The 57,671-nt window shown below is 40.3% G+C and carries 35 protein-coding genes (2 of these 35 running past the window's edge); 19 read left to right on the top strand and 16 right to left on the bottom strand.

The annotated features are described in order from the left end of the window. From ACRD69_RS10055 to ACRD69_RS10005, 11 genes are all read left to right on the top strand, one after another. A protein-coding gene (locus tag ACRD69_RS10055) for a LamG-like jellyroll fold domain-containing protein (RefSeq protein ID WP_430814948.1) crosses the window boundary here: on the top strand, positions 1-1,842 show its 3' portion. Its footprint begins 84 nt before the window's first position; 1,842 of the gene's 1,926 nt are visible here — the last part of the coding sequence; the start codon falls outside the window, past its left edge; the stop codon is at positions 1,840-1,842. A gap of 90 nt (positions 1,843-1,932) precedes the next feature. After that, the gene (locus ACRD69_RS10050) at positions 1,933-3,924 is read left to right on the top strand and encodes a T9SS type A sorting domain-containing protein (protein WP_430814947.1); all 1,992 of its coding nucleotides are present in this window, start codon (positions 1,933-1,935) and stop codon (positions 3,922-3,924) included. A gap of 47 nt (positions 3,925-3,971) precedes the next feature. Beyond that, positions 3,972-6,041: a hypothetical protein gene (locus ACRD69_RS10045; RefSeq protein WP_430814946.1), complete on the top strand. Its 2,070-nt coding sequence runs from the start codon at positions 3,972-3,974 to the stop codon at positions 6,039-6,041. Between the two features lie 11 nt (positions 6,042-6,052). Beyond that, a complete protein-coding gene (locus ACRD69_RS10040) occupies positions 6,053-7,786 on the top strand; it encodes a family 43 glycosylhydrolase (RefSeq protein WP_430814945.1) in 1,734 nt (577 codons plus the stop codon). Positions 7,787-7,887: 101 nt separating this feature from the next. Next, positions 7,888-11,142, top strand: a complete 3,255-nt coding sequence (locus ACRD69_RS10035; protein WP_430814944.1) for a T9SS type A sorting domain-containing protein — start codon at positions 7,888-7,890, stop codon at positions 11,140-11,142. A gap of 61 nt (positions 11,143-11,203) precedes the next feature. Beyond that, positions 11,204-13,417 (top strand): sulfatase-like hydrolase/transferase, encoded by a 2,214-nt coding sequence (locus ACRD69_RS10030; RefSeq protein ID WP_430814943.1) that lies wholly within the window; start codon positions 11,204-11,206, stop codon positions 13,415-13,417. A 12-nt stretch (positions 13,418-13,429) separates the two neighbouring features. Beyond that, positions 13,430-16,144: a sulfatase-like hydrolase/transferase gene (locus ACRD69_RS10025; RefSeq protein WP_430814942.1), complete on the top strand. Its 2,715-nt coding sequence runs from the start codon at positions 13,430-13,432 to the stop codon at positions 16,142-16,144. Positions 16,145-16,150: 6 nt separating this feature from the next. Beyond that, positions 16,151-17,545, top strand: coding sequence for a sulfatase-like hydrolase/transferase (locus tag ACRD69_RS10020; protein WP_430814941.1), 1,395 nt, complete (start codon positions 16,151-16,153; stop codon positions 17,543-17,545). A 30-nt stretch (positions 17,546-17,575) separates the two neighbouring features. Continuing rightward, positions 17,576-18,031 carry a DUF4625 domain-containing protein gene (locus ACRD69_RS10015; RefSeq protein ID WP_430814940.1) on the top strand — a complete coding sequence of 152 codons (456 nt, stop codon included), beginning with the start codon at positions 17,576-17,578 and terminating at the stop codon, positions 18,029-18,031. A gap of 275 nt (positions 18,032-18,306) precedes the next feature. After that, the gene (locus ACRD69_RS10010; protein WP_430814939.1) at positions 18,307-20,631 is read left to right on the top strand and encodes a T9SS type A sorting domain-containing protein; all 2,325 of its coding nucleotides are present in this window, start codon (positions 18,307-18,309) and stop codon (positions 20,629-20,631) included. 68 nt (positions 20,632-20,699) lie between these two features. After that, positions 20,700-24,740 (top strand): hybrid sensor histidine kinase/response regulator, encoded by a 4,041-nt coding sequence (locus tag ACRD69_RS10005; RefSeq protein WP_430814938.1) that lies wholly within the window; start codon positions 20,700-20,702, stop codon positions 24,738-24,740. Positions 24,741-24,816: 76 nt separating this feature from the next. On the opposite strand, the gene ACRD69_RS10000 is transcribed toward ACRD69_RS10005, so the two are convergent. Further along, entirely contained in the window at positions 24,817-26,253 is a 1,437-nt protein-coding gene (locus ACRD69_RS10000; RefSeq protein WP_430814937.1) for a choice-of-anchor Q domain-containing protein, read from the bottom strand. Between the two features lie 382 nt (positions 26,254-26,635). On the opposite strand from ACRD69_RS10000, the gene ACRD69_RS09995 reads away from it, so the two are divergent. From ACRD69_RS09995 to ACRD69_RS09980, 4 genes are read left to right on the top strand one after another with little or no spacing between them, the layout of a single operon-like run. Further along, positions 26,636-28,129, top strand: coding sequence for a hypothetical protein (locus tag ACRD69_RS09995; RefSeq protein ID WP_430814936.1), 1,494 nt, complete (start codon positions 26,636-26,638; stop codon positions 28,127-28,129). Positions 28,130-28,134: 5 nt separating this feature from the next. Next, on the top strand, positions 28,135-30,609 hold the full coding sequence (galB, locus tag ACRD69_RS09990; protein ID WP_430814935.1) for a beta-galactosidase GalB: 2,475 nt from the start codon (positions 28,135-28,137) through the stop codon (positions 30,607-30,609). 42 nt (positions 30,610-30,651) lie between these two features. Next, the gene (locus tag ACRD69_RS09985; RefSeq protein ID WP_430814934.1) at positions 30,652-33,786 is read left to right on the top strand and encodes a glycoside hydrolase family 2 TIM barrel-domain containing protein; all 3,135 of its coding nucleotides are present in this window, start codon (positions 30,652-30,654) and stop codon (positions 33,784-33,786) included. Positions 33,787-33,798: 12 nt separating this feature from the next. Beyond that, positions 33,799-35,247, top strand: a complete 1,449-nt coding sequence (locus ACRD69_RS09980; RefSeq protein ID WP_430814933.1) for a sulfatase — start codon at positions 33,799-33,801, stop codon at positions 35,245-35,247. A 205-nt stretch (positions 35,248-35,452) separates the two neighbouring features. On the opposite strand, the gene ACRD69_RS09975 is transcribed toward ACRD69_RS09980, so the two are convergent. Then, positions 35,453-35,815 (bottom strand): hypothetical protein, encoded by a 363-nt coding sequence (locus ACRD69_RS09975; protein ID WP_430814932.1) that lies wholly within the window; start codon positions 35,813-35,815, stop codon positions 35,453-35,455. Positions 35,816-36,706: 891 nt separating this feature from the next. Here ACRD69_RS09975 and ACRD69_RS09970 point away from each other — a divergent pair. Beyond that, positions 36,707-38,023 (top strand): TlpA family protein disulfide reductase, encoded by a 1,317-nt coding sequence (locus tag ACRD69_RS09970; protein WP_430814931.1) that lies wholly within the window; start codon positions 36,707-36,709, stop codon positions 38,021-38,023. 808 nt (positions 38,024-38,831) lie between these two features. Here the strand turns inward: ACRD69_RS09970 and ACRD69_RS09965 are convergent. From ACRD69_RS09965 to ACRD69_RS09940, 6 genes are all read right to left on the bottom strand, one after another. Further along, positions 38,832-39,395: an adenylate/guanylate cyclase domain-containing protein gene (locus tag ACRD69_RS09965; protein WP_430814930.1), complete on the bottom strand. Its 564-nt coding sequence runs from the start codon at positions 39,393-39,395 to the stop codon at positions 38,832-38,834. Continuing rightward, a complete protein-coding gene (locus ACRD69_RS09960) occupies positions 39,358-39,888 on the bottom strand; it encodes a hypothetical protein (RefSeq protein ID WP_430814929.1) in 531 nt (176 codons plus the stop codon). Before ACRD69_RS09960 ends, ACRD69_RS09965 begins: the two co-directional genes overlap by 38 nt. Positions 39,889-39,978: 90 nt before the next feature. Then, entirely contained in the window at positions 39,979-40,674 is a 696-nt protein-coding gene (locus ACRD69_RS09955) for an SAM-dependent methyltransferase (RefSeq protein ID WP_430814928.1), read from the bottom strand. A 192-nt stretch (positions 40,675-40,866) separates the two neighbouring features. Next, positions 40,867-41,748, bottom strand: coding sequence for an SDR family oxidoreductase (locus ACRD69_RS09950; RefSeq protein WP_430814927.1), 882 nt, complete (start codon positions 41,746-41,748; stop codon positions 40,867-40,869). A 27-nt stretch (positions 41,749-41,775) separates the two neighbouring features. Beyond that, positions 41,776-42,483 carry an L-2-amino-thiazoline-4-carboxylic acid hydrolase gene (locus ACRD69_RS09945; RefSeq protein WP_430814926.1) on the bottom strand — a complete coding sequence of 236 codons (708 nt, stop codon included), beginning with the start codon at positions 42,481-42,483 and terminating at the stop codon, positions 41,776-41,778. Positions 42,484-42,708: 225 nt separating this feature from the next. Then, positions 42,709-43,842, bottom strand: coding sequence for a helix-turn-helix domain-containing protein (locus ACRD69_RS09940; protein ID WP_430814925.1), 1,134 nt, complete (start codon positions 43,840-43,842; stop codon positions 42,709-42,711). A 320-nt stretch (positions 43,843-44,162) separates the two neighbouring features. Here ACRD69_RS09940 and ACRD69_RS09935 point away from each other — a divergent pair, with 320 nt between their 5' ends. Further along, positions 44,163-45,380, top strand: coding sequence for an acyltransferase family protein (locus ACRD69_RS09935; protein WP_430814924.1), 1,218 nt, complete (start codon positions 44,163-44,165; stop codon positions 45,378-45,380). Next, complete coding sequence (locus ACRD69_RS09930) at positions 45,377-46,456, top strand: MBL fold metallo-hydrolase (RefSeq protein WP_430814923.1); 1,080 nt, start codon at positions 45,377-45,379, stop codon at positions 46,454-46,456. Before ACRD69_RS09935 ends, ACRD69_RS09930 begins: the two co-directional genes overlap by 4 nt. Positions 46,457-46,949: 493 nt before the next feature. Here the strand turns inward: ACRD69_RS09930 and ACRD69_RS09925 are convergent, their stop codons facing one another. From ACRD69_RS09925 to ACRD69_RS09905, 5 genes are all read right to left on the bottom strand, one after another. Next, entirely contained in the window at positions 46,950-47,741 is a 792-nt protein-coding gene (locus ACRD69_RS09925) for a class I SAM-dependent methyltransferase (RefSeq protein ID WP_430814922.1), read from the bottom strand. 523 nt (positions 47,742-48,264) lie between these two features. Continuing rightward, on the bottom strand, positions 48,265-49,029 hold the full coding sequence (locus tag ACRD69_RS09920) for a LytR/AlgR family response regulator transcription factor (protein ID WP_430814921.1): 765 nt from the start codon (positions 49,027-49,029) through the stop codon (positions 48,265-48,267). Then, positions 49,010-50,086 (bottom strand): sensor histidine kinase, encoded by a 1,077-nt coding sequence (locus ACRD69_RS09915; RefSeq protein ID WP_430814920.1) that lies wholly within the window; start codon positions 50,084-50,086, stop codon positions 49,010-49,012. Before ACRD69_RS09915 ends, ACRD69_RS09920 begins: the two co-directional genes overlap by 20 nt. Positions 50,087-50,399: 313 nt before the next feature. Further along, positions 50,400-51,032 carry a hypothetical protein gene (locus ACRD69_RS09910; RefSeq protein WP_430814919.1) on the bottom strand — a complete coding sequence of 211 codons (633 nt, stop codon included), beginning with the start codon at positions 51,030-51,032 and terminating at the stop codon, positions 50,400-50,402. A gap of 27 nt (positions 51,033-51,059) precedes the next feature. After that, on the bottom strand, positions 51,060-53,198 hold the full coding sequence (locus tag ACRD69_RS09905) for a TonB-dependent receptor plug domain-containing protein (RefSeq protein ID WP_430814918.1): 2,139 nt from the start codon (positions 53,196-53,198) through the stop codon (positions 51,060-51,062). Positions 53,199-53,764: 566 nt separating this feature from the next. Between ACRD69_RS09905 and ACRD69_RS09900 the strand changes: the two genes are divergently transcribed. Next, positions 53,765-54,574: an SDR family oxidoreductase gene (locus ACRD69_RS09900; protein WP_430814917.1), complete on the top strand. Its 810-nt coding sequence runs from the start codon at positions 53,765-53,767 to the stop codon at positions 54,572-54,574. Positions 54,575-54,657: 83 nt separating this feature from the next. Here ACRD69_RS09900 and ACRD69_RS09895 read toward each other — a convergent pair whose 3' ends face one another. The 3 genes from ACRD69_RS09895 to ACRD69_RS09885 form a co-directional block, all read right to left on the bottom strand. Beyond that, the gene (locus tag ACRD69_RS09895; protein ID WP_430814916.1) at positions 54,658-55,857 is read right to left on the bottom strand and encodes a winged helix-turn-helix domain-containing protein; all 1,200 of its coding nucleotides are present in this window, start codon (positions 55,855-55,857) and stop codon (positions 54,658-54,660) included. A gap of 174 nt (positions 55,858-56,031) precedes the next feature. Next, the gene (locus tag ACRD69_RS09890; protein ID WP_430814915.1) at positions 56,032-57,501 is read right to left on the bottom strand and encodes a sigma-54-dependent transcriptional regulator; all 1,470 of its coding nucleotides are present in this window, start codon (positions 57,499-57,501) and stop codon (positions 56,032-56,034) included. Next, positions 57,498-57,671, bottom strand: partial view of a sensor histidine kinase gene (locus tag ACRD69_RS09885; protein ID WP_430814914.1) — the final stretch only. It continues 2,244 nt past the right edge of the window; the window shows 174 of its 2,418 coding nt (coding positions 2,245-2,418); its start codon lies beyond the right edge, outside the window; it ends in the stop codon at positions 57,498-57,500. Before ACRD69_RS09885 ends, ACRD69_RS09890 begins: the two co-directional genes overlap by 4 nt.

Raw genomic sequence — 57,671 nt, 5'->3', positions numbered from 1 at the left:
ATCAACATACCCGATTATCATAATGCTGAAGGATTCGCCAGAAATACTCCTGAACGTGCAAGACGTATTCAGGAACAGACGGAACAATTTAAACGAATGAAGGAGCGTCATGGTGGTGAATTGATTGTTATGCCGGGTGACTGCAATGGGGGGCATTGGTACAGAGATAAATTCATGAAGCCGTTTAAATCCAATCCGGAATATGCGCAATTCTCAACAGAGGAAGTGATTTTGGAAGCTTCGCGCTTGTGTTATGGAGGTTTATGGGACATAGTGCACAATGGCGGTTACAAACATTTTTTAATGGCGGTGGGTGATCATGAACTGGGAGATAATCCCTGGCGAAAGGGCAGTGAGGTAAGTAAGCATATCTCAACCTTTCGTAAAGGTTTTGCCAACACCATCACTCTCGATGAGAACGGGCAGTCACGCTTTAATACAATGATCGGCAAGGCCATGGCACGACCGGTAGGTACAAAGTATGAGCATACGTCCAATGCCATTCAATACAAAAACGTATTGTTTGTTACCCTTGATATGTTCCGCTTCGATGATGAGTATAAGATATTGGGAAATCAGGGTGTAATAAATGGTGATATTGATGGAAAACATTTGCAATGGTTTGAGTCAGTATTAAGCGAGGCACAACATATTCCATCCATACAACATATAGTGGTACAATCTCATTTACCAATTATTTACCCTGTACGAAAATATGCCAGCAGCGGTATGCTTGTGGATAAGAAGGAGAGCGAAAAGATTCTTAATGTCCTTCGAAAGTACAAGGTAGATTTGTACCTGGCCGGAGAAGTACACATGAACACGGTCACAAGAGATACCAGGTCGGATTTGATTCAATTGGTTGCAAGGGGTAATAATCTTACCAATGTAACACTGGTTGATGTGGAGGAGGATAAACTACTGATCAATACTTATCATCAGAACGGAGATAAGCTTGGTAGTTTGAGCATTGTTAAAGAAAGTGACAAGACCGATATCAGCGGAACAGGCTTATTAACACCAATCACGCCTATGGGCTTGCAAATACATTGGAGCTTCGATGAATTGCTCAGTCAGTCGAATTATAGCAACAGTATTGATGGGACATTTCCAAAACCGGGTAAACACAATCCGGTGGTGTCAGGAATAAAAGAACCTGTTGCTTTTCTGAATGACGGCGGTTTTAATTTTGATTATTCATTGATTGGAGGTGAAGTAACAACAGCTGAAGGAAGGATCGGTAATGCTGCAGTAATTAAAGAGTCGAGTTGCTTGTCCGTTTTACCTATCGGACCTATGGAGGCAGGTTATGAGCGCAGCTTGTCATGTTGGGTCAAGACAACTGCTAAGGAAAGGCGACTCATTTTTAATAGTGCATCTTATTGGGGACAAGGGCAGTTTTTTAACCTCTCTATTAATGAAGGGAACCTGGAGCTGGCAGTGCGTCCTGAAATGGTAATGACAACAGAAAATCAGCATCTTAACGATGGTCAATGGCATCACCTTGCCGTTGTGATGCCACACGATGATGCCAAACTAGGCGAGTTAAAACTGTTCATTGATGGTCAGGTGATGGAAGAAATACAATGCTCCAGGCCAGATATAAAGATACATACCTCACAAGCCAACTGGATGTCCATTGCCACTCAATCAACGCCCTACAAAACAGATTTAGCCAGAACGATGAATATGAAAAAATACATTGGCCTGTTAGATGATTTTTCAATCTGGACAAGAGCACTGAGTGATGAAGAGGTGTTGAAACTATATAATGAAGGCCTGGAAGGAAACAATGCCTTAAGTGTTGAAAATGAGTTAAAGATTAAAGAAAGCCAATTGTAATCGTTTGATTTGCGCTAAGCATTGTCTAGTTTACGCCCCTTTAATTGCTGGTTGCATTCTATTTTTACATCGTTTATAAATCGATTTAATATGCAATCACGTTTTATATTTCTTTTGTTTGCACTGCTCTTGCCAACAGGTTTATTGGCTAAAAACTACTACGTCAGTGCCAATGGTAATGATGCCAACGATGGCAGTATGGATTCACCCTGGCTAAGCTTAAGCAAGGTTTCTGAGGCCGGCGCAAACGATAAAAATGGTGGTTTTATTCAACCGGGTGATCAGATCTTATTTAGGTCGGGCGATACCTTCGAGGGACAGTTTATTATTAACAGGTCGGGTACTGCCGATCATCCAATAGTGATAAGTAGCTACGGAGAGGGTGAAAAACCAATTCTGAGCGGTTCTGGTAACATTCCAACGGGAGATTTTATTGAAGCTGTGAAGTTGGTAAACACAAGCCATATTGTAATGGATGGCCTGTGGATTAAAAATGATCGTCAAGAAATTGGTGATATCACATGGGGAACCAACTCTTCATATGCTATTAAAGTGATTGCCAATAAATGGGGAGGCATCAGTAAAGATCTAACCTTTCGCAACCTGAAGATAACCGATGTATTTGGCTATGATATGATAGATTGGGAAGGCAATTTCACCCTGGATTATTACAATGCCAAGGGCATCTTTTTCGATTCAGATAAGAATGATGATACTGTAACACCTGTTAAAGAGGTACGGTTCGAAGATGTGTTAATTGAAAATTGCTATTTCTATAATCTGGGAAGCACGGCCATTAGTGTCAGGAACCTGAATCCTCCCAATAACCCTATCAGTGAAGAGGGCAGAAACCGAAACTTCGTAATACGTAACAATACCTTTGAGCAGCTTGGAGGCGATGGCGTTGTGTTTGCCTCAGTTTGCAACGGACTGGTGGAGAACAACGAATTTATTGATCTGGGACAAGGTGATAAAAATTCGTCAACAGATAGATTATACGGTCGCGGTGAAGGCTGCTGGATCTGGGATTCGCATAATATCATTGTGCAGTATAACAAACAATACCGGGCAAGGGGATTTGGTGACACATATGGTGCTGCCGGTCACATTGATTTTTACTGTAAGAATGCCATATTTCAATACAACTACAGTGAAGATACTGAAGGTGGTTTTGTTGAAATCTTAGGTGATTGTGAAAATAGTGTATTCCGCTATAACGTTAGTGTCAATGATGGACACAGGGCCACCGGGCATCACCGTTACACCATCTGGTTATCTGGTTATGTAGGTAAGGATAGTGCCCCTGTTCCTTCCAACAACAGTTATATCTATAACAATACCGTTTATCTGGATGCACCGGCTTGTAAACCGGATATCTCCATTTTTGCTGAAGATACTTATATCTATAACAATATATTCTATGCCATGAATGGCGCCCAGATAGGCTCAGGTGGTGTGGAAATAGACATGCGAAATGGTGGCGAATTAATGGTGTCCAATAACTTGTTTTTCGGCAATATTGCCATGGCTTTCTCCAATCTGGATGCTTCAAAGGTGTCAGGGGACCCGCTTTTTGTCGACCCGGTATCGGTCAATGGCAGACCCGATAATTTTAATATTCAGTCAGGTAGTAATGCCGTTGACAGAGGTCTCTCCTTCAAGGAGCCTGAATTTCCAATGGCCGGCCAGGGTATCTTCGAAAATATAACAAATGTACCTGTCGAAGACCTGTTTGGTAATGCCATGGATATAGAGAATCTTATACCAAATATAGGTGCCAGTAATGCGTATAGCTCCAATAGTCAGGTTGGAATTAATGACCTGAGCCGTGTCAGTGATCTGTTCAGCATCTATCCCAATCCGGTACAAGATCATTTAAATATAAGTTTAAGCGAATCAGGTAAGGAGGTAAACTACGAAGTGTACTCCATCCATGGACAGCTTATATTATCCGACTGCCTGACGGCAGGTGTGAATGCTCTGCAGATTACTCTACCTGCCAATGTGAAAAATGGCATTTATTTTATCAGAGTGGCCAATGCAGATGTGTTTCAGGTAGAACGTTTTGTTCTTTATCGCTAAAGGTCAGTAGTATATAAAGTTACGATTAACCCAATAATTGGATGCGAATGAAATCCTTAGTCATACTAATTCTAGGTATTTGCAGTTCTTTAGTTGTTATTTCACAGAATAAATCTGAGAACTTATTAAATTTTGATGATCTGTCATCTGAAAGCTATGTGGTTCAGAATTTGGAATTGAAACAATCGAAGGACGGTTTGGAATTAAATCTTAAAAAAGGTGTTAAAGGAAGTATTACCTTTTTGCCCGGGGATAAGTATTGGGATTTGACTCAATGGATTTTTTTAAGCCTTGAGCTGGAGAATATGACAGATCAGGAATTGCGTTTTGAACCCCTTATACAGTATGATAATCCACGCAGAGGAGACAAGTTTTTCCCGGTTAATAACAAGCATATAGGTTTTCTTAAGCCCAATGAGGAGCTGATCTACAACTGTGTCATGATTCGCGATAAAATTAACACATCAGATTATCCACAGAGTGTTGATTTTCCTCAAATGAAAGGCCTGCCCAACGGTGTTATTCTCAATTATGCCGGTATTGATGCCAAGCACATTAAGGGACTCAGAATAGATTTTCCCAAACAAGACTATGAAAGAAGAGTATACATAAAACGTTTGTTTAAAAATAAAGCTGCCTTGCCTGAATTATATACAAATGATCGGGCCTCATTTTTTCCTTTCATTAATAAATACGGCCAATATAAGCACGTCGACTGGCCAGGGAAAATAACAAAGGATAAGCAGTTTGCTGAAGCCATTGAAAAAGAGCAGGATGATTTAATGCAAAATCCCGGATCGCCTGAATGGAATCGCTTTGGTGGATACGTGAACGGGCCGGGGTTTGAAGCAACAGGTCACTTTCGAACGCAAAAAGTTGACGGTCGTTGGTGGATCATCGACCCGGAAGGTTGCTTGTTTTGGTCCGCCGGTGTCAATAGCGCTGGCCGGCTGGAGATTCCGACACCAACAAAAGGGCGTGAACATTTCTTTGAAGGCATACCAGATAAGACCCCTTGTAATGCCTCTTTATTTGCAAAAGATCAATACAAGCACGGTTTAGCCAATCTCTATCGAAAATATGGTGAAGACAGTGAGGAGGAATATGTAGCCACCTCCTTAAAACGCATGAAAAGTTGGGGTTTGAATACCTTGGGTGGTTGGTCGGCCGAAAGCGTTGGAGAACATCCTGATTCAATTAAATTGCCATATACTGTTTATATAAATGCGGTATCTCCGGGTATTAATGAGAAGTTTCCTGATGTATTTGATGCACGTTGGAAAGCGAATCTTGAAGTGAAAATAAGAGCGAAAGCTGCCTTGGTCAAAGATGATCCTTATTTCTTTGGCTTTTTTATCAATAATGAGATTCATTGGGGCAATCCCAATAGTTTGGTTATGCACTCCTTGGAAAAGGGTGCCGATTGCGCCGGAAAGAAGGAGTATATCAAGCTGTTGCAACAGGAGTTGAAGGACATCAACTCCTTTAATGAGTTAACAGGTGCAACATTCGATTCATGGGATGACTTATTGACCGGTAAAGTGAAAGCGGGAACCCTTAAGATTGCAGGTCTAAAGGAATACAATATTAAGCATTACACCAGCATGTGCGAACTGTATTTTAAAATCACTAAAGAATTCATTGACAAGTATGCACCCAATAAAATGTACATTGGCTGTCGCTGGCATGGCAATCATAAGAATAAGATAAACACGACGATATCAGCTAAGTATCTTGATATTCTGACTTTTAACGCCTACGAAAATGAAGTGGAGTTTTACCCTTATCCGGCTCAGGATATTGATAAGCCTTTCATTATTTCGGAGTTTAACTTCGGAGCTTTGGACGCTGGTAAGTTCTTTACCGGATTGGGGTATGCCTCCGACCAACGTAACAGAGGGGAGAAATACAGAAATTTTGTTGAAGGTGCTTTAAGAAATCCCAGATGCGTAGGCGCGCATTGGTTTATGTGGGCGAACTCAACAACAGCTGGTCGTGGAAATGGTGAAAATGCCAATTGTGGATTGGTGTCAATGACCGACCAGATCTATTATGAGCTGATCGCATACATTCGCGAAACCACTTACCGGATGTATCGCTACAGAACTGAGGAATAAAAAACAAACCTATGAATAAATTAATCATATTCAGTCTTTTACTGATTTATTCGGGCGATGTGTTGGCTCAAGTCAAACCGGATACTACAGTAGTTTATAAAACGATAGGGGATGTTGAATTATGTATGCATATTTTTTTCCCCGAAGCGCATCAAATGCATGATGAAAAGCCAGCTATTGTGTTTTTTCATGGTGGTGGCTGGAAAGGAGGAGGACCGGAGCATTTTTACGGACAATGTGACTATTTAGCCTCGCGCGGGCTGGTATGCATGAGCGCTCAGTATCGAACAGAAAAGAGCAATGGCACAACACCTGTTGAGTGTGTTAAAGATGGGAAATCGGCCATGCGCTGGCTGTATTCAAATGCAGCTCAATATGGCATCGATAACACAAGAATAATCGCTGGAGGCGGCTCGGCTGGAGGTCATGTGGCCGCGGCTACAGCAACAGTTAACGGATATAATGAGCAGGGAGAAGACACAACTGTGTCCTGTCGCCCCAAAGCCTTGGTGTTATTCAATCCGGTTGTTAACAATGGACCTGACGGATATGGTTACGAGCGTGTAAAAAACTATTACAAGCATTTTTCACCAGCGCACAACTTAAGCGGGAATACACCTCCGACCTTAATCATGTTGGGTACAAAGGATAAATTGTTTAAACCAGCCCTGGCACAAGTGTACAAGCGTGAAATGGAGGCTTTGGGACAACGGTGCGACCTGATTCTTTATGAGGATCAGGATCATGCATTTTTTAATAAGGACAAGAATGAGGAGATGCATTACCAGACAATGATTGATGCCGACCGTTTTTTAATTTCCCTGGGGTATTTAAAGGGAGAACCTGCCAGCCTTAATTCATTTAGAGAAGTAAAGTTTAAAAAAGAGGGTAACCCCTTTGTAAAGCATCTATACACAGCCGATCCATCAGCACATGTTTTTAACGAACGGCTATATGTATACACTTCTCATGATGAAGATACAGCAACCTATTTTAACATGCAGGACTGGCACGTGTTCTCATCTGATAACATGCATGACTGGACTGATCATGGCTCAGTATTTAGTCTCGACGATATTAATTGGGCTGATAAATGGGCCTGGGCACCTGATTGTGTCGAACGCAATGGAAAGTACTATTTCTATTACCCGGTAGAGCGCGCTAAAATAGGTGTGGCTGTCAGCGATTCACCAATAGGACCTTTTAAGGATGTACATGGCAAACCTTTAGTCGATAACACCGGCCAGGTAGAGCACATTGGTAAAGAGCCCATCGACCCGGCAGTTCTGGTTGATAAGGGGCAGGCATACATGTATTTTGGATGTCGTGAACCAAAAGTGGTTAAGCTAAAAAACAATATGATGGAGCTGAAGGGGGATGTGCAGGAACTAAAAATAAGGGGTATAGAAGGAGATAAGGAGCATCTTGGAGGTTTTTATGGCGAAGCGCCATGGGTGTTCAAACGGAAGGACACGTTCTATCTGTTATACTCTAACGGTTGGGGTAAAACCAGTACCCTGGTGTATGCCACAAGTAAGAAACCGATGGGGCCTTTTACTTTCCGGGGCGAGGTGATGGATGTTGTGAGCTCATGGACTTCTCATGGTTCCATAGTTCAATACAAGGGAAAATGGTATGTATTCTATCATAATATGGATTTGTCGAACAATAACTACCGACGCTCTATCTGTTTTGATGAACTCACTTTTGATGAATATGGGAATATTAACAAACTGAAATTGTAACATGAAACGAACATGTAAATTCATTTATTAAATTTTCACACAGGAGAATGATTGGATTTATTTGGGAGTTCCATATGGCCTTTGAAAATAAATTTAAACATATGAAACGATTACTCTTTTTATTGGCTTTAACTGTCCTTACACTGAACTGTATTAAGTTGAGTGGCCAAAGTGCTTTCATGCCTTACAATACACAGGGTGATAATTTAATTCATATTGCTACAGCTGATTTGGATGGCGTTGGTGCAAAAGATTATGTGCTTGCCATGACCGTTGAAGGAAATGTGATTGCTTTTCAACGTCCTGATTTAATTACTGATCCATCAGCAGATAATAGACTTTGGGAATATACAGCTTTGCCATCCATGGGCTTAAGAGTTATTGCGGGGAATGTTACGGATGATAGTACAGGTGATGAGATCTTATTACCTGGTACAGATGGTCATTTAAGAGTACTCTCCTCCGACGGAGAATTGATATTTGATAAGGAAGTAAGTAGTGGAGCCTTGTATTCAGCCACTGTAGCCATAGGAGCGGGTGGACAAACGGTAATCATTACTTCTGGTGTTGATGGAATGGTTTATGTTCTTAACAATGCAGGTATTTTCCTTAAAAGCTATCGCCCTGAGACCGGTAAAGCCGGAGGTGTATCCGGATTAGTACGTCATGTGGCTGCGGGTGATTTCGATAGCAACGGGACAGATGAAGTGATTGCTTTTGTCAATCGCAAAAGCTTTGAAGGCAATAACTTCATTGATATTATCGACTTATCAACCTATACTCGTCCAGGTTATTGGAATGGAGATACGGATGAAGTGAGTGATAATGTGGTGGCTGGTTTGGGTTTTACCGATAAGCAACTGGCACGTGTGTATGATATGGATGGCGATGGAAGTCCGGAGCTGGCAGCTCATTGGGGTATTTTTCACCCTGAGGATGGCCCGCGAACTAAAGTGTTTTCGACCATGCTTACTGATTCGGAAAAAATGCCATTAAGCAAGTATAAGAGCTATGCCAAAAACTATCTGATTAACAATCATGGTTTCGAAAAGTCAGATAAGGAAGATTTAACATCAACCGGTAAATACCTGATGCAGCATGGAGTACCCGGTGATTTTGATGGTGATAGACAAGCTGAGTTGTTCACTATTTATGGCGACGACTTGTTCCTCTCGCAATATGATCCTTCAACAAAAACATTAGCCATTTCAGGTTATACCTGGGCGCATAGCATGTATCATTTTAGTGATGGTGCTTGCCTGGAGGATAGAAATGGAGGTGCTGATAAAATAGTATTGTCTGGCCCCATCAATGGCGATGATCATTTTTACATTGTTGATTTGACCCAAGCGAATTGGAAAACCGATGCAAGAGAAATCTGCTGCAGTGGCCGATTTGCCGAAATTGAAAATAACCTGGATATTTTAACGGATGATATCGACCAGTTTGCTGGTAAACTGGCCGGTGGTGAACAACCTATATGGTACCTCGACTACTTCGCCAGTGGCTTATGGTGGGAGATGACACCGGAGAACAGCGCTGTACAGGCTCAAAAAGTGTATGATGCACAACAGGCATGGTACGATAAAATTGGTGGACAGGAGAATTATCGTTCCTCAAAAATACGTCTGGCAGCCAGTGTCAATTCCTGTATTTATGGCATGTCAAATGAGTGTGACAAGGAAAGTATTACCGCTGAAGGTGTCAAGAATTTTTGTGCGGCATTGGCTCAAAAGGGAGCTTATTTCTGCCTGAAGATAGGGCATGGACCTCATATCTTTATCACCCCTGAGGATTTAGCAGATTGTTATGAGGCTTCCGTTGTCAATGGCGAATGCTATATGATGGCACGCACCCGTGAGCTGAATGAGCATGAAGATTTTGAATCTTACATACCGCATCTGGATGCACTCTTAGATCGGGCCGAACAAATTGGTGCGGCACCTCCAATGGTGATGATGTGTGCAAAAGGGGCAACATTTACCGCTTTATCGCAGAGTCAGTCCGATAGCTATTTCCCCAAATACAAAGATATCCTGGTGCCAGGTGTTGAAAATTCCAATGTTACCGAACTTGACCTGAGTTTGGCTGAAAGAGTTGGTTTATGGATGAATGGAGATGTGGAGACCTGGGGCTGCAATGTAATTGGTGATAACCTGACTGCTAACCGTGTGGCCGAATGGGGAGGTATGCGTAATGCGCACATTGTTTTGCGACAAATGTTGTCACAGTATAGTTTAGGAGCAAAGGTTTTTCGCACAACATCAATAACGGCCTTAAACAATCCGCTTTACGAACGCGGCGATGTTAATGGTGAAGATCAGCAGTGGACACAGGTATTTCAGAAGGGAATTTTAAATTTTCTCAAGCTGGTTGATAAAGGCATTTATCCAAATTCACCGGATGTTAATCAACTAAAAGGTGTTTCTCCGGTATCCGTAGGTATCTATAACAGAAGTAATCGCCTGACTGAGCAAAGCATTAATCATGATCATTACTTGTACAAGCCCGAGACAGATAACTATGTGATTAACCGTCTGGCTTGTTGGAATGCTTATACCGACATTCCGGATACAGATGCGACTTCTTATTTATACGGAACAAAACGTCGCTGGGAAAATATGTTTCCATCCATGCCCGGAGGTTTTGTTACCATTGTACCTGGTAAGCAAGCGTCTGAATTAGAGGAGCAGGCATGGTGTGAGGTGGCTTATCAAACCAATGGCGATACATGGGCTAATTTATCCTTATCCGGGGCCAGGGAAACCATAAGCAATGAAGTCCTTTCTCAACGCCTTAATCTCGACTTTTATGTGGATGGTGATTGCTTCTGGCAGTTCACGCAGCAAAAGGATGATCCATATACCTATTTTGCTTTTTTGATGGACAATAATGAATTATCACCTGTTGAAAGAACGGTAAAGCTGAAAGCAGGTAAGTCCATCAATGGTGAATGTCTGGTTTACGATCAGTTTGGAGCATCAAATGCCATCGGTACTTTATCAGCTGTCACAGATGAATTGAGCATCACTATACCTGCCGGGACAGCTCGTTTTTTAACCATTCAATTGAGTGAATTACCAAAGAAAGATGTGGGGATTAAAAAAGTCGAAGCTGATTTGATTAAAGTGTATCCAAATCCATCCAGTGATATTGTAACTATTGAATTAAAGGATGCCATCGTACAAGATGCGGAAATAGCCATATATAACAGCTCTGGAAATAAACTGAAACAATTGGAGCTTAAAGGCAGGTGTCAGCAGGTACAGGTGAGTTCCTGGTCTCCTGGTGTGTACATGCTGCATATCGTGCAAGGACATAAGTTCCAGGTAGTAAAAATGGTAATAAGTGATTGATATTTGGTAATAGGCTTTTTGTGTGCTTAAGCTCCTTTGGCTTCATTTAAACTTTCAATTGATGAGTATGAATAATAGAATGGGTTCAGTTAATAAGCGTCTTATAGTGATTGTGTTATCAGTATTTTACCTGGTGGCGAACGGACAGGATAAACCTAATGTTATTGTCATTATGGCTGATGATCTGGGCTATGCCGATGTGGGTTTCAATGGCTCCACAGAAATACCAACACCAAATATCGACAGAATAGCGGATAATGGTATTAAATTCACCAGCGGATATACGACCTATTCAGTATGTGGTCCAAGCCGTGCAGGGTTTATGACAGGGCGATACCAACAACGTTTCGGCTTTGAGCGCAATCCGCTGTACAGGGTGAACGACCCACACATGGGCCTGCCTCTCGATGAAATGACCATTGCCGAGTCAGTTGCACAAGTGGGGTATAAATCTGGTATAATAGGGAAATGGCATTTGGGAGCTCATATTTCCAACCATCCCCTTAACCGTGGATTCGACGAGTTTTTTGGACACCTGGGAGGAGGACATAAGTATTTCCCGGAATCTTTGACCATTGAAAATAGTTACGATGCTAAAAATGAAGAACAAAGTTATCTAACCTGGTTATTGCGGAATCATACACCGGAGAAAACCGATGAATACATCACAGATGAATTTTCCACTGAAGCAGTAGAGTTCGTCAATCGTCACAAAGATCACCCTTTCTTTCTGTTTCTTTCATACAACGCACCTCATACACCTATGGAGGCTAAAGCTGAAGATTTAGCATTGTTCCCCAACCTGGTCGATGAGACTGGGCACAAAAGAAAAACATATGCAGCCATGGTACATGCTGTTGACAGGGGAGTAGGACGTGTTTTGGATAAATTACAGGAGTTAGACATCGAAGATAATACGATTATTTTCTTCCTGTCCGATAACGGTGGTCCTCACAATAAAAACGCCTCCGATAATGGTATTTTAAGGGGAGGTAAAAGCGATGTGTTTGAAGGTGGTTACCGCGTTCCTTTTGCCATGCAATGGAAAAATGAGCTGGCAGCCGGTAGCGTATACGATTATCCTGTTTCTTCTTTGGATATTTTTGCTACTCTTTCAGCTTTATCAGGCTCACCCACAAACCCTGACAAACCATTGGATGGTGTTAATCTGATTCCTTACCTGACAGGAGAGAATGTGAATAGACCACACGAAACAATTCATATCCGGAAATTTGATCAGGATCGTCATGCCGTTCGATACGGTGATATGAAATACATCCGGTTCAAGGCTGAAAGTCCGAACCCGAAATTATATGACCTGAATGCCAACATAAGTGAGAGTGATGCTGATGGAAAGAATTTGTATTGGAATGCAGATTTCCGTCCGCAAAGGGATGAATTACAGGCCATACAAGCCGGGTGGGAAGAAGAATTGCTTCACCCACGCTTTTTAGGACTGGTTCACGATAAGTTGGTGTGGGCAACTGACGTTACATTGTCAGGTACCAATGTTGAACTCAATATCAATGATACGCATCAGCTTGAAGCCTCAATTCTACCCGCTGATGCTTTTAACGATGTGATAGAGTGGAACAGTAATAATAGTTCCGTTGCATCGGTGGATGAAAGTGGAACCATCACAGCACTTAAACAAGGATATGCAATAATCACGGCCAGGGTTGCTGATCGGCGCCAGGTGTTCAAACAATGCGTGATTAAGGTGGGTAGTCCCCCTGAAGCAGGTACAATTACCCTGTCTGATAAGATATTGACACTTACCACAGGAAAGCCGGCTACTTTAAGTGCCAGTGTGAGTTCAAATGATAATACTGCTTACGCCATTGAATGGAGCACTAGCAATACCTCTGTGGCAACCGTTAATGAGCATGGTATTGTTTTGACACATAGCCAGGGACAAGCAATTATTACAGCCAAAGTGATTGGCAGTCCCGATATTTCTGCCGGTTGTGAAATAAATGTAAAAGACTACCAGGAAGATACCGGTATTTTCGGTGATAAACTGGTGCCGGCTGATTTATTCTCTGTTTACCCCAATCCAACCGTGAACAGACAGGCAACGATCATATTTAAAGCAGATGTGCCAAAAGGTTATTTGCGTGTTTATAGTGCTACCGGCAAATTGCTTAAAGTGGATGTGCTGGAAGGAATCAATCGGTATGAATTGAATGCAGAAGGCTTATGCAGAGGGGTGTACTTTATCAATGTTCAGTCGGAAAATAAGGTGCAAACAAAACAATTATTGCTTAGGAATTAAATGTAAGTTAAGATGTTAAGATGCATATTTTTACTTGTATTTGTCATTTCTGGCCTGGGCATTCAGGCGCAGGATAAGATGAATGCTTTGTTAATTGTTCTGGATGATATGAACGATTATATTGGTGTAATGGGGGGGCATCCTCAAGCCATAACACCTCATATTGATCAACTGGCAAGTGAGGGTGTATTCTTTTCTAATGCACATTCCAACGCACCGATCTGTGCGCCGTCCAGGGCAAGTTTTCTATCCGGTTTATATCCATCAACAAGCGGTAATTTTGGTTTTGATCATATTGCTAAAAATGAGGTGCTGAGCAATTCAAAATTTATTATGGAATATGCTGCCGATAACGGCTATGAAACCTACAGTACAGGTAAAATATTCCACAGAAGTGCTGATGATCCATCAAAAGTAAAAGGGGAAAAGCAGGACCAGGGACCATATGCCTGGGATGGAACCAATGCAACGGGTCATCCGTCGGTACCGGAGCCTTTTCGTAATGTGGGCTTATTAAACGGGTCTTTTGCACCTCTTTCAGATGTGCCTCCCGGGGGATGGCGTAATACAACCAATGCCAATTCAGCCTTTACTTATGTGTCGGCAGACAACCGTGATAAGATGTGCGATGAGAAGAGTGCTGATTTTGTGAAACAATGGATTGACGAGCATGAAAGTCTAAAGGCGCAAGGTACTGATAAACCTTTTTTTATTGCCTATGGCGGAGTCAAACCACATACGCCGCATGTGGTACCGCAACGATTTTTTGATATGTATCCATTGGATCAGGTGATGATACCGGAGATATTAAAAGATGATTTAAGAGATACGTATGGAGAGCATTTTAGTGCATCAGGATTTAATGATTATGACTCATTGCTGGTGTCATACGCAACTGCGGAAGAGGGATTAAGACGATATGTGCAAAGTAAACTCGCATGCATCACTTTCGCTGATAGTTTAGTAGGGGTGATTCATAATGCCGTTAAGAACAGTTCCTTTGCCAATAACACGACCATTATTTTATGTGGTGACAATGGTTTTCACATGGGCGAAAAGTTTCGCCTGGCTAAAAATACCTTATGGGAAGAGAGTACACGAATTCCATTTATTGTCAAGGCCCCTGGTTTTGATGAATCAGCCGGTGCTGAGGTGAAACATCCGGTTGGATTAATTGATATTTATCCCACTTTCAAAGATGTATGTCAATGGTCGGGAGAGACTAAAAAGAATGCCCAGGGGGCTGAGCTGGATGGTCATAGTCTAAGAGCGTTTTTACAAGAACCCAACACCAATGGCTGGTCAGGACCCGATGTGGCCCTGGAATCAGTTGTTAATCCGGCCAGTAAAGAGATTGGTAAACAAAACTTTGCAGTGCGTTCCGAAAATTATCGTTACATCCTTTATCCATCGGGCGACGAGGAGTTATATGATCTGTCAAAGGATAAAAATGAGTGGACCAATCTCATATTTGATGATAACTATGCATTGATAGCTCAGAAGCTGCGTGAGCAGCTTAAAGCTTTGGTTCCGGAAATAAGTTTCGAAAAAACAAGTACGATACCTTATCTCTTTTTTGATGATTTTGAAGCTTATGATGAGGGGGACGACTTGCTAAGTAAGGGCTATAAGCAAAAAAATGGAGAAGCCACCACAACCACTCTGACTCTTGAAGATGAAAACCAGTTTGCCCTAAATGTTTCGGTGAACGGAAGTGTGATAAGCATGCGTAGAAACGTTAAAAACCTGACACCAGGTAAGGTTTACTTTTTTGAGGCATCTACTCGAACAGAAACAAGTGTTAACGCAGGATCGTGGGAAGCCAGTGTTCCCAATACCATAAACGGACATCAATGTGTTGACTGGCAAACTTTTTCGGTGCCATTAAAGCCTGACAAAGACTCCTGGGCCAAAGGCGTGGCTATGAACTTGTTTATTAGCTCGGCACAGAATAAACCGCTGGCAGTTGATAGTTTTGCTTTTTATGAGGGGGAACTAAAAATAGAGGCCAGTGGATTTAACGAATATGAATTGATCGCTGGTAATGATTACCAGTTTGAAGCAATAGCTATACCATCGCGTGAATCGTATTCATGGTCGCTTATTAACGGAACAGGTTCAGCAAGTATAGATGCAAATGGACTATTGACGGCCTTATCTGCAGGAACAGTTCAATTGGTGGGCAGTATGGATAACTATCCGTCGGTTAATTGTACAACGGAGGTGCATATTTGGGATGATGAGGTCAATCCGCTTATTACAATTAATAACATTGATGAGGAACTGTTAGTCGATGTTCCTTACCAGTTATCAGCCAGCCTTGATCCGGATATAGAGATTCCCGTATTATGGAGTGTTGATGATGAAAGCAAGGCCATCATCAATCAGACAACAGGCTTGTTAATTCCAATTAATTATGGACCTGTTACAATTAAAGCCAGTATTTATAAGCATCCGGAAGCTAATGCCAGTATACAGGTAGATATAAAAAAGGATACTGCGCTGGACGAGTTAAAGGCATCTTATTTTAAGGTTTATCCCAATCCATCGTATGGGGTCTTTTATATTGATGGTGATGGTATTGAGCCGTTTTATAAGGTATATGATTCACTGGGCAGGATGATTAAAAACACTTCCGGTTCGGTGTTAAACCTTAACGGTCATGCTAAAGGGGTTTATTACCTGGTAATAGATAAAGACAATATTGAAAAAATCGTATTAAACTAAACGAACATGCTAAAACACTTTTTACTACTATTGGTGCCTCTTGTGCTTTTTTCCTGCAAGAAATCATCAAATACAGTTACTCAAAAGCAACCTAACCTGGTCGTCATCATGACAGATGACATGGGCTATGCAGATGTTGGATTTAATGGATGTACAGATATTCCTACACCTCATATTGATAAGATCGCCGATCAGGGGGTACGATTTACCCAGGGGTATGTTACGTTCCCGGTGTGTGGTCCCAGTCGGGCTGGTTTTTTGACTGGTCGTTACCAGGATCGTTTTGGTTTTACTACCAACCCGAGTATTGATCCTGAGAACCCTGTATCGGGTTTGCCGGTGGAAGAGGAGACGATGGCTCAGGTCTTGCGAAAAGCCAACTATAAAAGTGCCATCGTGGGTAAGTGGCACATGGGCACGCACCCTCATTTTCACCCATTGGAAAGAGGCTTTGATTATTTCTATGGTTTTCTTTCAGGAGGTCACAACTATTTTCATGATCAGCTTTATTTAAAAGACCTGTCAGAGGTAACAAAAAAGTGGGAGTGGTACCGTACCAAGATCATTGAGAACAGAAAAACAGTAGAAACTGATGATTACCTGACGGATGAATTGAGTGATGCAGCCGTTAACTTTATCAATCAAAAGGTTGCTGCCGATGAGCATTTCATGCTTTACCTGGCCTACAATGCACCGCATACTCCCATGCAGGCAACAGAAAAGTATTTATCGCGCTTTCCTGATATTGAAGATAAAAAGCGTAAAACATACGCAGCCATGGTTAGTGCTGTAGACGATGGCGTAGGACGTGTTCTGAAAGCTTTGCACGATGGGGGCATCAATGAAAATACCATTGTCGTCTTCTTATCCGATAATGGTGGCGCACATAATAATGCTTCAGACAATGGGCCTTTACGGGGCTTGAAAGGCGATTTGTTTGAAGGCGGTATACGTGTACCTTTCGCCATGCGCTGGCCTGAAGTTATTCCTGCAGGTCAGACCTATGAAAAAGCCATTTCTTCAATGGACATTATGGCAACCATCGTGGCGCAAAATACGATCGAAATAAGCGCTGAACGTCCATTGGACGGTGTCAATCTAATACCGTTTCTGACAGAACTTAATGATGAGGAGCCACATGATTATCTATTCTGGCGTAAGTGGGAGCAGAATGCCATGGCTATTCGTCAGGGCATGAATAAACTGGTAGCCAACGATGATCAGGATCAAAATGAACCTGAATTATACAATTTAGCATCAGACTTAAACGAACAAACGAATGTGAAAGCTGAAGAGGAAGAGTTGTCGGAGCAATTGCTCAATGAATGGCAAAAATGGAATGCGCAATTAAAAGATCGTGTTTTTCCAACCCTGGGAGGAGACGAATGGTGGATAGATTAAGGTGGTAATTAAATTATATAGCTTTTTATTATGAAAAAAAATTTAGAAGTGATCGTGCTTTTAATGGCAATGGTGTTAACATACGGATGCAGCGGCAGTGGGGGTGGAGAAACCCCTGAACCGGAAGATACCCAAAAACCTGAAATGACAGTTTCTATACCAACAGAAGGAGCAACTGTTTCAAAAGGAAGAGAGTTACAGTTATCTGGTGTTTTTACTGATGACATGGAGCTTGAAAGTTTAACAGTAGCCATACGTTTTAATCAAAATAAAGCCGCAACTGGCATTGATGATCCATGGGAACCGGTTAACAGTCCCGAAGTAATTACTTTATCGGGTAAAACGGATGAACTAAAGGAGTATTCCTTGTATGGAGAAGCAATACCTGCTGATTGTAAGGGAGGTAGCTACGTACTTACACTTGATTTAAAGGATAAGTCCGGAAAAATGACAAGTAAACAGATCAATATTAGTATTGGCGGGTAGTTACTGGAGATATGATTCAGAACAGGCAGTTTAGGCATCTAAGCTGCCTTTTTTATGCATGTAAATTAGCTAATAAAGAAGGACTGCATCGAATCCGTGCCAGCATAAATGTGATGCTGCCTTAGAATGGATAACACGCATATAAACAGCGTATTCCGTCTTTGTTCAGGTCTGTGACCAAACATGGATAAATCGGGTTTACGCTATTTACTGACGAATTTACGTTATTGTTATTGTGGCAGGGTATCTATTTTAGAGACCTAAAACGATAAGGTATGATTCGAGTATTTTTTATGGCTGTGCTGCTGCTTGCCTGTAACATGTTAACCGGACAATCTGTTGTGTGGCAATCACAGGCGGAAAATGGAACGATAGGTGGAGCAACTGAAATTGTCGAAGGCTGTGCCAATGCTTCCGGCGGTTTATTTGTTAAGTTCGCCAATAAGGCAAACAATACACTTAGCTTTAATAATATTGAGGTAAGTGAGGCAGGAAGCTATAAGTTATCCATTTTCCATTTTAATGCCAATGTCGTTAATCTGGTCATAGAAGTGAATGGCCTTTCATTGGGAAGCAGGTCCTTTCCTGAGGGTGTATGGTGTTATCAGGGCAGTGCCATAGAAACGTCCTTTGATGTGGATTTGTCACAGGGTGTCAATTCCATTATACTCAGGCCTGAGGAAGGCTTAGGGTCGCCCTTGGTTGATCAACTGGTTATCTATGACGAATCTGGTGAATCAAAGCCACAAAAGTATTATGTCAGTAGTTCGGATGGTAACGATACGAATGCCGGTACTTCGCCTGAAGATCCCTGGGCAAGCCTGAGCAGGGCCAGTGAGCAATTACTGAACCCGGGTGATTCAGTCTTGTTTAAATGCGGAGATACATTTATTGGTCAGTTGAACATCAAACGCTCAGGAACAAGCGAACTACCCTTGTATTTTGGTAAATATGGAGAAGGTGACTTGCCCGTACTGGATGGTGCCAAAGCAGAAGGAGGCGCTCATTTAACAACTGTTGCCATTACCAATCAGGATAACATTGAGCTGGCATTCCTGGAAATAACCAATGACCGTATGACTTCCCGTGCCGGCGTTTCTGATAACCTGGCGTATGGTATTGATGTGCAGAATACAGGACCAGATACCCTCCGTAACTATCATTTTCACGATTTAACCGTGCGTGATATTTTTGCTCCAACAACAGAAAATCAAGATTTTAATGCCATCAAAGTATCGGCTATAAACTTTTATACATCCAAAAATACAGAAGTAGGAAAGGAACGGAATATTCAGGATGTATTGGTCGAAAACTGCTACATTGCCCGAACCACACGCCTGGGTATAAAAACAGGTCATGCCGGGGGAGAAGAGGGAGTAGGCAATGATTCTATTAACCGAAATATGAATCTCGTATTTCGAAACAACCACTTTTATCAAACCGGAGGTACCTGTATATTACCTACAAAGACCTATAACTGTCTGATAGAGCATAATATTTTTGATGAACCAGGATCAGATGCTGATCCGCGAATGGCCAACCGGGGTAGTAGTGTTTGGTTTTTCAGCAGCCGTAACGGTATCTCACAATACAACAAATGTTACAGTGTGCGCGGCTATGCCGATTCATACAGTCAGCACATCGATTTTGGTAATCGCAACATTATCATGCAATATAATTATAGCGAGGATAGTGAAGGAGGTTTTGTGGAGATACTTGGCGATAATGTGAATTCAACTTACCGCTTTAATGTGAGTGTGAATGATGGTTTTCGCGATTTTAAAGGTAATACGCTTTGGGTATCCGCTTATGCTGGTAAAGACCGTGATATTTTATCCGATAGCAGTTACATCTATAACAACTCAGTATATGTGGATGCTGCCATCACACCTGATATATCCTTTGTTGGAAAAAACATATTCGTTTATAACAATATTTTCCAGGCTACAGGAGCTGCATCTATTGGACAGGAGGTGACAATGGAAATTGAGGCCGGCAGCCAGTTACACATGTCAAATAACCTGTATTACGGTAACATTGCAAGTACTTTTAAGAATTATGATAGCAGTCCGGTAAGTGGTAATCCCTTATATGTCAATGAAGGAGGTTTAACAAGTGCTGATTACCAAATTGCAGATGATAGTCCCGCTATGAATGCAGGCAAACAATTCCCTGAACCTGTATTTCCAATGGCTGGAAAGGGAATATTCAAGGACATAGCCATCACCCCAAATGTAGATATGTATGGTAATCCGGTTGGCGTATCAGATTCAGTTCCTAATATAGGTGCCGACAACCGCAACAATTCCTATGTGGGCATACATGATCTTGAGTTAGTTCTTGAAGAGTCGATGACTATCTATCCCAATCCCGTAAAAGACCAGGTGATGGTATCTGTACATGGTGTAAAACAAGGACAGGTATCGCTTGTTTTGTCTGATATGAAAGGAACCTTGTTACAGCAAAAAGAAATGAATCTCAACCCTGGCTTGAACCAATTGAAGATGACTGTTAATCCTGATGTACGCAATGGTATCTATCTTTTAAGTATCGAAGAAAAAGGTAAATATATCAGTAAAAAAGTAGTGATCTACCGTTAAGATGAAGCAATAGCCACCTACCTGACTTTTTAAGTTCAATTATCTTTTAAAAATGGTATTTTTGAATTATGAGCAAAGGGAAAAAGTGTTTTTACATAGTAAGTATAGGCTTATTACTTATAGGGTTTATATCTAAAGCCAATGAAAATGTTCGCTTCGAGCACCTGGCTTTACCACCTGGCATTAATTCTACTGTAAAATGCCTGATTGAAGATTCAGAAGGTTTTATGTGGTTTGGTACTTCCAACGGACTGGCCATGTATGATGCCTATTACCTTAGGCGGGTTGATCTGGTTTCCGATGGAATACCCGGGTCATTTGGCTCCATAAATGCCCTGGCTGAAGATCAGATGAAGCAAATATGGATTGGTACTGAAAACGGGGTTTCCATATATAATAAAACCACTGAAACCTCTAAACGAATTGATGATGAATACCTGAGGGGGGTTCAGTGTCGGACCATCCATATTGGTTCCAATGATGAAATCTTTATTGGTACGGCGGTCGGCTTTTTTATATATGACCATGAAGGACGGTACAAGGAGCGCTATCTTCATCAGGCCGAAATGGGTAGTGGCTTAAGTCATAATATGGTACGTTGCTTTTATGAAGATAAAGATCAGCGTATATGGATCGGTACCTTTGATGGATTAAACTGCCTGGACAGAAGGAAGAAAGAAGTAAAAAAATACAGGTTACAGCCTGCATCAAGTTTAAAGAAGAACAATCTGATCTTAAGTATTCAACCGCGTTATCAGGATTCGGATAGTATTTTATTGGTTGGCACCGAAACGGGCTTATGTAATTTTAATACTGCAACAGGTGAGTATTCAAACTTCCGGCATGTTAAAGGTAAAAACTCCCTTAGCAATGATGTGATCAAGTCAATCTGCATCGATGGTGCTGATGTGTGGATGGGTACTGATCTGGGCCTCAACCTTTTTGATACCGAAGAAGACCGGTTTTATAATTATTTCCATGATTACAGAAATACCTTTTCAATTGCCAATAACGTCATTCACCAGGTATTTGTCGACCGGCAAAAAAACCTTTGGCTGGCAACCGACAATGGAATTGATAAGATGTACCTGCGCAGCAGTAAGGTGTTGCTCAATAAGTTTTATGAGACATCGAAAGTTCTGGAAGGAGAACTAAATGTCACGGGCTTATGTGGCACAAGGGATGGAGATGTATGGTTGTCCACAAGGGAAGGTTTGATTCAATATGATAAAGAACGTAATGAATATCGAAAATACCTGCCTCCCAAACTACTGCACAATAAAATCAGCGATGTACTTTGTGACAATAATGGGATGTTTTGGATATCGACCCCCGGAGGTTTAAATACCTATGATAGTCATACCGCTGACTTTAAAAGTTATGAGGCCGATGTTAATAATGATCACGCGCTAAAAACAAATTATATTCATGTTCTTGCTCAAAGTAGTTCTGCAATATGGATCGGTTCATACGATAAAGGTCTGCATAAGGTGGTAAAAGATGAGAAAGGGCAACTGAAATTCCATAATTTCCGTCACGAGTCTGACAACAGAAACTCTATCAATTCGGACAGGGTAACTGATGTGATTGCAGATCAAAAAGATAATATATGGATATCAACCAGTAAGGGACTTAATAAAATCGATGAATTAAGAGGTGTTGTTGAACGTTTTAATGTTATCCCTAATGCGAATAATCAGTATGCAGGTGATTTGTTTATCGATAAAAGTAATACACTATGGGTCGCCACGTATCACGGCTTGTTTTATACCAACACGGATGATGTTAAATTCAAAAAGATTGAAGAGATCTCATTTGATATTCAATCTGTAGCAGTTGAGGGATCGGGAGTATACCTGGTTTCAAATAATGTCTTCTATTTCTTTGATTTGTCAAGTCGGGAATTACTGCGTATACCCAATGCAGATTTAGGCCTTAGATCAATATTAAATGTAGAAATTATTGAGGGTGAAAGACTTGTCTTGTATGGAAAAGAGGGGTTTGTGACATTCAATATTCATGATATCAAAATTGATACAAACATCCCAAAGGTCAACTGGACCAATTTCTCAATATTAAGCGAAGATATTAAACCTTTCAGAATGCGCGATGATCGATATGTGATCAATCGTCGGATCAATGAAATGGAGAATATAGAACTGAAATACAGTGAAAATACATTTCGTCTGGATTTTTCTTCCCTGCAATATAGCCATGGTAACGATTGCAGTTATATGTTTATGCTTGATGGCTATGATAAAGAATGGCGGGCAACCTTACCAAATCAGGCCTATGTGTCGTATACGCAGGTGCGCCCGGGTAATTACACCTTGAAAGTAAAAGCATCCAATAAATATGGATTATTCAATGATGATTGGCGCGAAATAGCTATCAGGATCAAACCTCCATTATACTTGTCTTTATGGGCGATAATATTCTATGTTGTTGTTTTAGTTGTCTTGTTTGTCATTTCCAGGAGGTTGCTTATAGCCAGGGAAAAAGCAAACAGTGATATTCGATTCCAGACCATGCAGCGACAGAAAAGTGAAGAGTTGATTGAAATAAAAACACGTTTTTTTACCAATATCTCACATGAACTGAAAACACCATTGACACTTATCAGTAGCCCGGTAGATGACTTGTTGGCATCGGAGCCTGATGAACCGATTAAATCGTCATTAATGCTGGTTAAGCGAAATACTGACAGACTTAAGAAGCTTGTCAACCAAATACTTGATATTCGTAAGATCGAAAGGGGCGGGGAGAAATTATCCGTTCAGGAGTATGATATCATTCGTTTTTGCGATCGTGTTATTGGTCAGTTTAAAGAGGAAGCTGAAAGGCGCAATATGCTGCTACAATACAATACCAGTGAATCGTCATTAATGATGTGGTTCGATATGGAGAAACTGGAGAAAGTATTGGTCAATTTACTTTCCAATGCCTTTAAATTTACTCCTGATGGAGGGTTTATCCGAATTGAGGTCAAGGATGCCAGGAAGCTGGCCGGTAAACTGAATGAAGTGCAGATAGCCATAACAGATGATGGATGTGGCATTAGTAAGCATGCACAATCTGATGTTTTTGATCGATTCAATACTCAGGCTTCACCGAATTACAGTAATCAACAAGGTACAGGGATCGGGCTGTCACTGGTTAAAGAGTACGTTACCATGCACGGCGGACAGATCAAGCTTGACAGTGAACCGGATAATGGTAGTTGTTTTACTTTTTCCATTCCTCTCGACAGAAATAAATTTGAGAAGTACGAAGAACAAATTGAGCCAATTGAAGCTGAAGAGGCAGAAGCTAAACAGCACGCCCCCGAAGAGATAGCTAAAGCTAATCTGGAGCCGGAAAGTGGAAAAATGCTTGTCCTGGTGGTTGAGGATGATAACGATATGCGCGAATACATCATTTCCGGTTTGAAAGAGCAATACAAGGTGATTTCAGCCGAGAATGGTATTCAGGGTCATAAGTTGGCTGTAAAAGAGGTGCCTGACATTATTATTTCCGACTGGATGATGCCGCAAATGAATGGCATTGAATTGTGCGACAAGGTTAAAAATGACCTGAGAACCTGCCATATTCCCCTTATTTTGTTAACTGCAAAAGGCGGATTGGAAAGTAAAACAGAAGGTATTGAAACAGGTGCAGACGACTATATTCAAAAACCATTCAGTATGGCCTATTTACAGGTGCGTATCAAGAATCTATGGCAACAACGCGAACGGCTTAAAAAGGTCTATCAAAAGCAAACAAATCTGGAGCCTTCAGAGGTAACGGTAACATCGCTGGATGAGAAATTCCTGGCTGACCTGATGAACTTGCTCGAGAAGGATATGGATAACCCGGAACTCAATGTTAAAACAATGAGTGAAATGATGGGAATGAGTCACACTAACCTTTATCGTAAGATCAAGGCGCTGACCGGACAAACCGCTACTGAATTCATTCGTACGATCAGACTGAAAAGAGCGGCCCAGCTTCTGAAAGCAGGCCAGCTAAATGTGAGCGAAGTGATGTATATGGTTGGTTTTTCGCACCGTTCCTATTTCACACAAAGCTTCAAAGCCATGTATGGTGTATCACCAAAAGAATATAAATAAGCACAACTATTGGTGCCAAAAAGAAAGTCCTGAATGTGTTACATTCAGGACTTTCTTTTTTAAACTTTCCAGGCTATTATTTAATTAGCATCTTACGTGTGCAGGTTTGTCCATTGGCAATAAGCTTAAGCAATACAATTCCCTTAATACCAGATGGTAATACGATGCTGTTTGTTCCGGCAACCAACTGGCTCGAATAAAGCTTTTGTCCGCTTAACGCATACACTTCAAGCTGACCTTTATCCGTATTGGCGACCTTTACTTTAAACGCGCCGTTATTGGGATTAGGAGTTATCAATACTTCCATCGCTTCGCTTTCAATAGTTGTAGCAGTAGTATATTCATACGAACCCATATCCGGTGCGCTGCCGCGACTCGTGCCATTTATGTCGGTTGATACAGCCGTTGTGGCGTCAGCAGCGTCAATGGCAACACTGCCGGCAAGCAAGGGTAGATTGTATACGCCATTCGCACCTTTTGCGAATGTACCAAAGTTAATGGCTGCTTCGGTGGCGTTTTCTAAAGCAATGCAGTCTGAACCAATACCCTTAGCATAGGCAAAGGCAATAATATTATGGTGGTTGGTACCCCTTACAGCAGGATCAAATACGTCTGAAATAGTTCCTCCTATCTCTAATCCGGAAGAATAAGCGTTATCCAGAGAGTTGAACAGGATTGAGTTAGTGATGTTTAAATAATTACCTTTTAAAAAACGAATACCTACCGCCATAGGATTATTGGCCGGATTGATAATCTTATTATAGGCCAGTGTAGAATTGTTTATTGTAACAGTACCCTTTGTCGTTCCTGAATTTTCTGAAAAGATAGTCCCTCCCTGATCCTTATTGGAACCGGTAACGGAATTATTATAAATGACAGAATTGCTGATCGTGATATCATTGAGTTGGTTTTCATTTGACGATTGCCCAAATATGGCAGCACCTTTTAAACCACCAGATACATTATTGGCAATGCAGCTGTTGCTAATGTTAATGCTTCCCCATGATATGATAGCTCCACCATTTGCACCGGTATAGCAATTTAATAGGTTACAGTGATCAATAGTTATCGACTGCCCTGCATAAACGGCAATTGCTCCACCTGCCGTGGTAGTGTTTCCATATCTGAGAGTCATGTATTTTATGGTTACATCGGCAGTTGATCCAAGACTTATTATACGCTTATTTTCTTCTGCACCCGTGCCACTGTAATCCGGCTCGCTTGCCTGGGCCTGAATGATCACAGCACTGGCATCGTTATCCACACCTTCAATGGTAATGCTTTTATTAATCCAAATATTAGGGTGCGTATAGATACCGGCGGCGACTCTGATAAGATCATTATCCGCCGCCTGATCAACGGCATGATAGATAGTGGCAAAAGCCGAGGATTCGCTTTGTCCGTCATTGGTATTGTCTCCGGTATCTCCATTTACATACCATGTTGTTTGGGCAGATGAAACAGTGCCTGCTGCAAGAAAAAGAGATAGGAGTAAAAGTTGAAATTGTTTCATAAAGATTCATTTAAGTTAAACTAATTAAATTTTAATATTGATCGTAATAAGCGATCCGATACTTTAAAATTAACTAACGACAAGGAGATGGGTGTTTTGTAAAATGCTTATAATTAGCGCATAATGCAATTGAGTAACACAAATGCGACAAGATGTAACACATATAATGCATGATGCCTATGTGTTATTAATAGACCTTTATATGAAAAGCAAAATAAATGCAAGTCTGTATGTTTGTTTCTACTGAATTGAAAGAAATGAAGAAGACAATAGTGAATAAACATTGGATTGAGGCCTTGATTGTCATCCTGCTAATCGGAGGCATGATTTTTTTGCTGCACATCTTATTCAAGGTGTATTTATAACCATCAGAATTGGTATTATGAATTATTATAAAAAATATTCTTTTAGCTACATTAGTGTCATATTAATCCTCTTATCAACAATTTTGGCTTGTAGTGAAGGTAATCATACTGAAGATTTACCACCCGAATCAACAGAAACGGTATACGATATCCTGGTGGATGTCGATTCGCCCAAAGGAACAGTCAGTCGACTTCTAATGGGATTTGGAACGATCTATTCATTTGAGAAGGATGAGATGTGGCAAAATGGACAAGGCATGATGCCAGGCATGTTAAAGCGTTTTAATACGGGAATCCTCCGTTATCCTGGCGGAGCCCTGGTTAACCGTTATCATTGGAATAATTTAAACGGAGAAGGATGGAAAGATAACTGGAATCCAAACTACGATACCGCCAATGACAAAGATCCGCGCGAGTATATGGATGTGGATGAGTACATGATGAATGTGCAGGCAATTGGTGCAGAACCAATGCTCGGAATCAATATGGGATCAGGTATGAGATATAACCGTGTGCAGGATGGTATTGATGAAGCGGTTGCTTTAGTAAAATACTGTGAAGAGCAGGGTTATGCTGTCAGGTACTGGTACCTTGATAATGAACCTTATCATGATGGTGCCAACTATAAGATGACTGCCACAGAATATGCCGAACAGATCAATTTGTATGTGCCCGCCATGAAAGCGGTAAATCCGGATATTGAAATAATTGTGAACTGGAAACACAACATTACAAGTCAGAATAGTGCGTTGATTACGTTAATTGAAGCAGCCGGCTCTCATATCGATATTGTAGAGGTTCACTGGTACTGGCAATGGGGTGAATCGAGTTTTAATCTCTGGAAAGACAACAGCCCTATGAGTACTAAAAACAAATGGTATAATGGCGGTTCCTATGCTGAAGAAATAAAAGCCTTTAAACCATTAATGAGCTCATTGGGATATCCTGACATCAAGCTGGCAAGTAATGAATGGAATATAGGTCCTTCGGCTTCTGAAGCATCATATCCATCTAAATTCGAATCTGCTTTAATGCAATCAGAAATGTTTTCGCAATACATAGATGCAGGTATGCATATGGCTTGCTTCTGGGGTGCTTACTGGCCACTTGTTGAACAAGGTACAAATACCGTGAATCGATATTTGCTTGACCCAACAAACGACTATAGTCAGAATCCTTCGGTTACCATGTTCGAATTATTTGCCGATGCCATGGGAACGGAACAGGTAGAATGCCGTTCAATGATCAGTGATGTTTATGACATTGCAATGCAGGATGATGTCAATGACCAATTGATCATTTATGTGCTGAATAAAAAGAATTCGGGAGAATCGCTCCCGACTGGTATCAAAATAAAGGGCTATGAGATAGGAACGGTCAATGCAACATCTTTTGTAGATATACCGGAAGCAGAGAATCACCTGGCAACAACCGATGTCAATGTGGAAGAAGATCGTTTGATCTTGCATTTACCTCAAAACTCCCTAACTAAAATCGTTGTAAAAAGATAATAAACATGCCTTATATAACTACTTTCATAATATGTTTGCTGATCACCATATTCCATTCGTGCTCACCTCCTCAGGATCGCCTGAGGGAATCGTTCAATGAAGATTGGTTGTTTAGCAAAGACGAAACTGGCCAGGAGCACCAGGGTGAATTTAATGATGCACAATGGCGGAAGCTGAGTTTACCTCATGATTGGGCCATTGAAGGACCGTTTGATAAAAAGCACGATACGCGTACAGGAGGATTACCGGTATATGGAACGGCCTGGTACCGCAAGCACTTCTTTATGGATGTGTCACACACAGGGAAGCACATTACTGTTGAGTTCGATGGAGTGATGAATAACGCAGAAATCTTTCTGAACGGACAAAAAGTGGGTCAACGACCTTTTGGTTATATGGGATTTGAAGTTGATTTGACACCGTACATCCGGTATGGACAGGATAATGTGCTGGCTGTTCGTGTTAATCCGGAAGAGTTATCCGCACGATGGTACCCGGGTGCAGGCATATACAGGAATGTATGGCTGGAAATAAAAAATCCTGTACATGTTGCACATTGGGGTACTTATATAACAACACCTCAGGTCGATGAGCATGAAGCCCTGGTTAATATTGAAACTACCATTGAAAACAAGCAGCTCATAAAAGGTAAGTTCTCCATTGAAACATATGTAATTGATACCCTGGGACACAAAGTAGCTTATGGTAAAGACGATATTGAGTTCGGTGAAGGCAAGCAGGCAGTGCTTAAGCAGCAATTGTCAGTTAAGAAACCACAACGATGGGATTTGGACAATACTTATCTGTATAAAGTGCTGACTAAACTGAAGAAAGATGGTGTTTATATCGACAATTATGAAAGTTCTTTTGGTATCAGAACAATCGATTATACCAAAGAAAAGGGCTTCTTACTTAATAATAAGCCCATTAATTTTAAAGGTGTTTGCCTGCATCACGATTTAGGTCCACTGGGTGCAGCGGTTAACTACAGAGCCACAGAGCGCCAACTGGAAATAATGAAAGAAATAGGAGTCAATGCCATTCGAACAGCCCATAATCCGCCGTCGCCTGAACAATTGGAATTGTGTGATAAGATGGGGATTTTAGTGCAGGTGGAAGCTTTTGATGAGTGGAAACTGGCAAAGGTGGAGAATGGATACAGCAAATATTGGGATGAATGGCACGAAAGAGACTTGCGCGATATGATCAAACGCGATCGTAATCACCCATCTGTGGTGATGTGGAGCATTGGTAACGAGATTAAAGAGCAGCGCAAAAAGAATGGCGGAAAGATGGCGAAATACCTTGTGGATATATGTCATGACGAAGATCCGACCAGGCCTGTAACAGCAGGATTTAACCATTATCCGCAGTGTATGAAAAATGGTTTGGCCGACGCCGTTGATTTAGTAGGTTTTAACTATAAGCCTACCCAATATGATAATGCAATTAGATTAAATCCTGATTATATGGTCTATGGAGCTGAAACGTCATCGGTTGTTAGTTCAAGGGGAGTATATCATTTGCCAAATGTGAACTATGAGAAACATGAATCTCTGCAGGTGACAAGTTATGATATCGTCAGTCCGCCATGGGCCTATCCGCCAGATTTCGAAACCTATGCACAGGAAACAATGCCGCATTCCCTGGGAGAATTTGTCTGGACTGGTTTTGATTACCTGGGAGAACCAACTCCTTATAACGGCAAGGATAACATAACACATGGCAAATGGGGAGGTGACTGGCCATCGCGCAGTTCTTATTTTGGAATTGTCGACTTGTGTGGCTTCCCAAAAGATCGCTACTATTATTACCAGAGCATCTGGACAACAGAACCAATGGTACATATTCTGCCGCACTGGAATTGGGAGGGTACGACCCATCAAACGATACCGGTTTATTGTTATACCAATTGTGATGAGGCAGAGCTGTTCTTAAACGGTCAATCACAAGGTAAAAAAGTAATGGGTGAGGATAAAACCACAATACCGGCTGAATTTTTATGGTGGAAAAGAACGGAGACGACATGGGATTCACCTTACCGCTTGAACTGGAACGTCAGGTATGAGCCCGGTGAGTTGAAGGTGGTCGCTTATAAAAACGGAGAAGCAATAGCTGAGAAGACTATTGTAACAGCAGGCCAGCCCAATCAAATAAAACTGAGTCCTGATAGAAAAGTGATTCATTCTGACGGCTATGATCTGTCCTTTTTAACGGTATGCATTGAAGATGCTGATGGTAACGTGTGTCCATTGGCAGATAACCTGGTGAATTTTACGATCGAAGGACCTGCGGTTATTGCAGCAGTAGGAAATGGTAATGCAGCTTCCACAGAACCTTTTCAGGCCAATTATCGAAAAGCGTTTAATGGCTTATGTATGCTGGTCATCAAAAGTTTACCGGGTCAAAGTGGCAGTGTTCAAATTGAAGCAAGTGCCACGGGCTTAAAAGCTGCTAAGACAGAACTTGTAGTGAAGTAATGGAAGCCCTTAAGTAAGTGTTTAAAGAAAAGATTATCAGAAATGAATAAACCCTACCAGATATTAGTTTTGTTTTGCCTGTTTGTTCTCACTGCAAGCGCACAAAACGATTGGGAGAACGAACAGCTGACACAAATAAATAAACTGGCATCCAGGGCCACGATGTTCTACGATGCTGAACCGGATGATGTGGAATCATTAAACGGGCGGTGGGATTTTGCCTGGTACAGTGATGTGTCTGAAGTACCTGTCAATAGCATGCCCGATAAATGGAATACGATTGAAGTACCAGGTGCCTGGCAAATGCAGGGATATGGAAAACCGATCTATACCAACATTGTCTATCCCTTTGATGCAAATCCACCATTTATCAAAGGCGCCAATGGTAATCCCGTTGGAATCTATCAGCGTGAAATTACTGTTAGTCAATATGATGAAAATAAGGTTTATAGCATCCGTTTTGAGAGTGTGTCCTCTGCATTTTATCTATGGATCAACGATAAAAAAGTAGGATATAGCCAGGATAGCTGGTCACCGGCTGAGTTTGATATTTCATCCTATCTGAAAGAAGGCAAAAATACCATCCGCTTGCAGGTGTTTCGCTGGTGTGATGGAAGTTACCTTGAAGATCAGGATGGCTGGCGAATGTCGGGGATATTCAGGGATGTATTCCTGGTTACTAAACCACAGGTCCATATCAGAGATTATTTTGTGAGCACTCCTTTAACAGCAAATAATAATGCGACCTTAAACTTAAAAGTAGCTCTAAACGAAACAAAGAGCAGTCGGTTAACAGGCTATTCCTTAGCTTATACGCTCAATGATAAGGATGGTCATGTTATCATTGATGGTATTGAAAAGATAAGCACGATTGATAGTCTATGGCAGGCTAATGTGGAGGAGATAGTTATTAAACCCCATCTTTGGTCTCATGAATCACCTTACCTGTACCATCTGCATTTGCAGCTCATACGAGATGATAAGGTGGTTGACAGACTTAACTCTAAAGTAGGTTTTCGACAGGTAGATATCTCGGATAAAAATGAGCTGTTAATCAATGGAAAACCATTGATCATAAAAGGGGTGAATATTGTAGAGCATGACCCGGTTTATGGCAAATACGTGCCAAAAGAACGAATGGAAAAGACAGTCATGCTATTAAAGCAAAATAATATTAACACCGTTCGTACAGCACATTATCCTGCTTCACCGTATTTCTATAAGCTTTGCGATGAATATGGAATTTTAGTCATTGACGAAGCCAATGTTGAATCACACGGGATGAAATACGGAAAGGCCTCACCGGCCAAACACCCCAATTGGGAAAAAGCTCATGTTGAACGCATGGAAGCCATGGTACAACGCGATAAAAACCACCCATGTGTCATTATGTGGTCCTTTGGTAATGAAGCAGGAAATGGTGTCAATATGGTGGCCATGCAAAAGCGCACCAAAGAAATCGATACAACACGACCAACACATTATCATTCTTCAGAAGAGCCCGTTTCATCAGATACCTATGGAGGAGGTATTTGGAAAGGTGGAAAAAGACACAATTTTGGACGTTACCAATCGGTTGAGGACATGATCCACATCGGGGAGATGGAGCTGGATAAGCCCTTTTTATTGAATGAATATGCCCATGCCATGGGGAACAGCGTGGGTAACCTGCAGGAGTATGTAGACGTGTTTGAAAAATACCCGCATTTAATAGGAGGATGCATCTGGGATTGGTCTGACCAGGGCCTGACTAAGCATATAGACGGGGCTTATGGTAGCCTGATAAAGGATGTACAGGCAGCGCATGAGGCTTGCCTCTATCCTGAAAGTGATTATTTCTGGGCCTATGGGGGAGATTTTGGTGATAACCCCAATGATGGTAACTTTTGTATGAACGGCATTATGATGGCTGACTTAACACCCACACCAAAAACCCTTGAAGTGAAGAAGGCTTATCAGAATATAACATTCAGTTTGGAAGACAATGAAAAAGGTCTGGTACGCATCACAAATAAATACCATGTCATCAACTTATCAGATTTCTCGTTTGATTGGCAGTTACTTAAAGATGGATTGCCGATCCGGAAGGACCATATGAATGTTACATTAGCCGGATTGGAAAGGGATGTGTTTCAAATGAAAAACTGGAAAGGCATCGAAGATATGGATGCTGAATACATACTTCAGGTGAAGGCTTACACAAGAAATGCTGCAGACTGGGCGGATGCGGGTCACCTCGTTGCCTGGGAGGAATTTGTTATTAACTCACAGACAATGAAAATGACACTACCCGAAAACCGGCAAAAGATAAAGCTTAAGAAGTCCGGTGATCATCAGGTAGAAATTGTGTTTGAGGGTGGAAAGCTTGTATTCGATAAAAGGAAAGGTGAAATCATCAGGCTGATTAAAGATAATACCATGTTGGTGGATGGTGCCTTTGCCATTTCGTTTGCCCGTGCGTACATTGATAATGATAAGATCAAGAAGATGCGTTCGCAGTGGGATGCCATTGATTTTCATAATCTGGAAACCACTGTTACGGACCTGACTATTGAAGACAAGAAGAACAAGGTCGTGATTGTGGTCAGTAAAAACCATCAGTCGCACGGCAATGCTAAAGGATTCAATACAAAAGAACAGATAAACGTTTATGGTAATGGAACGGTTGATCTGGATCTGAAAGTAGACTACACGGGGCAAAATAAGCCACTTACCTTACCGAGGATAGGGTATGAGATCCAACTGCATTCTGATTGCACAGAAAGTCAATGGTATGGTAAAGGTCCTGGCAGCTCATACAAAGACAGAAATACAGGCATGCAAACGGGTATTTATACTGCAAAAGTGGATGAGCATTTTGTTAATTATGCCCGACCACAGGAGAATGGGAATAAATCAGGTGTACGTTGGTTGAAGGTTTATAATTCGAAAAGTAATACCTTAAACATTAAAGGCGATCAATTACTTAACTTCTCTTTACGCAGGTATACCACTCAACAATTGAATGACGCAATGCATCCGTACGAGCTGGAAAGTAATCCGTTTACTGTCTTAAATATTGATTTTGAACACGGGGCCGTTGGTAATGGTAGTTGTGGCCCAATGCCTATGAAGATGTATTTTACGACTATCAGTGATAAAAGCTATCGCTTAAGAATCGACTTAAGTAATGAATAAGTATTAATTGTAATGAAAAGTATGATACCTCAAAAGCACACCTTTTTCATAATGCTTGCCGTTCTTATGGCTGGCACACTAAATGCTTGTAAAAATGAAGTCGGAAAGCCCAATGTGATCGTTATTCTGGTTGATGATCTGGGCGCTACAGACCTGGGATGTTACGGCAGTGATTTTTATCAAACACCTCACATTGATCAATTGGCCGGTGAAGGTGTCAGGTTTACTAATTCCTATAGCTCCTGCACGGTTTGTTCTCCCACCAGGGCCTCCATAATGACAGGTAAGTATCCTGCACGTCAGCACCTGACAGACTGGATTGAAGGTCATAAATATCCATGGGCCAAATTAAAGGTGCCCGACTGGCAGATGTACCTGGATAGTGCTGATCATACCCTGGCGGAAGCATTTAACAATGCCGGTTATTTCACGGCACACGTAGGGAAATGGCATTTGGGCGAATTGGAAAAAGACTGGCCCGAAAACCATGGATTTGACATCAATATTGGTGGCTGGGCGAAAGGAGCTCCCCACCGAAATAAAACCAAAGGATATAAGGGGTATTTCGCACCATATGGTAATCCTCGCCTGGAAGATGGTCCCGATGATGAATACCTGACCGAAAGGCTGACGTCGGAGGTTTGTCAACTCATTGATGAGAAAAGAAATGAACCATTCTTTATCAATTTTTGGCTCTATAATGTGCATACGCCACTGCAAGCCTGTGAGGATAAAATAGAGAAATATAGTGCATTGATCGATTCAACGAAGCGCCATCAAAATCCTGTATATGCCGCGATGGTTGAGCATACCGATGAGGCAGTAGGCAAGGTGATCGCTAAGTTAAAGGAGGAGGGACTCTATGAAAATACCATTATCCTGTTTTCATCAGACAATGGCGGTTTAATTGGTCGTAAGAAAAATAAAGTGACTAATAATTACCCGTTCCGTCATGGTAAAGGTGGCATGTATGAGGGAGGCGTTCGCATTCCAACCATTCTCTATGCCCCGCATAATCAATCAAAGGGACTGGTAATTGATGAAGCTGTTGTATCTACAGATTATTATCCAACATTGACACAACTTGCCGGTATTGCGATTCCCGATAAACAGAAATCCGCAATGGATGGATGTAGCTGGCTACCATTACTGAATGGAGAGGGAACAGAAGACCGTGATGCTATTTACTGGCATTATCCGCATTACCATCAGGAAGGAGCCGTGCCTTATAGTGCCATCCGAATGGGAGACTGGAAGTTGATCGAAAACTTTGAATCTGGTGAGTCGGAGCTTTATAATTTGAAAGATGATATCTCTGAAACAAATAACCTGATTAATTCAGATACAACAAAAGCTCAATACCTAAAGGATAAGCTCAATGATTGGCGCTTGTCAGTTAACGCTCAGATGCCGTCGGTAAATCCAGAGTATGATAAGTCCAGATCGAAAAAGAAGAGGTAAGGTGAGTTAATTACCCGCGCCAACAACTGATTAATTGATATTCCAGACCTTAAGGTTTTTGAAACCTTAAGGTCTTTTAAGTATATGCTAAGATTGTAGTAGTGGCATTACCTGCAGTAAAGGTAAGCTAGTCATAGACTGGAGCAATAATTCGGTGAAGCTGAAATTTTACTCGTTCTAATATATTTGCAATCTGTTTATAGCATTAATCCGCAGTATTTACTGTTAATGTAAAGCTTCCCCTTATTGTTTTTATATCCGGATTATCCGGTGCTTCTAATGATTCCACCGGTTTAAGGACCAGGGTATAATCGCCCTGTGGCAATGTGTCGGCAGAGGTATTATCTGCTGAAACCAGGTACAAGCCGTCCTTCCCCTCATCGCCAATTGGAAGTTTCGATCCGGCCAGAATATAAATGACACCAGGTATAACTTTACTTTTAGTCTCGTCTTCATCATCTTCACATTCAGACTTTGATAAGGTCGAGCAATTATCGATCGTATTAAGGTCTTCTTGCCTGACTGTGTCTCTTATTTCATCATTCCTTGATAATTCGTTTTTCTTCATAGTTAAAGCTTTTTATGGACGACCACCGTGTAGTGATTCTGATCAGGGTAAAGGGTTTATAAAAATAGTGTGTGAGCGTGCTCGCCGCTAGCGCATATTTGCCATCTGTGCTGCCAGTAACTGTTGGATTTAGCTTATAAAATAAAGGGTGTAGAAATCAAATCCACGCCAGCATGTGAGCATACCCCGACAAGGTAATTATCAATACAATGTTGTAACATAGTTTTCAATATCGCGTGTTTTTATTGATTTGTATTAAATAGTAATGTTCCAAAGTTATATGAATTAAAACTGATAAGAGGTAGTAGTTTTCCCCATTTTATATGGGAATAATAAGCAAATTTCATACTAATTATTAGTAATTGTGACTGTTTTTAAGAGGTGCCACCACCAGGGCATATTTGCAAGCTGTGCTGCCTGATTTAAAGCACAAATAATTGTTTAGTCTGTTATTAGTATATCTGGATTAAAGAATACCAGGCACGGATTACAAATCCGCGCCAACAACTGATCAATTGCAATGTCAGACCTTAAGGTCTTTTAAGTATATGCTGAGATTGTAGTATTGGTATTACCTATTGTAAAGCTTAGATAAACATAGGCCAGAACAACAATTCGACGAAGTTGCAAAATTCGCTGAGCGCCGGAAGATATTCTTAATTGATTGATGTATTTATCAATAAAAACAACCTATTGGAATAAACATATATTTAATATAGATTTGATATGTTTTATATAGTGTCGCTGTCGCATATATGCAATCTGTGCTGCATAAAGCTGTTGGATATTGATGTTCTGTAGCTTAGGGATTGGATTGAAAATTATCGTCTGTAAGTGCGATAACCTGGCGCTCCTGCTTAGCAAAATAAAGTAATAATTAAACCCGATAAAATGAATTTAAAAACATTAAGCCTTATTGCAGTTTGTGCGACATTAATGAGTGCTTGCTCAAAGGAGAAAACCATTAGACTGACCTTAAACCACCAAAATGGATATGGTCATTTTAAGTCTTCACTTGGTGGAATTGCACCATACTCTGATGATGAAAATAATCCATGGAAAGAAACATATTTGTCGTTATCGGGTGCTCCTGAAAATTGGAGTGAAATAAAATATGGTGACATCGAGACAAATATTTACCAATCAGTTTATCAGAATTATCTGGCTGGTAAAATTAGTCAGGAGAGATATGAGGAGTTGCAAAAGTCATGGAACTGGGAACCGGATACGCTCCAACTATCAAAGGAACCTTTGATGACTAAGATCGCCTTTGCATTTGGCAAAGACCCAGCTGGAATAACAAACATGATAGTCGATGCAAATAATAACCTTGATTTTAGTGACGATGAAAGTTTCGTTCCTTTTAATTATTCCCCAAATGAAAGAATAAACCTGGATTCAATTGCATCAACCAATTCAATCAATGTTTCTTTTGAGAGACTGATTGAGAACAAAAAACAGTTAGTCACAGCCCCTCTTTTAATTGTGTACATGAGTCGGTATAATATATTTATGTGCAATTTTGCACAACATGCAGTAGCTGATTTTGAGGGGCGCAAAGTAGCTGTTTGCTCTGACGGTTTTACCGGTCTATCCTACAATAATCCAAGGATTGCATTATTGGCAGATAGTTTAAAAGAAGGAGATAAAATAAAGCGTGACCAGTTAATATCAAAAAATGAATTCATTGAGATCAATGGAAAGCTTTATAAAAACATAGGTGTTAATGTAAACAGTAATACCTTGGAATTAGAAGAAATGACATTACCCAAAAGCGAATTGCATTCAACACAAATTGGATTTAAAGCATTTTCTTATGACGGTAATGATTTTACGACAGAAGCCCAGGTATCATCCGAGCAATTGAAAGGTAAATATGTATTGCTTGACTTTTGGGCAACCTGGTGCGGACCTTGCCGACAAGATATCCCAAACCTGAAAGAACTTTACGAAAAAACAGACAGAGATAAATTTGAAATAATAGGTATTGTCGGAGATAGTCCGTCGAAAGCCCTCAAGGAAATAATAGAGAAAGATTCAATTGGCTGGACTCAAGTACAGTCGACCGATTCTAATAAAATCAAAGAAACATTTGGTATTCATGGATATCCGACTACTTTTCTTATCAATCCTGAAGGAATAATCGTAGCAAAAAATCTTAGAGGAAAAGAATTAGAAGAAAGAGTCCTTGAATTGACGAATGATTAGATAGCAGCAGGTAATAAACTGTTCAGTTTAACCGTTAGCGCATATTTGCCTGATTTAAAGCACAGATAATTGTTTAGTCTGGTATTAGTATATCTGGATTAAAGAATACCAGGCACGGATGACAAACCCGAACCAGCGACACCTGTTCAATTGGTTCGGGTCAGTATAAGAGTAAAATTCATTCAGTTCTCATGCTAAATCCTTCGGTACCGCAACGACCCCGCTTCGGAATTTCATTGGAGCTTCTTCGGTATTTCTTCGGTAATTGTTCGTCTACGCGCGTAGCCGAACATTTACCGAAGAAATACCGAACAATTACCGAACAAGTATCAAATCAGGCCCTAAAAGGACCCGAAATAGTGTCAATCGATGCTAAAATTGGCTTGAAAATGCGATTTTTTGACTGTTTTCGAACAAATTAGGCCAAATCTATAACGTTTGGTAGTTAAGGATTTAAGGCTGAAGATCATTAAGGTGCATATTATGAGATGTTTAAGCTTATTTCAAATAACAATGCATGCATTGTCATTGATACGGCCTTTTTGAGTTCGTATGTTTGTGAAAAGCTTAAAGTACAAACCAGCAACACACAACAATGATGAAATTTAGAGGAAATAAATATCGAAATGAGTCGGACAAGTTGGAGAAGCAATACTTACCTTCAAACATACCCATATCGTTTGTGGGTAGCTACGATGGCAATCACTTGATATTCATTGAGGTATCTATTCTGTGTATTGTTCCAGGCTCATCAATCCCCACATTATTTCAGGTACAAACCGAATGATCTTGTAGTGAAATTAAGTACTTACTGTAAGGGTGTTATGCAGGCGGGATGTCTCTCATAACTATACAATTTATGACTTCCTTCTTTACCCCGGAGTTGCACTTCACCTATTAATTCAGATTGATATCGCTCACTTTTCCCTAATTCAAGGACCAGGGGCTCCGATGCTAAGAGTGCTTTATTGAATGTATTGCAAAAGCCTTCTATTCTTGCTGATGTATTCAATACATCGCCATGATAGGCTATCTCTGTTTTCAATACTCCAACTTCAGCAACAGATACACGACCTAAGTTTATTCCCGCTTTAAATTCCGGGAAAACCTTATATGATTTCAAAAAGTAAGCTCTCTTATTTTCCAATCGGTCCATAAAATCATAATAGAAATTGAGGCAATTCGTATTTTCCAGGCCTTCTTTCTTTGTCCAGGTAATCACGGCTTCATCACCAACATATTGGTAAACTTCTCCTTTGTTATCCAGAACGGGAATGCTTAACTCATAAAAACAGTCCTGGATTAATTTACTGTACAGCACATGACTTAACTTTTCAGCTAAGGCGGTTGATGATTTTAAGTCCAGAAACATAAAGATCCTGTCTTCTTCTTTTGGATTGAAATATTTGCCTGTCAGGTATTTGAGCATTATGCCGGGACCAAACTTTGTGCTGATTTGTTTGGAAAAAGTGAAATAAAAATGCAGCAATTACAAACATGGTGAAATTGATCAAATTAAAAGCCGAGCTTGTAAAAAAGAGTGCTACTTCCAATGAGTCGCTTGAGACCCATGAAGCAATAAAAGTGATGATTACAAATAACACCGTGTACAATAACGTTCTGGAAGCCACTTCCATTCCAAACGATCTGTGTTTTTTTCTTTTGGTCTTTTTTAACAGCAGTTCCAATAAACCCAGAAAGACACCAATGACAACTCCACTAATGATAGTTGACCAGAATATAAGGCGCAAGGGAATATCCTGACGTAATTCATAAAAAACCTCGACTCCCACAAAGCGTAAAGAGACGGTTAATGTGGTCGCTAAGGTCCAGTATATAATTGTTATGAGTAATTCTTTCCACATATTACGACTGTTTTATTATCAAACGTTTAAAGCTACTGCCCTTCGACAAAGTGTCTTCAAGTGATCCTATGATTTGCCATCGATTATAATTCAGTTACTATACTGCAACACATAATAGGTAGAACAGAAATCAAAGGAACCTTGCTTAAACCTTTCTATTTCTTTAAGATCCGACTCAAAATTGTTTAATAGCAAGGTGTTCTTTATGCTTTTAATTTTATCATCCAATGGCTTATAATAGTGTTCCCACCAAATGCCTTCTGAAAGATTAATAGTCTTAATTTTTTGGCAATCATATGATTTAAATAGCTCAAGCTTTTCATCTTTGTTCTTTTGGTCATCATGGATTACTATAACTCCATTTCTTTTCATTAAACCTACTATGTGTTTTAAACCTTTTTCAAACCCTACAGTATTTAAGAGACCTTCTGCAATAGCAATATCGTAGGTTTCGTTTTCAGCTTGTATATCAAACAGGGATTGATTAGAAATATTTACCTTGTTAGTATAACCGAGCTGATCAACAGAGTTGGACAAATACGATAATGCACTTTTATCTATGTCTAATGCTTTAATAGATCCCGCATACCTTTTTGCCAATGCTAAAGTAACAGCTCCAAAACCACATCCAACATCGATGATATGGGGATTATTCATCTCCGGAATTTCAGATAAGGCTTCAAAAAGAAAGCCTGTCATCCCTTGCCTGCAATGGTTCTTAATGTCGTAATAGCCAGATAATTTATGGCTTTTTAGCATTTCAAATGTTAACGATAAAGAGTACATAGTTTACTTATTAATGGAAATACTTTTAAAAATCAAGCGCAACTTTAAAACTTAATATATTGAACTGCGCTTTTTTGAATGTCGCTTTTGCATACCGGCTTCTCAATATGCTTTTCTGTCATTGTGCTATCCAATTCGTTTCTATATTCGTTGAATTTATGGACAATACATCTTCAGGCAGACCAACGTATACTATTTATTGCTATTGATTTCACTGAAGCATTCATACAAAGTATGTTTGCCGTATTTAGGGGCTATCATATCCATGGACAGGACTGTAAAGAAAAATTCCAGAGGACCATACGTTTTTGAAGAGGTGAATGTACGTGACAGACCCAGAATGATCTTACGTATCCATTCTGGCATATATTTTATTTTTGGTTTCCTATTGATGACATCAAAGGCCATATTGGCTATTTCATTATGGGTAAATATCTCTGGTCCACCAACCTCAATTGTTAGATGTTCAGAATGTATGGCATCGATTATCACTTCTGCCAGGTCAGCTCCATGGATAGGATTCATTTTAAAGTTTCCATCACCAAAAAGTTTTATTGACCCTTTTTCAGCCATTTTCAGAAATTCGCTCATATCAGAAAAAAAACCATTTGGTCTTATTATACAATATTGCAGGCCTGAATTTTCCAACTCTTTAACAAAGCGTTCTTTAGCTTCTGTCATTTTTAAATGGGTAAGCATGTCACCATTCAATGCCGAGACATATATAAATTTTCTTACGCCACTGGTTTGGGCTTCTCTTAATAGATTAATATTGGCCTGGTAATCCACATCCATATAGCTCAGGCCGTCCTTTTGTTTTGTTATGCCAACTGTACTAATGACTGTGTCCACATCATACATAGTTCCTTTCAAACTGTTTGCTTGAGTAACACCAGCAATAATTATTTGACTGGTTAGCATATCACTTGTGATTTTGGCTTTATTGCGTACCAGGATTTTTGTTGGATAATTCTTTCGGCTTAATTCCTGCGCTATATATCTGCCCAGATAACCGGTAGCGCCGGCTAATAATATCTTTTTTGTCTGCATGTTAGTTGTTCTTATCAAAATCATTAAAGTATTACTATCCTGCTGTTTGTTCTATTTGTTGATAAAAGGATCAGCAGGGGCAGTGCCTTTTCTGTAAAATTTAAAATGGCAGCAATCACCACCTTTAGCCAGTGTGCAATGTCTTCTGAATTCACTATGGGTTGCTTCTTCAATTAAAGGATATCCGGCTAAATCGTGTTCGCAGCCAAATACATTTAATTCAGGGCAATCAATGGCTTCAAATAATTCAATATTCGCACAAGTGGTCACTTTAAACTCAAGAAGATTTTTCGATTCATGAAATCCATTGTGTTTCCATGTTCCCATGCGATTGGTAGTTGTAAATAGTGCACGATTCATTTTTTTAAAGTTGTCAAACACATCACCTTCGCATTTCACAAGGTCATTCAATTGATAGATGGCAGGCATTGAAACAAGGGCAACATCGCGTGCCATTTTAACCATAAAATCCTGTGCTGATTTTCTTCCTTTTTTATCGGCTATCGCAAAGAATAAGGAGCCCATCACAGTCAGTTCTTTTTCAAAAACATCACTGATGTTCTTTGCCTCTTGTAAGGCAACGGGATATTCTTTTTTTAGCCGTTTTCTGTGTTTTTGAATACCCAATAATAGGGGAACGAGACCCAATAAACCAAATTCCCTCCTTAAAAGATGAAATACTATTTTCTTCTGTTTTTTTAATGCTTCTATGGGCATCTCCAGGGCTTTTCCATACATTTCTAATTCTTCGACTTTCATTTTTCAATGGTTTTAGATGAAAAAACTTTAAGTCAAATGTATATGAATGCCACAGGTCAATCGTTTCAGTATTTAAGGATGAGACTTTAAAAGGTCTCAACTAATGACAATGTATTGATATAGTAGCAATTAGGCTTATTAAGATTAGCACGATAAGTTTTAACAGTTGAGCTATCAAGTGGTGTATAATAGTTTTTGAAACTGTATTTTCAAGCCATAAGATCGCTAAAAGCTTTTCATAAACTCTGAAGGTGTTAGTCCGGTGGAATTTTTGAAAATTCGATTGAAAGTAGCCTTTGAATTAAACCCTGCGTCCATGGCCAGTCCTAAGATGGAAATATGCCTGTTTTTGGGGTCTGCTGCAATTTTTTTAAACTCCTCAACCCGATATGCATTGACAAACTCAAAGAAGTTTTTGCCCAATTGTGTATTGATTAGCTTAGAAAGCTGGTGGGCATGAATATTCAGCTGATTGGCGACATTTCCAATATTCAGTTCCGGTTCAAGGTATAGTTTATCTTTCTCCATTTGCTTCAATAATTCTTGTATAGCCGGATGATAATTTCCCTCATACAATGGCTTGTCGGAAGAAGTAACAGGTAATGGCTTCTTTTCGGTTTTAGTTTCAATGACTTCACTTACCAGGGTGGGGCTTATGTCCTGAATGCTACCCTGCTTATACCCTGAATAAGCAATGTAAAAGAACACTAACATATTGGCAGTTATCAACAGGTAATCCATCTGGAAAACACTGATTATGTGTACCGATACCAATCCGTATAAGACAAAGCTTAGAACAATGATTCCGAAAAACAGGTAGGCAATCAACTTGATCCACTCCAGGTTAACCTTGTGTTCGTATGAGAAAGACTGTTTAATCTCATACTGATGTTTCACGATGATGATGATGGTTCGTGTCAGGAAGTATACACGGGTTAACAAAAGCGCCAGCATTGGCAGTAAGGAGTGATAGGTCAGGCTTTCTTTTTGCTGAACAACTTTCAGCCTGTCTTCGGGTGCAAGGCTAAAGTATGGGATAAATGTGGCGATAAAAACCAGAATGAGAGCAAAGTGATAGAAGTACTTAAAACTGACTTTAAAATTAGGATTGGTTAATGAACTGGTGTATACAAAAATAAAAGGTGCATGGGCAACAACAAAGAGCCCCATTAGGAAACCCCAGTATGAATCATGGATGAACACCTTATTCTCAATACAGAATGGTATGGCAAAGTGGAACGAAAAATTAATGATCCAGGCAATAAGGATATAATCGCTGGTGCTTTTTTCTTTTTTACGTGAAACCAGAAAGGCAATGATTAATGCATTGATTGATGCTATTGCACTCAATATTTCCATTAGCAGACTTTATTTTTCATAGATCAATAGCTCTAAGATAGACAAAAATATCAAGTTTTTTTGAATTGACCTTGACCTGGTAGCCCTGAAGATGTACCTGTTTACAGATTGCGTTATATGCACTCATCATATTAATGGCACATTTTAGAATAAAGTGCTATACGGGTATCTCATGGTATATTTCCCAGTGATAATAAGCTGCAGATATACAGTGTTATATGCTAAATTGAGACTTCTGGTTGTCTCGTCTTTCAATGATGAAACGATTACACTTGTCACACACCTTACTTTTGACTCACAAATTGGTAAAACCTATTCAAATGACAAATCAATCAGAACGACTGTATTATTTAGACTGGCTCAGAGTATTTGCTTTTGGGCTGCTATTTGTGTTTCATGCGGCCCGCTTTTTTGACGATTTCGGATGGCATGTGAAAAATGAGGACCATAGTACGCTGGTCAACCTATTAGTCGGGTTTACTCATGGTTGGCGTATGCATCTTATATTTTTTATTTCAGGAGCAGGTACCTTTTTTGCCTTAAGATCTAGAAAGAAGCTATTTGTAGCAGACCGGTTCAAGCGTTTAATTGTGCCATACCTGTTCGGCATTGTATTGCTGGTTCCCCCTCAAAAATTTCTTGAAGCAATTTCTAACGAATGGTTTAGCGGAAGTTTTCTGCAATTTTTGGCAGGATATCCTGCCTGGTTAATGAATTATCATCCCGGAGTAACCCTGGAGTGGACCGGTCATTTGGGTTATCATATATGGTACCTGGCATTTTTATTTGTTATGACCTTGGTATTTATTCCACTACTAAAACTTATAAGCAAGCCAAGCTTGATTAACAGAGTATTACAGTACCTGTCCAATAAAAAATTGGGATTATTGGTTTTTATTGTTCCGGTTGTTGTTACTGAAGTATTACTCAGACCAAATCATGGAGATTATCTGAACTGGGCTGACTTCTTTCAATACGGTATGTTTTTCATTGCAGGTTACATATTTATGACACAACAGGGATTTATCGAATTATCAAGGAAGTATACCTATATGTTTCTGATAGCAGGTATTGGTACATCTGCATATATTTTAACGCATTATCCTACAATAACCGAAGGAGGGACGATCTTTAAATCTGCCATAAACTCAACAATTTTAGTTAGTTCATCCTTTTCATGGGTTCTGTTTTTCCTGGGTATAAGTCAGCGCAAATTGAATTTTAACCATAAATACCTGAACCGTCTGAACAGTGGCGTATTACCATTCTATATATTACACCAGACCGTCATTATTGTGATCGGATTCTATATCGTTGGCTTAGAGTATTCAATTTTGACAAAATACACAATTATCCTGATCAGCTCCCTAATTGCAACGCTTGCTTTATATCAACTGATTCAGAGAATTAGCGCCTTGCGACTTCTATTTGGGATGAAAGTTCAGGTATCACATCAGAAAAGCAGGAATGAAGAGAATGGCAACACATTTTTCCGTAACTTTTATAAGAAAGCTAAACTAATAAATCAACTAAAATGAAACTATCGCTGATTGCTTTATTCGTTTCCATCAGTTTAATGACTGCCTTTGGACAGCAAAAACATTTTGCTACACAAGCTGAACTGGATGAAATGACAAGGGCTCTGGAAGCAGACACAAGCCTGGCCAAGTTTATTGGCTGGCACGATGATCCTGAAACCTTGTATCATAATTACAAAACTAATCAACATATGGCAGATTCTATCTGGCGCTCTGATCAGGCGACATTAAGCAGGATGGATATTGGCGAAACGGAAACGTTTGAATTGATCCCGCTTATTGATTGGTTTACCGATTCTGATAGTCTCCAGGGAGAAAATGGTGTATCCTATTTAATTAAAACCGATGAAGCGACCATTCTTTTTGACATGGGTTTAAATCCTATGGCCATGCATCCCTCACCCTTATTACACAATATGAAAAAACTTGGTGTTTCGATGGATAGTATTGATCTGGTGGTATTATCGCATACGCATGCAGATCATGTTGGTGGTCCTGAATGGAGCATGAAAAACACTTTCTCATTAAGCAATTATCAAATTCAGCTGGATGATCTGCCCGTTTATACGCCCAAGCCAATGACTTATCCTGGCTTAAGTCCACAGTATACCCCAAAGCCAGCGAAGATGGCCAAAGGCGTTGCTACGATTGGAGTTATCAATAATCCCATATTCCTTAACAATATTGCTGAACAAGCTTTGGCCATCAATGTAAAAGGAAAGGGGCTTGTCATTATTTCGGGTTGTGGACACCAGTCCATTGAAAAAATAGTTCAACGTACAGATCTTCTTTTTGATAAACCCATGCATGGAATGATAGGCGGATTTCATTTTCCAATGACAGAATCCCGAAATATCACATGGATATACAAATACTTTGTTGTCAATAAAATGCCATGGGAGAGGTTAAGTGATGAGGATATCAATTACAACATTGGCTTACTAAAAAATAAGGGTGTTGAATTTATTGGATTCTCAGGACATGATAGTTGTGACAGAAGTCTTAGCTTGTTTGAAGCGGCTTTTGGAGAAGGTTTTACCAGGATCGTTGTTGGACAAACAATCAGTTTACATTGATTCAAAAACGAACCTATATAGCTATTACACTTAATTTTAAAGAGAAGCATTGGTATAACGATATTTATAATGAAGTAACACTTTCTGTTTATGCCATTAATTGAGATCTGCGGCCTGACAAAGGAGTAAAATTGCGATCTCAGTTACCAAATACAACTTACTTCGAAATGGATAGTGTTGGTCATTTTCTTAGTATGGAAAAAACAAATGAATTTAATAAAAACCCTGCCACAATTTATCGATGGATAAGAGTGATAGAAGGTTTGTAATCCTCTTCTAATGAAGGCATAGAACAGACTATTCAAACGTGAAAAAGAGGCTGCTAAAAGTAAAAAATAGTTCTCGCGAAGTGCACAAAAAAGAAAGTTTTCAAGCTGTTGAATAATAATATTATATACTTCGCTTCCTTTGCGTAATTCTTTGGTGCCTTTGCGTGATACCTAAATTTTAGGCAGCCTCTTTATTTATAAACTATCAACTATTTTAAAAGAAATTACAGTTCCGATTCCAGTAAAAGTTCCTCTAAGTGAGGCTTCATTTTAAACTCCTTACTAAGGTTTTCATATTCCTCCCTGGCATCAATCTGTTTTTTAAAGCCCGTCCTGACTGCTCTTACCATTGTATTCTTTTCAGTATACCTGGATGATACAAAGTCAAAGATGTCCACTTTGTATGCATGTCTTTCAAGTAATAATGCCCTTAAAGTATCCGATACCATCATCAACATTTTGTCTCTAAATGACTTGTAGCGAACCACAATTTTCAGCGACGACGGTTTCATACTTATAGAGTGCTGACAGCAGGCTACTGATAAAATAATTTTTGCCTTGTTTTTAATACCCAAATACATGGTTTTGTCGGTGGCTGTATCACAAGCATGTAAAGAATATACCAGATCAATGCTTTCCGCAGTTTTAAAATCAATAATATCCATCGGATGGAAAAACATATTTCTGAAGTTCATTTCTTTAGCCAGTTCTGCATTTGAAATCATCAGGCTTTCATTATAATCGATACAATGAATATCTATTTCGCGTTGGTCAATTTTACTATAGAAGTAATAGACTAAAAAGCTTAGATAGCAATTGCCTGCACCACTGTCAATAAAGACCAGTTTTCGTTTCCTGGATGTTTTTCTTACCTGGGCATGAATGATTTCAAGATATGCCAGTATCTGTTCTATTTTAACTTGTTTGTCTATCGACGAATTCGCATTTCTGTCTTGTAACTTCAGTAAGAAGAACAGGTGATTTAATTCTTCTCTTATTTCTTTATTAATAAGCATTTTCGTGAGTTTTCACGAAGTAATTTGTTTCCGTAATATGTAAAGATGTGTTCTGGTATTAAAGAATGTAGAACCTACAAAAATCTAATTACAACAATTTACTTCAATTATAAATTAAATTGAATTTTTTAATGCCAGACTTAAGTTCCGGCGCTTTCTTGTTATGTGTAATTAAATATTGTCGTTCCCAAGCCACTGGAAGTGTATGGGGTGGATTTCCAGCTCTGTATTTATTAATGTGATGCAAATATAAATTTAAAATTCAATAATCATATTAAAATACCTTTCAATAAGTATGGTCTTTTATACCCATGTGGGAAATGAAAACACGATTATTTTATACCTCCAAAAGTAAACTAATCAGTATAGCCCGGCGTTTCATCGTTGAAAGTTGAGATACATGAAAGTCTCAATAAAGTATAATGATTTGAAATTGTGGTATTTACAAAATTAATTCTTACAAAGAAATTGTGTTCGTTCAAGGCATTTACAGATTGAAAGGTAACACACCACTTTACACTAATCATTCTCCCTCGAGCCAGGATTTAAAACTTTTTACGCGCTCACGGCTGACAATGATTTCATTGGTGTTATCCATACCCTTAAGTTTTAACTTCAGACGGGAATTACTATAGCTGATAATGTCGCTGATTGAAGAAAGTTTAATGATAAATTTGCGACTGATGCGATAAAAATCAGAGGGGTTAAGCTGTATTTCGTATTGATCAAGGCTCTGATCCAAAGCATAGCTGCTTCCGCTTTCGGTTCTTATAAATGTTGATTTATCTTCGATGTAGAAAAAACTGATATCTGCCGTATCTATCATACGCAGGTGCTCACCAACTTTAATTAAGAAACGCGATTTGTAGTTTTGCTTCTGCAGTAACAACCTGGCTTGTTCAATGGCTTGGTTAATGCCTGACAGATCAGTTTTTTGTTGATTCAGAAACTTGTCAATCGCTTGTTTTAGTTCATCCTTGTCAATGGGTTTAAGCAGGTAATCAAGGCTGTTTACTTTAAATGCCTGCACCGCATACTGGTCGTAGGCGGTTGTAAAGATGATTGGAAAATTAACCTGGCATTGCTTGAATATCTCAAAGCTGATACCATCGCCTAATTGAATATCGAAGAAGGCAAGATCGGGCTGAGTATTACTTTTTATCCATTGCACAGATTGTTCAACGCTATCACAAACTGCACAAACCTCAGCATCAGGATGTAGTTGCAATACCATTTGAATGAGGCGCTTGGCTGCCAGGTGCTCATCTTCAATTATTAACAGGCGCATGGTCAAGAGATATTAGAGGTAAATGAATGGAGAATTGGTTTTCAGATTGTTCTGTTATCAGCTCTTTATTGGTCAGGTATTTAATACGCTCGTTCAGGTTTTTAAGACCCATACCCGAGTCGGAGCTATCTTTTTTGGGGTAATAAGAGTTGGAGATGAGTACTTCATCGTCCAATAATTCAATGGATAAGTTTAGCTTTTTAGTACTTGAAATAACATTGTGCTTAAAAACATTTTCACAGAGCATTTGCACCGATAGGGGAATTACCATTTGTTCACCATCTATATTCTGTGGTAACTGGTACGAGAAGTTGTCACCAAAGCGAATTTTCTGCAGGTAGATGTACTTGTTGACTATGGCAATTTCTTCCTTTAAAGGAATGATTTCCTTGTTTTTTAGCTGAAGGATGTCGCGATAAAACCCGGATAACTCTTTGGTGAAAGTTTTAGCCGCCTCCACATCCAGTTCAATTAAGCTTGTTAAGGCATTAAGGCTGTTAAACAGAAAATGAGGGTTGACCTGGGTTTTTAGTGATTCATATTGCAACTGCAGAGCTTCACGTTTTAGTTTTTCACGATCCTCGACTTCCTGCCGCCAGGCCATAAAGAAGGAGCGGGCATAAAACCACAATGCGATAAAGTAGAATATGCCAAATTCAATCCACATGGTTGTGGCATACACTTCCCAAAAGCTTTCTTTTGGGATATCTCTGACTACAATATGCCAAAACCAGTTGACCCCAAATATGACAAAGGAACAGTACACGGTTGATGATATAAGCACCATAACAAGACTCTTAACCGGATGTTGGATCCAGTTTACATATTGGGTTTCAAGCCAGTTAAAGACAAAGCCAAAGCTAAACAGGCTGTAACCGAGCAGTAAACTGTAACCACCGTTGTGTATAATCAGCCTTGGTTGTAAAAGGCAGGACGGGCAAGCCAGTCCCATGAAAACAATTCCTATCAATATGGAACTTAGGCCAAACCATAGAAAGATGTATAGGGTTTTCCGCCTGCTGTGTTTCTTGTTATTTATATCGCTGTAAATTCCCATTTTTCAGTGATTATTGGTGTAATACCAAATGCATTATAGAATGGTTGATAAGAAATTGAATAGTTTAAAACTTCTACAAAGAATTATTGCGTTGAATGAAAGCAGAATTAATCTTGCTTACACGATGCTGAATGTAGCAATAATATTTATAATAAAACAAAGATATAGCAATAGCTGCATGGATGTTTAATGAAGAAGCAGAAACGTTAAAGAAACAATTTATATTAAGCATTTGATGATGTTTTTGCTATAAACAGCTATTCCGTAAGTGATTTGGCCCGACAGGCCTTAACATCCGCCGGGCACATGTTGTTTATTCAGCATCCTGGCATTTGGCAAGCATCTGCTTGTTATGGTAACTTCCCCAATAGGGCCACAAGGGGTTTTCATAATTGGTATTTTCAAATAAGCGGGCCGCTTTTTCAAACAAGGGTTTGGCCTTTTCCTTGCCTCCGCCAAACATTTTTGGCGTGTGATAGATGTTGTTGGCACGACAATAATAAATACGTGGATTGCTGGTGTTGAGCTGCTCGGCCTTACTCAATGCTTCATTGGACAGACTGGAATACTTGTAGCCATTCATAGGATTGGTGATGCGCAAGGAATAGATCATGGCCTGCAGTACATGAACTTCTGATTCATCAGGATTGGATGTCAGTAACAGTTCCAGTTCAGCCTGTGCTTTATCCAGTTGTAACTGAATAGAATCACTTTCAGAAATAAAGTGAGTGGAACGCACATATGCATAGGCCGCATAGTAGGTAGGTAACCAATCATTTTTCTCAACTGAGGCTATGCGTTTAAAACTTGCAGCAATGGCATTGATTTGTTCAATGTTCCTTGTTTTAAATAATTCATCAATGTTCTTTTTCATTGCCGTCTGATAGTCTTTTGCATGAATCAATTGGGCTGCACAAAGGATAAGAGTAAATACAATTGTTTTCATAATCATATAGTTAAATGTTAGTAATTATTAGCTGTTGATAGAGATGAATATGCCGAGGAATAAAAACTGTTTGATATCGGGCATTATTGGCATCTGAATATATCCGGTATCGTCATCGGGTGAAGGAATGTTTCGATAACCCACCAGGTGGTCGCGACCCAGCACATTTGAAAAGGAAAAGTGTATGATCGTAAAGTGATCGCCAATGTATGTCAGGTAGCTCAGATTAAGGCTCAGGTCGTTGTAAAGAGGGGCTGTGCGGTTCATAAATTTTTCGTCGCCCTCTTTATGATAGGGACGTCCTGAAGCCATTAGCCATGTGGCGCCTATTTGTGTATTAATACTACCGATAAAGTATTTACCAACCGCCGAAAAGGTATGTTCGGCTATATAAGACGGTGTAACCGCATTGGGGTAGTTTTTATAATGACGTTCTGTGTCGATATAGGAATACGACAGCCAGTAATCGGTATACCTGAATGTCTCCTTATCGCGAAAAAATACATCAATACCCCTGGCATATCCCTTACCCGTATTAGCAAGGTTAATATAGCGATTGTTGCTGTAATTGTCGTAGCTGATCAACTGCTTATAATCTTTATAATAAGCTTCGGCCCTAAACAGCCGTTTTTTTAAAGTGCCGGTCTGGTAACCCAGCAGGTAATGAATGGCCTTTTCAAATTCCAGCCTGGATGTGTATTTCATATATTCATTGACCGGGTTTTGAAAGAAGTGGCCCCATGCGGCAGTAAAATGACTGTTTTTACCGGTTTTATATGCAGCGGATAGACGGGGAGACAAGCTTGATTCTTCCAGGTAGCTCGAATATTCATAGCGTAAACCCGGGCGTATGGCCAGCTCAGCTGATAATCGTATTTCAGGTTCGATAAATACACCGGCTATATGGTCATTGACCTGTATATCGTATTGTTCAGGTGCATTCAGGTGATTGTATTCCTGATTATAGGTGGTGAAAGCATCTGATATACCATAGTTCAGGCGGATGGCATCAGACAGGTGGTGGTCGATCGATAAACGTCCTTCAATATTGACCTCTCTATCAAGTGTGCGATGGTCACCTGCAATCTGGCGGTTGTTATCAATGGTTGATGCCAATCCTGTTTTCAGGCTGATGTCCGTTGACAGTGGTGTTGAATAGGTCATATTGATATAGGCACTACCACCTTCAGTATCGATATTGCTTATGTTTTCTCCCACCGGAGTATTAAACTCCTGTATACCATAATCAAAGGTTGAGAACAATTTAAACAGGCTGCCATTGTCGCTTTTTTGGCGATGCATAAAATTCAGATTGACAGCTTCGCTAGGCTTTAGCCACTCAAGACGATTATTGGCCACGCCATAATATGGTGCAAGGTTGGTATATGACACACCGGCAGAACTTGATTTGCCAGGTGAACACCATGTTTTAGACGCTTCAGCACCAACGCTCATGAATGATAAACCAGTGACCTCTTCAACGGCAATGTCATTGGATTCCAGAATCAATATGGATGACAGGGCCTGGCCGTATTCTGCAGAATAGCCACCGGTGCTAAATACAGTTCCGCTAAACAGGCTGGGAGCAAATCGTCCCCTTGTTGGCAAGTCAGGCACCTTTGAGTAATATGGCTTCGCGGCCAATAAACCGTCCACATGCACTTTGGTTTCGGCAGCTTCACCACCCCTCACCAGCAGGCGTCCGTCATCGGAGGCTGCTTGTGTGCCGGGCAGTGTTTTTAAGGCACCGTTAATATCGCCCAAAGAACCTGCTGTTGTATATATATCAAGGGGCTCCAGTACCGTGGCTCGTTTTTTATCACCTGCGCTAAACGTACCTGCGGTAATGGTGACTGCATTAAGACTGGTAATGCTTTCTTTTAAAACGAGCGCCAGATTACCGGAGTTTTTATTGACAGCAATCTCTTCGGGTTTGTAACCTATATAACTGATCAATAAGGTAGGGTGTTCTTCATCTGTCATTAAGGAGAAAGCACCATTGATATCAGTAATAGTACCATCGTAAGTTCCCTTTATGGTGATGTTGACACCAACAAGCGGACTGTCGTCTTTAGCCGTTATTGTTCCATTTATCTCATATTGGGCACTGAGTTGACTAGGAACGACACATATCAGCAGAAGTAGTATGGCAATTTTGATCTTCATTTTTTCGTTTGGTTTAAATGACAATCCAAAATTGCATGCTTCATGAAGCAAATTAATAATTAATAACGATGAGTTGTCGAATAAGGGGGATGAGGTGTTGGGATGTTTCATTCAACTATTCAACTACTAAACTCATCAACTTAATTAATAATTCAACAATTCGACTCCCGATATTTATCCGGGATCGGCAGATAGGTCGTTAATTCATTCAACTACTAAACTCATTAACTATCGCCAATTTGACTTTTAGACGATTAGACAATTAGACAATTTGAATGCACGACATTAAGATATATTGCACAGATATTTAGCACCTTCAACTTATAAACTCCTCAACATTTTCAACAATTCGACTCCCGATAGCCATCGGGATAATCAGTTCGACGATTATACAATTCGACGATTCGACAACAAAGATGTTGGGATGTTAGATGTTTCATTCAACTACTAAACTCATCAACAATTCGACGATTCGACGATTATACAGTTCGTACAACTCTTCAACCTATCAACTGATAAGCTCTTTCAAATTAAATCATTATTTTCACGGCTTAATTAATTAAAACATGAAGGATAAAGTCATCATTATAACCGGTGCATCTTCTGGTATTGGTCTTGCCTGTGCCCGCGAATTTGCTCAAAGGGGGGCAAAGTTAGCGTTGGCAGCTCGCAGTGTTGAAAAATTACTTGAGGTAGAGCAGGAATTAAAAAGCAATGGTACAGAAGTAATATCGGTTCAGACCGATGTAAGTGTGGAAGAGCACTGTAAGCATCTTGTAAGTGAAACGTTAAGAGCTTTTGGCCGGATTGATATATTGGTGAATAATGCAGGTATATCCATGCGTGCAGCCTTTCAGGATGTTGATCTAAGTGTTTTGAAAAAGTTGATGGACGTTAACTTCTGGGGTACAGTGTACTGCACGAAGTATGCTTTACCATCTTTACTTGAAAGCAAAGGTTCCGTCGTGGGTGTATCGTCCATAGCCGGTTTTATTGGTTTACCTGGTCGTACAGGTTATTCTGCATCTAAGTTTGCCATGCACGGCTTTTTAGAGACCATACGTGTCGAAAACCTGAAAAAAGGATTGCATGTATTGATAGCCGCTCCCGGTTTTACAGCTTCCAATGTGCGTAAGGCTGCATTGACGGCCGATGGTAGTAATCAGGGAGAGACACCGCGTAAAGAAGAAAAGATGATGAGTGCTGAAGAGGTGGCCAGTCACATGGCTAAAGCCATTCTTAAGCGCAAGCGTACTTTGATACTGACCTTTGTAGAGGGTAAGCTGACGGTATTCCTGAGTAAATGGCTGCCAAAATTATTGGACAAGCTCAGTTATAACCACATGGCTAAGGAGCCTGATAGTCCTATAAAATAACGATATCTAATGCATGTGTTTTTATAATGGTGCGCGAGTATTCCTGGCGTACCGTTATAGATAGCTGATCCTGGCTTCCTTTCTTAGGACTGCATATTCTGTTCCAGTTCCTGAATAAATTGAGGCGGATTACTTTGGTGTATTTTAAGCATATTACATTCGTTAAAACGCATAAAAGCACGCAGTTCTTTGGACAAAGCCCTGGCAAAGCTTTCGTATTTTTTAAGGCCGGGTTCCAATATGACAGAGCGTATGTGAAACACTGATTTTTTGCGCTCAGCCTTGCAATCCATCCGGGCTACCAGCTTACCATCCCATAAAACAGGCAGTGCGAAATAACCATATTGTCGTCTGTTGGCCGGTAAGTAGCATTCAAGCTGGTAATCAAAGTCAAACAATGCTAGCATGCGCTTTCGTTGAATAAGCAGATTATCGAAGGGAGATAGTATTTTCGCCTGACTTCGGGCCAGGGGCTTATTAAGCATCTCCAGGGCATCAGCCTGTGCATAATAGTCTGTTTTGCCCACTTTAAGTTTCATTAAATGCTCACTTTCCAGCATCTCCCTGAGTGTGTCAGCTACCATTGGCTTAATATTCCTAAGCAGGTATGTTATTTCGGGTGCCTGTCCTAATCCATTGGCTTTTAAAAAGCGATCAATTAGATAACGGGCATATTCTTTCTCATCAGGTAAGCTGGTGTCAGTATCAGCAGGCAAGACCCTGTGCGTAAGGTCGTATACTTTATGAAATTCCTTACGAAAGGGAATCATTAACTCTCCTTGCATAAACAGATTATTTAAGGCTCTTTTGATGGGGTGACTTGTCCATCCTGATCTGTTTATGTCAGCTATTTCAAAATCCCTGGCCATTAAGGGGCCTTCCTGTTCAATGCGCCTGAGTATTTCACTCATGATTGGCTCATCTTTCTCAAACCAATGCTTTTGAATACCACTGGCAATCTCGTGCTTACGAACCAGGCTATACCTATAATCGCACATGGGCAGGTACGAAGCGGCATGCGACCAGTATTCGAATATCTTTTTATTTTCCTGCAACTGGTCAATATGCACTGGTTGATACCTTGGATTGCGGTTCCATAAGGTATGATGGTGTGCACGCTGAATAACAGATATGGTATCGACCTGGATATATCCGAGGTGTTCAATGGCTGATAAGGTCGCGTCAACTGCTTTGCCGTTCGCCTTAAACGGAGGAAGCTGTTGTGATAGTAGTACCAGTTTTCTGGCTTGCGATTTTGAGATGCTTTCTGTTATATGTGGCATGATGATCCTGTCTGTATCAAGGTTCTTTGTCAAACTTAGTATAGTGAAAGCATGGAAACAAATATAAGGCCTGAAAAATAGGAGAGAGGAATGATCACGTCCATTACCCTGCCAAAAATCTGACGCTTAAGCGGGGACGCCACAACAATTCACATGTTCCACTGTCTATTGTTTTCAATCATGTTTATTCCGCTCTTCCAGCTTTCTGAGGCGACTGCGCAGGGCAAAACGGCTGATGCCGAGGTATTCGGCAGCTTTTGATTTGGAACCATTAAAGCGCTTCAGGGCTTTGTCGACTATTTCCAACTCCAGGTGCTCCAATGAAAAGGGAGCGTCTGGCAGGCTAATCTCACCCGGTACCAGTATGGATCCGATGATTTTTTTCTCCGGATGAACATCATCTGTTTCAGTGTATAAATGTGATAGGTGTCGGGGTTGAATCTCTGTTTCGTCGTAAAGCAGTACGATTCTCTCAATGGCATTTTCCAATTCCCTTACATTGCCCGGCCAGGGATGTTTCTCCAGAATTGATCGGGCCGGTTTACTGATGAAACGAAAATTCTTATTTCTACGTTCATTGAACAGCTCCATAAAATACTGAGCCAAGGGAACAATTTCCTCAGGTTTATGTCTTAAGGGCTTCAGTTCAATGGTTCCGCTTTCCATTCTGAAATACAGGTCAGAGCGAAAGGTATTGTCCCGGATCATCTGCTTCAGGTTGCGGTTGGTAGCAAATACAAACCGTACATCCAGTTTAATAAGTTTATCGCCACCTACTCTGTAGAACTCTTTTTGCTGCAGTACCCTTAATAGTTTGGCCTGCATATGGGGCTGTAGTTCACCAATTTCATCCAGGAACAAAGTACCGCCCTGGGCCAGCTCCATTTTACCGATTCTGCCCTGGTTACTGGCGCCTGTAAAAGCACCTTTTTCATAACCAAAGAGTTCGCTTTCGAAGAGTTGCGGAGACAGGGCTGCACAGTTGACAGGAATAAATGGTTTTTGTAAGTCCTTGTTTTCTCCATAATGAATAAGGCGCGCGATCATTTCTTTTCCTGTACCTGTTTCACCTTGTATAAGTACCGGAATATCCCTGTTGTCATGAAACTTCATAGATAATTCCACAACCTGACGCATGTGGTTAGAGAAGACTGCCAGATTGCCGCTTTGCTGAATGGTTTTCATGGTATTTTGCAGTGCCTGTAGCTTTTCTTCAGATCGCCTCGCTTTGTTGTCCATTTCCTCAACCGATGCTTTAAGCTGCGAATTTTCAGATAAAAGCTGGTATTTATCCTGCAGACGTTGAATGGCATGAGACAGTTCTTCAATGTTAACGGGCTTCAGGAGGTAATCGGATGCGCCCCATCGAAGCGCTTCAATGGAATTATTAATTTCAGAAAAACCTGTCATTAATATAACATCAATGTTCTGATGGTTTTGTTTAACCCGCTTCAGTAGTTCAATGCCACTAATTCCCGGCATCTTAATGTCAGATACGATCAGCTGAAAATCATCGGCTTGCAGCATTTCAAGAGCGACCGTAGCATCTTTGGCCCACTGGGTATCAAAATCCATTTCGTCCGATAAGAACTCAACAATGGCCTCGCGGCTTAAAGCATCATCTTCAACTACCAGTATTTTCATGCTTCAGGTGTTTTAAATACAATTATAAAGCGAACGCCTCCGCCTTCAATATTGTCATAGCTTATTTCGCCATTCATCTTCGTTACAAATGTGCGAACAATGGCAAGGCCCAATCCCGAGCCACCGCTTTCTTTCTTAGTGCTGTATAATGGGTTGAACAGTAGCTCCCT

The organism is Carboxylicivirga agarovorans (genome assembly GCF_050589845.1).
GTDB lineage: Bacteria > Bacteroidota > Bacteroidia > Bacteroidales > Marinilabiliaceae > Carboxylicivirga > Carboxylicivirga agarovorans.
The sequence above is the reverse complement of the archived record's forward strand: the minus strand, read 5'-3'. Positions and strand labels throughout refer to the sequence as shown.

Excerpts from the sequence above, each read along its gene's own strand:
- ACRD69_RS10050 (WP_430814947.1), top strand. The coding sequence starts at position 1,933 with ATGCAATCACGTTTTATATTTCTTTTGTTTGCACTGCTCTTGCCAACA.
- ACRD69_RS10045 (WP_430814946.1), top strand. The coding sequence starts at position 3,972 with ATGAAATCCTTAGTCATACTAATTCTAGGTATTTGCAGTTCTTTAGTT.
- ACRD69_RS10040 (WP_430814945.1), top strand. The coding sequence starts at position 6,053 with ATGAATAAATTAATCATATTCAGTCTTTTACTGATTTATTCGGGCGAT.
- ACRD69_RS10035 (WP_430814944.1), top strand. The coding sequence starts at position 7,888 with ATGAAACGATTACTCTTTTTATTGGCTTTAACTGTCCTTACACTGAAC.
- ACRD69_RS10030 (WP_430814943.1), top strand. The coding sequence starts at position 11,204 with ATGAGTATGAATAATAGAATGGGTTCAGTTAATAAGCGTCTTATAGTG.
- ACRD69_RS10025 (WP_430814942.1), top strand. The coding sequence starts at position 13,430 with ATGTTAAGATGCATATTTTTACTTGTATTTGTCATTTCTGGCCTGGGC.
- ACRD69_RS10020 (WP_430814941.1), top strand. The coding sequence starts at position 16,151 with ATGCTAAAACACTTTTTACTACTATTGGTGCCTCTTGTGCTTTTTTCC.
- ACRD69_RS10015 (WP_430814940.1), top strand. The coding sequence starts at position 17,576 with ATGAAAAAAAATTTAGAAGTGATCGTGCTTTTAATGGCAATGGTGTTA.
- ACRD69_RS10010 (WP_430814939.1), top strand. The coding sequence starts at position 18,307 with ATGATTCGAGTATTTTTTATGGCTGTGCTGCTGCTTGCCTGTAACATG.
- ACRD69_RS10005 (WP_430814938.1), top strand. The coding sequence starts at position 20,700 with ATGAGCAAAGGGAAAAAGTGTTTTTACATAGTAAGTATAGGCTTATTA.
- ACRD69_RS10000 (WP_430814937.1), bottom strand. The coding sequence starts at position 26,253 with ATGAAACAATTTCAACTTTTACTCCTATCTCTTTTTCTTGCAGCAGGC.
- ACRD69_RS09995 (WP_430814936.1), top strand. The coding sequence starts at position 26,636 with ATGAATTATTATAAAAAATATTCTTTTAGCTACATTAGTGTCATATTA.
- galB (WP_430814935.1), top strand. The coding sequence starts at position 28,135 with ATGCCTTATATAACTACTTTCATAATATGTTTGCTGATCACCATATTC.
- ACRD69_RS09985 (WP_430814934.1), top strand. The coding sequence starts at position 30,652 with ATGAATAAACCCTACCAGATATTAGTTTTGTTTTGCCTGTTTGTTCTC.
- ACRD69_RS09980 (WP_430814933.1), top strand. The coding sequence starts at position 33,799 with ATGAAAAGTATGATACCTCAAAAGCACACCTTTTTCATAATGCTTGCC.
- ACRD69_RS09975 (WP_430814932.1), bottom strand. The coding sequence starts at position 35,815 with ATGAAGAAAAACGAATTATCAAGGAATGATGAAATAAGAGACACAGTC.
- ACRD69_RS09970 (WP_430814931.1), top strand. The coding sequence starts at position 36,707 with ATGAATTTAAAAACATTAAGCCTTATTGCAGTTTGTGCGACATTAATG.
- ACRD69_RS09965 (WP_430814930.1), bottom strand. The coding sequence starts at position 39,395 with ATGTTTCTGGACTTAAAATCATCAACCGCCTTAGCTGAAAAGTTAAGT.
- ACRD69_RS09960 (WP_430814929.1), bottom strand. The coding sequence starts at position 39,888 with ATGTGGAAAGAATTACTCATAACAATTATATACTGGACCTTAGCGACC.
- ACRD69_RS09955 (WP_430814928.1), bottom strand. The coding sequence starts at position 40,674 with ATGTACTCTTTATCGTTAACATTTGAAATGCTAAAAAGCCATAAATTA.
- ACRD69_RS09950 (WP_430814927.1), bottom strand. The coding sequence starts at position 41,748 with ATGATTTTGATAAGAACAACTAACATGCAGACAAAAAAGATATTATTA.
- ACRD69_RS09945 (WP_430814926.1), bottom strand. The coding sequence starts at position 42,483 with ATGAAAGTCGAAGAATTAGAAATGTATGGAAAAGCCCTGGAGATGCCC.
- ACRD69_RS09940 (WP_430814925.1), bottom strand. The coding sequence starts at position 43,842 with ATGGAAATATTGAGTGCAATAGCATCAATCAATGCATTAATCATTGCC.
- ACRD69_RS09935 (WP_430814924.1), top strand. The coding sequence starts at position 44,163 with ATGACAAATCAATCAGAACGACTGTATTATTTAGACTGGCTCAGAGTA.
- ACRD69_RS09930 (WP_430814923.1), top strand. The coding sequence starts at position 45,377 with ATGAAACTATCGCTGATTGCTTTATTCGTTTCCATCAGTTTAATGACT.
- ACRD69_RS09925 (WP_430814922.1), bottom strand. The coding sequence starts at position 47,741 with ATGCTTATTAATAAAGAAATAAGAGAAGAATTAAATCACCTGTTCTTC.
- ACRD69_RS09920 (WP_430814921.1), bottom strand. The coding sequence starts at position 49,029 with ATGCGCCTGTTAATAATTGAAGATGAGCACCTGGCAGCCAAGCGCCTC.
- ACRD69_RS09915 (WP_430814920.1), bottom strand. The coding sequence starts at position 50,086 with ATGGGAATTTACAGCGATATAAATAACAAGAAACACAGCAGGCGGAAA.
- ACRD69_RS09910 (WP_430814919.1), bottom strand. The coding sequence starts at position 51,032 with ATGAAAACAATTGTATTTACTCTTATCCTTTGTGCAGCCCAATTGATT.
- ACRD69_RS09905 (WP_430814918.1), bottom strand. The coding sequence starts at position 53,198 with ATGAAGATCAAAATTGCCATACTACTTCTGCTGATATGTGTCGTTCCT.
- ACRD69_RS09900 (WP_430814917.1), top strand. The coding sequence starts at position 53,765 with ATGAAGGATAAAGTCATCATTATAACCGGTGCATCTTCTGGTATTGGT.
- ACRD69_RS09895 (WP_430814916.1), bottom strand. The coding sequence starts at position 55,857 with ATGCCACATATAACAGAAAGCATCTCAAAATCGCAAGCCAGAAAACTG.
- ACRD69_RS09890 (WP_430814915.1), bottom strand. The coding sequence starts at position 57,501 with ATGAAAATACTGGTAGTTGAAGATGATGCTTTAAGCCGCGAGGCCATT.